Source organism: Corynebacterium sp. MSK008, from assembly GCF_030232585.1.
Taxonomy (GTDB): domain Bacteria; phylum Actinomycetota; class Actinomycetes; order Mycobacteriales; family Mycobacteriaceae; genus Corynebacterium.
Map to the genome: position 1 here is coordinate 88,404 of NZ_JASPJX010000004.1, position 57,671 is coordinate 146,074.

45 protein-coding genes (2 of these 45 cut by a window edge) are annotated in these 57,671 nt (G+C 64.9%); 16 read left to right on the plus strand and 29 right to left on the minus strand.

Features of this window, described 5'->3' with window-relative positions; genetic code table 11:
- Positions 1 to 1,228, minus strand: the 5' portion of a protein-coding gene (gene dacB, locus QP996_RS04520; protein ID WP_284871450.1) for a D-alanyl-D-alanine carboxypeptidase/D-alanyl-D-alanine endopeptidase. 26 nt of this gene lie to the left of the window's left edge; only the first 1,228 of its 1,254 coding nucleotides appear in the window; its start codon is at positions 1,226 to 1,228; its stop codon lies beyond the left edge, outside the window.
- A 74-nt stretch (positions 1,229 to 1,302) separates the two neighbouring features.
- Between dacB and QP996_RS04525 the strand changes: the two genes are divergently transcribed.
- A complete protein-coding gene (locus tag QP996_RS04525; RefSeq protein ID WP_284871451.1) occupies positions 1,303 to 1,836 on the plus strand; it encodes an inorganic diphosphatase in 534 nt (177 codons plus the stop codon).
- Between the two features lie 316 nt (positions 1,837 to 2,152).
- On the opposite strand, the gene QP996_RS04530 is transcribed toward QP996_RS04525, so the two are convergent.
- From QP996_RS04530 to QP996_RS04545, 4 genes are all read right to left on the minus strand, one after another.
- Positions 2,153 to 4,360, minus strand: a complete 2,208-nt coding sequence (locus QP996_RS04530) for a zinc metalloprotease (RefSeq protein ID WP_284871452.1) — start codon at positions 4,358 to 4,360, stop codon at positions 2,153 to 2,155.
- A 30-nt stretch (positions 4,361 to 4,390) separates the two neighbouring features.
- Entirely contained in the window at positions 4,391 to 5,233 is an 843-nt protein-coding gene (locus QP996_RS04535) for a hypothetical protein (RefSeq protein WP_284871453.1), read from the minus strand.
- A gap of 119 nt (positions 5,234 to 5,352) precedes the next feature.
- Complete coding sequence (locus QP996_RS04540) at positions 5,353 to 6,306, minus strand: hypothetical protein (RefSeq protein WP_284871454.1); 954 nt, start codon at positions 6,304 to 6,306, stop codon at positions 5,353 to 5,355.
- 157 nt (positions 6,307 to 6,463) lie between these two features.
- Positions 6,464 to 7,180, minus strand: a complete 717-nt coding sequence (locus QP996_RS04545) for a hypothetical protein (protein ID WP_284871455.1) — start codon at positions 7,178 to 7,180, stop codon at positions 6,464 to 6,466.
- Here QP996_RS04545 and QP996_RS04550 point away from each other — a divergent pair.
- Both QP996_RS04550 and QP996_RS04555 read left to right on the plus strand, forming a co-directional pair.
- On the plus strand, positions 7,179 to 7,475 hold the full coding sequence (locus QP996_RS04550) for a rhodanese-like domain-containing protein (RefSeq protein WP_284871456.1): 297 nt from the start codon (positions 7,179 to 7,181) through the stop codon (positions 7,473 to 7,475). The genes QP996_RS04545 and QP996_RS04550 overlap by 2 nt on opposite strands.
- A gap of 55 nt (positions 7,476 to 7,530) precedes the next feature.
- Entirely contained in the window at positions 7,531 to 7,968 is a 438-nt protein-coding gene (locus tag QP996_RS04555; protein WP_284871457.1) for a MarR family winged helix-turn-helix transcriptional regulator, read from the plus strand.
- 193 nt (positions 7,969 to 8,161) lie between these two features.
- Here QP996_RS04555 and QP996_RS04560 read toward each other — a convergent pair whose 3' ends face one another.
- On the minus strand, positions 8,162 to 9,100 hold the full coding sequence (locus QP996_RS04560; protein ID WP_284871458.1) for a putative endonuclease domain-containing protein: 939 nt from the start codon (positions 9,098 to 9,100) through the stop codon (positions 8,162 to 8,164).
- A 172-nt stretch (positions 9,101 to 9,272) separates the two neighbouring features.
- Here QP996_RS04560 and QP996_RS04565 point away from each other — a divergent pair, with 172 nt between their 5' ends.
- A complete protein-coding gene (locus tag QP996_RS04565; RefSeq protein ID WP_284871459.1) occupies positions 9,273 to 13,070 on the plus strand; it encodes a Pls/PosA family non-ribosomal peptide synthetase in 3,798 nt (1,265 codons plus the stop codon).
- Positions 13,071 to 13,074: 4 nt separating this feature from the next.
- On the opposite strand, the gene QP996_RS04570 is transcribed toward QP996_RS04565, so the two are convergent.
- The 17 genes from QP996_RS04570 to groL form a co-directional block, all read right to left on the minus strand.
- Entirely contained in the window at positions 13,075 to 13,503 is a 429-nt protein-coding gene (locus tag QP996_RS04570; RefSeq protein WP_284871460.1) for a GNAT family N-acetyltransferase, read from the minus strand.
- 73 nt (positions 13,504 to 13,576) lie between these two features.
- Positions 13,577 to 13,861: a type II toxin-antitoxin system TacA family antitoxin gene (locus tag QP996_RS04575; protein WP_284871461.1), complete on the minus strand. Its 285-nt coding sequence runs from the start codon at positions 13,859 to 13,861 to the stop codon at positions 13,577 to 13,579.
- A gap of 223 nt (positions 13,862 to 14,084) precedes the next feature.
- Positions 14,085 to 14,936: a hypothetical protein gene (locus QP996_RS04580; RefSeq protein ID WP_284871462.1), complete on the minus strand. Its 852-nt coding sequence runs from the start codon at positions 14,934 to 14,936 to the stop codon at positions 14,085 to 14,087.
- A gap of 135 nt (positions 14,937 to 15,071) precedes the next feature.
- A complete protein-coding gene (locus QP996_RS04585; protein WP_284871463.1) occupies positions 15,072 to 15,785 on the minus strand; it encodes a sortase family protein in 714 nt (237 codons plus the stop codon).
- A 372-nt stretch (positions 15,786 to 16,157) separates the two neighbouring features.
- A complete protein-coding gene (locus QP996_RS04590) occupies positions 16,158 to 17,939 on the minus strand; it encodes a metallophosphoesterase family protein (RefSeq protein WP_284871464.1) in 1,782 nt (593 codons plus the stop codon).
- Positions 17,940 to 18,092: 153 nt separating this feature from the next.
- A complete protein-coding gene (locus QP996_RS04595; protein WP_284871465.1) occupies positions 18,093 to 21,500 on the minus strand; it encodes a VWA domain-containing protein in 3,408 nt (1,135 codons plus the stop codon).
- 24 nt (positions 21,501 to 21,524) lie between these two features.
- Positions 21,525 to 22,451: a SpaA isopeptide-forming pilin-related protein gene (locus QP996_RS04600; RefSeq protein WP_284871466.1), complete on the minus strand. Its 927-nt coding sequence runs from the start codon at positions 22,449 to 22,451 to the stop codon at positions 21,525 to 21,527.
- A complete protein-coding gene (locus QP996_RS04605) occupies positions 22,451 to 23,359 on the minus strand; it encodes a class C sortase (RefSeq protein ID WP_284871467.1) in 909 nt (302 codons plus the stop codon). The genes QP996_RS04600 and QP996_RS04605 overlap by 1 nt, the downstream gene beginning before the upstream one ends.
- A 171-nt stretch (positions 23,360 to 23,530) precedes the next feature.
- On the minus strand, positions 23,531 to 25,300 hold the full coding sequence (locus QP996_RS04610) for a SpaH/EbpB family LPXTG-anchored major pilin (RefSeq protein WP_284871468.1): 1,770 nt from the start codon (positions 25,298 to 25,300) through the stop codon (positions 23,531 to 23,533).
- 469 nt (positions 25,301 to 25,769) lie between these two features.
- The gene (locus QP996_RS04615) at positions 25,770 to 26,636 is read right to left on the minus strand and encodes a class C sortase (protein ID WP_284871469.1); all 867 of its coding nucleotides are present in this window, start codon (positions 26,634 to 26,636) and stop codon (positions 25,770 to 25,772) included.
- Entirely contained in the window at positions 26,620 to 28,038 is a 1,419-nt protein-coding gene (locus QP996_RS04620; protein ID WP_284871470.1) for a hypothetical protein, read from the minus strand. Before QP996_RS04620 ends, QP996_RS04615 begins: the two co-directional genes overlap by 17 nt.
- Before the next feature lie 109 nt (positions 28,039 to 28,147).
- Complete coding sequence (locus QP996_RS04625; RefSeq protein WP_284871471.1) at positions 28,148 to 29,659, minus strand: SpaH/EbpB family LPXTG-anchored major pilin; 1,512 nt, start codon at positions 29,657 to 29,659, stop codon at positions 28,148 to 28,150.
- A 108-nt stretch (positions 29,660 to 29,767) separates the two neighbouring features.
- On the minus strand, positions 29,768 to 35,542 hold the full coding sequence (locus QP996_RS04630) for a DUF5979 domain-containing protein (protein WP_284871472.1): 5,775 nt from the start codon (positions 35,540 to 35,542) through the stop codon (positions 29,768 to 29,770).
- A gap of 296 nt (positions 35,543 to 35,838) precedes the next feature.
- Positions 35,839 to 36,738: a polyphosphate kinase 2 gene (gene ppk2 / locus QP996_RS04635; RefSeq protein WP_181192856.1), complete on the minus strand. Its 900-nt coding sequence runs from the start codon at positions 36,736 to 36,738 to the stop codon at positions 35,839 to 35,841.
- Positions 36,739 to 36,842: 104 nt separating this feature from the next.
- Complete coding sequence (locus QP996_RS04640; protein WP_284871473.1) at positions 36,843 to 36,989, minus strand: hypothetical protein; 147 nt, start codon at positions 36,987 to 36,989, stop codon at positions 36,843 to 36,845.
- Between the two features lie 45 nt (positions 36,990 to 37,034).
- Positions 37,035 to 37,163, minus strand: coding sequence for a hypothetical protein (locus tag QP996_RS04645; protein WP_284871474.1), 129 nt, complete (start codon positions 37,161 to 37,163; stop codon positions 37,035 to 37,037).
- Between the two features lie 405 nt (positions 37,164 to 37,568).
- The gene (gene groL, locus QP996_RS04650) at positions 37,569 to 39,209 is read right to left on the minus strand and encodes a chaperonin GroEL (protein ID WP_284871475.1); all 1,641 of its coding nucleotides are present in this window, start codon (positions 39,207 to 39,209) and stop codon (positions 37,569 to 37,571) included.
- A gap of 409 nt (positions 39,210 to 39,618) precedes the next feature.
- On the opposite strand from groL, the gene QP996_RS04655 reads away from it, so the two are divergent.
- From QP996_RS04655 to QP996_RS04685, 7 genes are all read left to right on the plus strand, one after another.
- The gene (locus QP996_RS04655; protein ID WP_284871476.1) at positions 39,619 to 40,959 is read left to right on the plus strand and encodes a dipeptidase; all 1,341 of its coding nucleotides are present in this window, start codon (positions 39,619 to 39,621) and stop codon (positions 40,957 to 40,959) included.
- Positions 40,960 to 41,126: 167 nt separating this feature from the next.
- The gene (locus QP996_RS04660) at positions 41,127 to 44,111 is read left to right on the plus strand and encodes a Na+/H+ antiporter subunit A (RefSeq protein WP_284871477.1); all 2,985 of its coding nucleotides are present in this window, start codon (positions 41,127 to 41,129) and stop codon (positions 44,109 to 44,111) included.
- A complete protein-coding gene (locus QP996_RS04665; RefSeq protein WP_284871478.1) occupies positions 44,112 to 44,606 on the plus strand; it encodes a Na(+)/H(+) antiporter subunit C in 495 nt (164 codons plus the stop codon).
- Positions 44,596 to 46,380, plus strand: a complete 1,785-nt coding sequence (locus QP996_RS04670; RefSeq protein ID WP_284871479.1) for a Na+/H+ antiporter subunit D — start codon at positions 44,596 to 44,598, stop codon at positions 46,378 to 46,380. Before QP996_RS04665 ends, QP996_RS04670 begins: the two co-directional genes overlap by 11 nt.
- Positions 46,380 to 46,892: a Na+/H+ antiporter subunit E gene (locus tag QP996_RS04675; protein WP_284871480.1), complete on the plus strand. Its 513-nt coding sequence runs from the start codon at positions 46,380 to 46,382 to the stop codon at positions 46,890 to 46,892. The genes QP996_RS04670 and QP996_RS04675 overlap by 1 nt, the downstream gene beginning before the upstream one ends.
- A 1-nt stretch (position 46,893) precedes the next feature.
- Positions 46,894 to 47,172 (plus strand): monovalent cation/H+ antiporter complex subunit F, encoded by a 279-nt coding sequence (locus QP996_RS04680; RefSeq protein WP_284871481.1) that lies wholly within the window; start codon positions 46,894 to 46,896, stop codon positions 47,170 to 47,172.
- On the plus strand, positions 47,169 to 47,549 hold the full coding sequence (locus QP996_RS04685) for a monovalent cation/H(+) antiporter subunit G (RefSeq protein ID WP_284871482.1): 381 nt from the start codon (positions 47,169 to 47,171) through the stop codon (positions 47,547 to 47,549). Before QP996_RS04680 ends, QP996_RS04685 begins: the two co-directional genes overlap by 4 nt.
- Here QP996_RS04685 and QP996_RS04690 read toward each other — a convergent pair.
- The 3 genes from QP996_RS04690 to QP996_RS04700 form a co-directional block, all read right to left on the minus strand.
- Entirely contained in the window at positions 47,539 to 48,669 is a 1,131-nt protein-coding gene (locus QP996_RS04690) for a glutamate--cysteine ligase (protein WP_070474755.1), read from the minus strand. The genes QP996_RS04685 and QP996_RS04690 overlap by 11 nt on opposite strands.
- A gap of 231 nt (positions 48,670 to 48,900) precedes the next feature.
- Entirely contained in the window at positions 48,901 to 50,001 is a 1,101-nt protein-coding gene (locus QP996_RS04695; RefSeq protein WP_284871483.1) for a LytR C-terminal domain-containing protein, read from the minus strand.
- Positions 50,002 to 50,059: 58 nt separating this feature from the next.
- Positions 50,060 to 50,284 carry a DUF3263 domain-containing protein gene (locus QP996_RS04700; protein ID WP_070474757.1) on the minus strand — a complete coding sequence of 75 codons (225 nt, stop codon included), beginning with the start codon at positions 50,282 to 50,284 and terminating at the stop codon, positions 50,060 to 50,062.
- 15 nt (positions 50,285 to 50,299) lie between these two features.
- Between QP996_RS04700 and QP996_RS04705 the strand changes: the two genes are divergently transcribed.
- Genes QP996_RS04705 through QP996_RS04725 form a run of 5 tightly spaced genes read left to right on the plus strand, consistent with a single transcriptional unit; the run spans position 50,300 to position 54,862 of the window.
- Positions 50,300 to 50,878 carry a peptide deformylase gene (locus QP996_RS04705; protein WP_070474758.1) on the plus strand — a complete coding sequence of 193 codons (579 nt, stop codon included), beginning with the start codon at positions 50,300 to 50,302 and terminating at the stop codon, positions 50,876 to 50,878.
- Positions 50,879 to 50,896: 18 nt separating this feature from the next.
- Entirely contained in the window at positions 50,897 to 52,000 is a 1,104-nt protein-coding gene (locus QP996_RS04710) for a hypothetical protein (protein WP_284871484.1), read from the plus strand.
- Positions 52,001 to 52,002: 2 nt separating this feature from the next.
- Positions 52,003 to 52,599 carry a GNAT family N-acetyltransferase, cg3035/Rv0428c family gene (locus QP996_RS04715; RefSeq protein WP_284871485.1) on the plus strand — a complete coding sequence of 199 codons (597 nt, stop codon included), beginning with the start codon at positions 52,003 to 52,005 and terminating at the stop codon, positions 52,597 to 52,599.
- Positions 52,600 to 52,604: 5 nt separating this feature from the next.
- A complete protein-coding gene (locus QP996_RS04720; protein WP_284871486.1) occupies positions 52,605 to 53,396 on the plus strand; it encodes an exodeoxyribonuclease III in 792 nt (263 codons plus the stop codon).
- Positions 53,393 to 54,862 carry a phospholipase D-like domain-containing protein gene (locus QP996_RS04725; RefSeq protein WP_284871487.1) on the plus strand — a complete coding sequence of 490 codons (1,470 nt, stop codon included), beginning with the start codon at positions 53,393 to 53,395 and terminating at the stop codon, positions 54,860 to 54,862. Before QP996_RS04720 ends, QP996_RS04725 begins: the two co-directional genes overlap by 4 nt.
- Positions 54,863 to 55,000: 138 nt before the next feature.
- On the opposite strand, the gene QP996_RS04730 is transcribed toward QP996_RS04725, so the two are convergent.
- From QP996_RS04730 to QP996_RS04740, 3 genes are all read right to left on the minus strand, one after another.
- Positions 55,001 to 55,942 (minus strand): endonuclease domain-containing protein, encoded by a 942-nt coding sequence (locus QP996_RS04730; protein ID WP_284871488.1) that lies wholly within the window; start codon positions 55,940 to 55,942, stop codon positions 55,001 to 55,003.
- Positions 55,943 to 56,141: 199 nt separating this feature from the next.
- The gene (locus QP996_RS04735) at positions 56,142 to 56,873 is read right to left on the minus strand and encodes an ABC-2 transporter permease family protein (RefSeq protein ID WP_284871489.1); all 732 of its coding nucleotides are present in this window, start codon (positions 56,871 to 56,873) and stop codon (positions 56,142 to 56,144) included.
- Positions 56,866 to 57,671: the 3' portion of an ABC transporter ATP-binding protein gene (locus tag QP996_RS04740; RefSeq protein ID WP_194560644.1), read on the minus strand. It continues 136 nt past the right edge of the window; the window shows 806 of its 942 coding nt (coding positions 137-942); its start codon lies beyond the right edge, outside the window; its stop codon occupies positions 56,866 to 56,868. The genes QP996_RS04735 and QP996_RS04740 overlap by 8 nt, the downstream gene beginning before the upstream one ends.

Consider the following 57,671-nt stretch of genomic DNA (forward strand, 5'->3'; position numbering starts at 1 on the left):
ACTCGTCCATGGCGCGGCGCGCGGCGAGGACGTCGGCGTCGTTGCAGATCAGCGCGAACGTGTAGACGTTGCCGTTCACGCTGGTCACGGTGCCGGCCAGCGACGCCGTGCCGTCGAGCGTGCCGGTCTTCGCGCGCACCCAGCCGCGGCCCGGAAGGTCGCTGTAGCGGTCCAAGAGCGTGCCCTCGCCGGCGGCCACCGGCAGCGCGGAAAGCAGGGGGCGCAGCTCGGGCATGGAGGTGGCGTCGTATAGCACCGCGTCCAAAAGCTTCGGCGCGATGAGATTGTCCGCGGACAGCCCGGAGTTGTCGCGCAGCACGAGCCCGGCGGTGTTGAAGCCGCGCTCCTCCAGCACGCTCAGGGTCGCCCCCGGCGCGTCCGTGGTGCCGCGCGCCAGCGCCACTTCGCGACCGATGGCCTCGGCGTAGACGTTGTCGGAGTTCTTCATCATCAGCTCGAGGCGCTCCACCAGCGTCGGCGACTCCACTGCGGCAACAACCTCGCCGTCACCTTCGCCTAAAGCGACGTTTTGCGCGCCGACGCGCTCCGCCAGCGCCTGCGCCACCTCGAGCGCCGGGGCGTGGGAACGGGCCACGTCGCCGGAGGTCTCGCCGCCCAAGCGCCCACCGGAAAGCATCGCCGGCTGCAGGGGGGCGACGAACCCGCCGTCGATGTCTAGCGGGTCCCAGCCCGGCATCAGCTCCGGCATACCTTCCCACGCGGAGGTGTCGACGAGCACCGTGTCGGCTTCGCCCACCTGCTCCGCCAGCTCGTCCATGGCCTCGGCGTTCAGCCACACGTCGCCGGCTGCCTTGATCACCACTTCCCCCGGGTTCGCGCCGCGCACCACCTCGGTGGTGATGCGGTCCTGCGCGCCCAGGCTGAGCAGTGCCGCCGACGCGGTGAGCACCTTCGTCACGCTCGCCGGCTTCAGCGCTTCGTCGGAGGCGCGGTCGAACACCGCCTCGCCGCTGCTCGCCTGCGTGACGTGGCCGTGGATTACGCCCAGGTCAGGGTTGTCGGCAAGTGTTGCCAGGGTGGTTCTCAGCGAAGTGTCGTCGATAGGCGAAGGCTCCGCGGGCTCCAACGCGGTCGGGGCCGACTGCAGCTGGTACGGCGGCGCGTGCGTGATATCGGAGAGCTGCTCGTGCGCCGCGATGCCGAAGCCCGCGACACCGCCGACCGCAGCGAGCGCGACGGCGCCTGCGACCCAAGTCCATACCTTCATCGGCCAAAATGGTAGCCGAAGTATGATGGCGTGCGGACATTCACCAAATTCAGGCACCGAACAAAGGAGAAGTAATGGCTATCGAGGTCATCATCGAGATCCCCAAGGGCTCCCGCAACAAGTACGAGGTCGACCACGAGACCGGTCGCGTCTTCCTCGACCGCTACCTGTTCACCCCGATGGCGTACCCGGCGGACTACGGCTTCATCGACAACACCCTTGCCGACGACGGCGACCCGCTCGACGCCCTCGTGATCACCCCGGAGCCCGTCTTCCCGGGTGTCACCGTGATCGCGCGCCCGATCGGCGTGTTCAAGATGACCGACGAGGCCGGCGGCGACGACAAGCTGCTCTGCGTCATCGACGACGTGCGCTACGAGAACTACCAGGACATCTCCGACGTCTCCGACTTTGTCAAGGACGAGATCGAGCACTTCTTCGTGCACTACAAGGACCTGGAGCCGAACAAGGAAGTAACCGGCTCCGGCTGGGGGGACAAGGCTGAGGCCGAGGCGATCCTGCAGGCAGCTTTGGACGAGTTCAAGCGCGTGGGCGACAACTCCCGCGAGGGCCTCGAGGCCGAGAAGGAAGCCAAGACCGTCAACTAACTTGCCTATCGACGGCTAAAGCCGGGCCCGCTCTCATGCGCTGGCCCGGCTTTTGCTTTGGGCGGGCGCGGGGGCCGTGTGGGCTGCGTGGTTCGCCCGCGTCTCGGCTGTCCGTGCCCGCGTCTCCGAATCTGCTAGTTCACCCTGAGGCCCAACTAGCAGATCAAGTGTCCAACTTTCCGTCTTCCCAGGTGGTGTTGAAAAAGCTTTCCGGTAACGGCTTGATCTGCTAGTTCGCCGCGGGACCAGACCCGGACGAACTAGCAGATCAGCGTTGCCCCGCACGGCGGTCCGCTGTACGCCCCTGCACTTCTGCTTAGATCAAGCCGTTCATGTACGCCCAGCCGGCAGCACCCAAAGCGGCGAGGAGCACCACGACAATCGGGATGACAATCCCGGCGACGGAAGAGCCACCAGCACCCTGCGCGTCGTCTTCGCGCTCTTTCCCGGATTCTCCCGCCAGGTTGGCGTCGACACGCACAGTGGTCGTGGCGCGCGGGTTCTCAACTGCAGTGCTCGGGGCCGGCAGCTGCGACGTAGGTTCCGGCACCCGATGCGTCGATGTGGAAGTCGTCGTCTCTGAACGCTGTGCGGTGGGTGAGGTTTCCTCTCGTCGCGTTGTGGCGGTCGGCCACGCCTGGATCGTCGTCGCCTTGTGCTCGCCGGTAATGACAACTTCGTGCCGCTCCGACGTGGTCGTCACGGAAGTGGTCGCCGCCGGCGGCGGGCTCGTCGGATTCGCATCTTTCGACGCAACCGTAGTCAGTTTCGAAGACGTCGCAGTTGCCGAGGTTGCAGTTGGTCGGCCCTGCTTGGTTGTCGCTTCAGCCGCATCCGTCTCAGACGCCGACGAGAATGCCCCAGTCGTGGAAGCGACGGCGGAAGTCGGCGTGGCCGTGGCCCGGCGCTCCGTAGTCGCCGGCGCGGTCGTCTTCGCAGACGAAGTTGTAATCGGCGGGACAGTCGATGTCACGGACGACGGTGTCGCCTCAGAGATGGAAGTCGGCGTGGCCGCCTCGGAGGTGGTCGAGGACACAGTAGTCGCCGCGGTGGTCGACGTGATGGTCGGAGCGACCTTCGTGGTCGACGTGGTCGTCACCCGACGCTCCGTGGTCTTCGCCGGCGTGGTCCGCTCCGTCGCCTCCGCCGGCGTAGTTGTCGATGCCTTCGCAGCCGAAGTAGTAGTCGGCGGGACAGTCGATGTCACGGACGACGGTGCCACCTCAGAGGTGGAAGTTGGTATCGCCGTATCCTCCGACGTAGCCGCTACTGGTGCGGACGTCGCGGAGGTGGCCACCGGCTCCTCTGTGGCAGTCGGGGTCGCAGGCTGCCCGGGGGAGGTGGTGTCATCGACGGTGGTCTCGACAGGCGAAGCGGCTGAGGTCACAGACGTCGCCGGACTCGTAGCGGTAGTCGGGCTGACTGTTGTCGTCGGCGGAAGCGCCTCGTCCGGGTGAGCTGCTATGTACTCGCGACGGTTCTCACTCGCCTGGCCGTACCGCTGAAGTGCTGTCTCGAATTGCTTTGTCGCCTCTTCAATCCCAATGCCCGACGCCTCCGCCTGGTGTTTGGCTTGCAGAGCTGCCAGATACTCGCCCTGCGCTTGCTGGAACATGTCTTCAGCCTCACGGAGCGAAGTGGGCTTCGGAAGGATCGCGTCGGTCTGAGACGTCGGCTCGGGAGTGGGGGCGAACGTGGCCGTCGGCTCCGGCTCGGGGGCGGGGTCGGACGTGGTCGTCGTCGGCTCCGGCTCGGGAGTGGGGGCGAACGTGGCCGTCGTCTCCGGCTCGGGAGTGGGCTCGACAGACGTGGAGGTCGTCGGTTCCGGAATCTGGGTCGGCTCGTCCTCGACTACCTCGGTAGTCGTCTCCGGCGACGGTGAAGGCGCGGCCGGCGGGGTGGTCGTAGTCAACGGGCGCCCGCCGTACTGCTTGAGGTCGTTGGCCTGGATGAGCACTTGTACGTCGAGAGGCTGCAGCGTCTTGGCAACCTTGCCTCGGTTGGAGCCGTCCTTCATCAGCGCGCCGTCGCAGGAGTGCGCCAGGCCCATGGCGTGGCCGAGCTCATGGGTGATCGTCATGACCAGGCTTTCGATGTAGCCGTTGCGCAAAATATCCGGATTGAGCAAAAGCTCCATATTGTCCACGCTGCCCTGCACACGGCCGACCACGTAGCTGCCCAGGTTGGCCTCACGCACCGTGACCACCTTGTATCCCGGCTGGTTCACGTACTCGAAACGGATCAGCCCACCGGTCCCGCTCGACCACTGATCAGTGGCTTGGGTGATGTAGGGCTTGTACTTGTCCGGCGCGTAAATGCGCACCAGGTTGCCGTCGATGGCGTTGTACTGGGGCCCGAACACGAAGTTGCCGATGTTGGGGATCGGCTGGCCCAGCTTCGCCGCGGCGGTGGCGGCCTTGCACTCGCGGCCGACGGGGTCCACGGCCGCTTCCGCCGGTGCCGCCACGACCCCGAGGGTCACTGCGGTGGCACAGGTGGCGGCCAGGAGATGTCTATAATTCACGAGGCTAGAGACTACCCCAGCCCGCGGTTTCTAAACCAGCCGGCGACGGGCAAACGCGAAGAATCCCGCACCCAGTGCGCTTGCCAGCACCAGCGCAAACAGCGCGCGGGCCACGGTGTTGGACCCGGTCTCCGCCTCCAAGCCACGGGCAGGTGCGGCGTACGGGTTCGCAATTTGCTTATCGACGACAGCTTCGCCCGCCGCACGCGCCGCCTCAAGACCCTGGCGCCCGATCTCACCCGCGTTGGCCTGGATCATCGCCTCGGATTCCGCAGCCTCCTCCGGGGTGACATCCGCGTTGACGCGGGTGATGTCGGCGACGAAGGTGTGCCCGTCCTTGTTCAGGAAGAACGTCTCGCCGTTCAGCGTGAGCACCGGCGGGAACTTCACCAGCCCGTGAGCGACGGGGTCACCGCTGGCCGGGTTGACGTCCTCGGCACCGAGCGGCTGCTCTGCCGCGTTTTCCGGGGACGGTGCTTCGACGGAAGCTTCGGCTGGGGCTTCGGCGGGTGTCTCGGTAGCTTCCGGGTCGGTCGGCACCGGCTCGCCAGTCGGCTGGTCGGCGGGTTGGTCCCGGATCACGCCGGAACCGATCAGCCCGGCGACAGCGGCGTCCGCCACGGCGACCGCGCGCTCCTGCTGGCCGCTATCCAGCTGCGCGTACGGCTTCGCCGCCTCTTGGAGCGTGCGCACGTAGTGGGAGCCTTCCTCGTTAAGGAAGTACTGCTCGCCGCGCACGTCGGCGGTTTCGGCCGGCAGATCCTGGGCGGCATCTTGGGCGCTCGCGACAGGTGCTGCGATCAGGGCGGCGGCAGCGACTGCGGCCGCGGCGGTCGCGCGGGCGGGACGGTGGCTCACGGACGTGGGGGTCATGACAGTCTCCTCGGGGAAGTCTCAAGCGTTGGTTGAGAGTTTACACGCTTCCGCCCCAGTTTTCACTACAGTCACATCTGTTTGTGCAAACCAGACCTCAAGCGCAGAAGGGACCCGGCCTAGACCAGGAAACGACGGCCTGCCAGGAAGGCGGCGGTGCCCAGCACGGATGCGATCACCAGCGCAAAGAGGGTGCGCGCGACGGTGTTGGAGCCGGTCTCAGCCTCGACACCGCGGTTAGCGGCCGCGGCGACCTGCTGCGCGGCGATCTCATCGGCGTGCTCAGCGCGGAGCTGATCGGACTTCGCCTTCTCCTCCGGGGTCGGCTGCTGGTCCACGCGGTCAGAGGAACCAACGAGGGTCTCGCCGTCCTGGTTGAGGAAGTAGGTCACGCCGGCGATGACAATCGGGACGCCGATCGCGGCGGCGGCGATCGCTGCGATTGCACCCGGGGAAAGTTCAGCCTGCACCTCACCCTCCGGGGCGGCCGCTGCACCCTCGGTGAAGACGCAGTCCTTTTGCACCGACTCGATAGTGCGCACCTTTGCATCTGCCGGCAGCTCGGCGACATCCGTCAGCGCCTTATCGCCGACATAGGCCTTGCCGTCCTTGGTCAGGTACCAGGTTTCCTCGCCGCACTTCGCCTCCGCGACGCGGCCGGCAGTGACCGCGCGGGTGTCGGTAACGCCGTTGACCGCGGCGTCGACGTTGGCAGCCTCATCGCCCTCGACGGTAATTTCCACATCGGCCGGCAGATCCTCGAGGGAGGCGGCCGGGGCCGGGTTGGCGTCCACGTTCACGCCGCCGTCGAAGGTAAAGGAGCCGTCCGCGTTGCGCACGAACGTCGGCGCCTCCGCGAGATCTGCCGGGGTAGCAGGCAGTTCGGACTTGACGTACTCCTCGCCGATGAGGCGGTAGTAGTTGCCCGCTTCGTCTGCGAATGCCTCGGGCAGGCCCTGCTCGACCCAGCCGGCGAGCTGGTCCTGATCGATGGCGTGTGCGGCGGGGGTGGCGGAGAACGCGATCGCGCCAGCCATGGTGGCAGCGGTCAGCGTGCGGATGGTGCGCTTCATTGGGGGGGCTCCTATCGAGAAAGTCTCAACCTCAAGTCGAAGGTTATGTCACAACAGTAAACACGTTTCACACGAGTCTCAACTAAAACTTCAGACTTTTTGGGCAATCCCTGAAAACGCGCAGGTCAACGCCCGCAAAAAGACGTAAATATCTTGACTACCGCGGCTCGAAGGCCATCTCGACCTCGTCGTCGGTCGCTGTTCCAGCCAGCTGCCAGCCCACCACGGCGTTGCGCACACTGTCTGCCAGCAGGTTTGCCGGCTGGATGCAGGAAATAGTCAGCAGCCGGCCGGGCATCGGCCCCATCCCCCAAATCTCCGCGTTGCTCGCCAGCGCGCCCTTGTCCGGGTCATGCAGGTCGGTCGCGGTGTATTTCAGCCAGTCGTCGCCCGAGGTTTCCGTGCGTACGAACAGCGTGTCGCCGGTGGCTACGGTGTGGCGTTCGGCTTTGCCGTCGTAAAGCTTGTTAAACACCGCGTCCACACCCGCGCCCGTATGCCCCGCCACGACCACAATGTCGCCGGCGTCCGTGCCCGGCAGCTCGTATGGGTAGCCCTCCCCCGTCAGCGCGCACGCCTTATCCATGCTCTTCGGGTCGATCTTGCCATCCACCACGCGGCAATCCGCCTGCTCAAAACCGGCGCGAAGGCCCAGCACCGGCACCACCATCTCCACCGGCCGCCCCTGCGCGATCGAGGCAGCAGCTTGTCGACGAGGCTCCGCCGACACCGACGTCTCTGGTGCTGCCACTGGGGGGTCCGAAGGTTCGTCGTGAAGCAGAGCCTTGAAACCCGCACGCACAAGAAGGAACAGAATCAGCAGTGCGGCAATGCGGCGGACGTGGTACTTCACGACGGTTATCATACGAGCCATGAAGGAAGTCTCAGTAGATAAAGTCCCCGCAGGCGCGCAGCTCATCGACGTCCGCGAGCCCGGCGAATACGCCGCCGTCCGCGCCGACGGCGCCGTGAACATCCCCCTGTCCGAGTTCGTCGCACGCACCGACGAAATCGACCCAGAGCAGGACATTTACCTGATCTGCAAGTCCGGCGGGCGCAGCGCGCAGGCCGGCGAATACCTGGAGCAGGCCCGCGGCTGGGACAACGTCATCAACGTCGCCGGCGGCACCACCGCTTGGGTCGAGCAGGGGCTGCCCCACCAGAATTAGGCGGTCTTAGGCGTTCCCCATTGTTGGTCGCGGAAACGTAGTTATGATGAGGGGCATGTCCGCCCTCCCCGAACTGCCGTCCGCACTGGCCAAGTCCCCCCACTTCCAGGTCGAGCGCGTGCGCAGACACACCAAAGACGAGGTTGAGCGCACCCTGGCCAAACACACCTCCACCATGCGCGAGTACTGGATCCTCACGTGCGTGGACGGGGAGCCGATGAGCCAGCGCCAGCTCTCCGAGCTACTCGCCATCGACGCCTCCGACATGGTCCGCCTCATCGACAACCTGGAAAACAACAACTGGGTCACCCGCGAACGCGACCCGAAGGACCGCCGCCGCCAGATCGTCGCCGCCACCAAGAAAGGCACCAAGGCGCTGGCGAAACTCGCCGCGGATGTGGCCGAGGCGGAGGACCGCGCACTCGAGGCGTCCTCCGATAAGCAGCTGAAGAGCCTGCGCAAGCTCTCCCAGGCCCTCGCGGCGGAGGAATAAGGCGCGGGCAGGGTTTCCGCTTCCGTGGTGACTGTTTTCCGCGCCTCGCCGCTCCTTTTCCGCGGATCCAGCTAGTAGGACCCAGCTATCTCGCTCTGAGAGGCGATTAGCTGGGTCCTACTAGCTGGATCTAGCTTTGGCCGGGCGGGCGCGGGGTGAATTCGGCGGGTTCGGCGGGTTGGGCGGTCACGCGCTACGGGCGGTACGGGGTCGCCGGCACCGAAACCGCGCCGCGCATGTCCGCCCTCGCCTTGGCTGCGTAGAGCCGGCGGATGCAGCCGGCCTCGTCGAAAATGATCTCGACGGGAAACAGGTGCAGCACCTCGTAGCCCTGCTCTTTTAGCCAGTTTTCCCGCCGGGTCATCTTCATGACCTCCTCGTGCGGCATGTCCTCGAACTTCATGTACCCGTCGATCTCGATGATGAGGGTGCCCCACAGCAGGTCAACCCGGAAACGCCTGCCCACCCACATCTGCTCTTGCGGCTGAATCCCCAGCTCGATGAGGACGATGCGGAACAGCGACTCGTACGGAGATTCCGACTTTGTCGAGCTCAGCTCGAGCGCCCGGCGCGCCAGGCCCACCCCTTTCTTCCCCGCCAACCGGTCGATGGTGGCCGCCAGTTCGAGCTGAATCGTCTCCTGCCCAAACGGGGTCTGTGCGCGATACAGGCTGTCCATCGCCACAACCGCGTCGCGTACTCCGTGGAACCGGGCGATGTCGATGGCGGTGCGAGGGGCCGTCGTTAGGCGAAGGCTCCCACCGCCACCCGCGGGGTCGAACGCATCGTGCTCGAGGATGTCCATGTCCGGAACGGGGATGTTGCGGTAGATCACCCCGTCGGGCCATTGGCTTTTCGACGGCGGCCGGCCCCCTCGCTGCGCCAGCTCCACAAGCTCCGGGTTCTTGATCAGCACCCCGAGTCCGAGCGCCCGCGCCGCGGACCGGCCGATCAGCACCGCCTTGTGCGCGCTCACCCCGACTGCGTAGCAGCGCAGGAATTCCTGCTCGTAGCGCTTCAGCTCTGCCCACTTCGCGGCAGGAACAAACTTCGTCGCTGAGAGCTGCACGCACTCTTGGCGCTCCACGTCCCCGCGTGCCACGAGCAGCGCGGCAAGTTTTGCCTGATCCATTAGTCCCCCCGTTTTTCTTTTGCCTCCCCCGAGACTGGTGTTGACAGTAGCAGCATGCGCGAAACCTCGCAGCGCTTCCGCGGATCCAGCTACGCCAACAACGTGGGCGACCGCAAATAGTTGGCGTTTCCCACGATTTGCGGATTTTCGGCGCGCCATTAGCCTTATCCGCATGTCTCAGGCCGACAATCCCCTCCTCCGCAGCCACCTCGCCCCGCCCGAACGCACACTTATCGACGTCCTCACGGCCACCGCCGCCGAGCACCCCGATGCCGCCGCGATCGACGACGGCGGCGCGAACTCCGCCGACGACGGCGTGCTCACCTACGCCGAACTGGTGGAGGAGATCGAGCGTCGTGCTGCCGAGATGCGCAGGATGGGCGTGCGTGATGGGGGTCGCGTGGGGGTGCGGATGACGTCGGGAAGCAGGGAGCTCTACCTTGCAATCCTGTCCACGATGCGCGCGGGCTGCGCGTACGTGCCGGTGGATGCGGACGACCCGGACGAGCGCGCGGAGACCGTCTTCGGCGAGGCGGACGTGGACGCGATCTGGACCGACGACGGCCTGCGGGTGCTCAAGCCTGTGCAAGACTCGGACGAGTTGGGTGAGGTCACCCCGGACCACGACTGCTGGATCATCTTCACCTCCGGCTCCACCGGCAAGCCGAAGGGCGTGGCGGTGACGCACCGCTCCGCGGCCGCGTTCGTGGACGCGGAGGCGCGCCTGTTTTGCCAGGACAATCCGCTCGGCCCGGACGACCGTGTGCTGGCCGGCCTGTCTGTGGCGTTCGACGCGTCGTGCGAGGAGATGTGGCTAGCCTGGGGCCACGGCGCGTGTTTGGTGCCGGCGCCGCGCGCGCTGGTGCGCTCCGGCCAGGACTTGGGCCCGTGGCTGATCCGCCGCGACATCACCGTCGTGTCCACGGTGCCGACCCTGGCTGGCCTGTGGCCGAAGGAGGCGCTGGACAACATCCGCCTGCTCATCGTGGGCGGCGAGGCTTGCTCGCAGGAGCTGACCGACCGTCTGGCGGAGGGCCGCGAGATGTGGAATACCTACGGCCCCACCGAGGCGACCGTCGTGGCCAGCGCGAAGCAGCTGTTCCCGGGCGAGGCGGTGACCATCGGCTGGCCGCTGGACGGCTGGGATTTGGCTGTGGCCGACGACGGAGAGCTGATCATCGGCGGCGTCGGCCTGGCCCGCTACCTGGACCCGGAGAAGGACGCGGAGAAGTACGCACCGATGGGCGACTGGGAGCGCGCCTACCGCACCGGCGACCACGTCAAGCTCACGGACAACGGGCTGGCGTTCATCGGCCGCGCCGACGACCAGGTCAAGATCGGCGGCCGCCGCATTGAGCTGGGCGAGGTGGAGGCCAACGTCGCGGCGCTCGAGGGCGTGTACAACTCGGCCGTCGCGGTACAGACCCTGCCGTCGGGCGACAAGGTGCTGGTGGGCTACGTCTCCCCCAACGAAGGCACTGAGCTGGACGTGCCGCAGATGCGCGAACGCCTCGCCGAGGTCATGCCGGCGGCGCTGGTGCCGCGCCTGCACATCATGGACGAGCTGCCCATCCGCACCTCCGGCAAGGTGGACAAGAAGGCCCTGCCGTGGCCGCTGCCCGCCAGCGTCGACGCGGTCGGACTGACCGAGACGGAGACGTGGGTGGCCGAGCAGTGGGTCGAGGTCCTCGGCCTGGACGTGCCGGGCCGCGACGCGGACTTCTTCGAGCTCGGCGGCTCGTCGCTCGCGGCCGCCGCACTGATCACGCGCCTGCGCGAGCGTGTGCCCACCATCGCGGTGCGCGATCTCTACGACCACCCCAGGCTGGAAACGCTTGCCTCGCTTATCGACGAGCTCACGCTCTCCAACCGCACCGCCAAGCGCGAACGCGAAGTAGAGCCCGTCGGCGCCGGCACCCGCGTGGCGCAGACCTTGGCGATGATCCCGGTGATGACCCTGAAGGCCGCCACGGCGGTGACCTGGGTGGCGATTGCGGCGAACCTGCTGGGCCTGACCGAGCTGAGCTGGTCCTGGCTGGCCGCCGCGTTCGTGGTGCTGTGCACCCCGTTCGGTCGCATCCCCATCGGCGCGCTGGGCGCCCGCGCAATCCGCGGCCGCGTGAAGCCCGGCGTGTACACACGAGGAGGAGCGCAGCACGTGCGGCTGTGGGCGGCGGAACGGTGGCTGGCGGCCTCCGGCGCGCTGAACATCTCCAGCGCCAACGCCGCGAAGATCACCGCGCGCATGTTGGGCTCGACAATCGGCAAGGGCGTGGACATGCACGCCTTCGCCCCGGTCACTGGCCTGCTTTCCATCGGCGAGGGCTCCGCCATCGAACCGGAGGTGGACCTGTCGGGCGTGTGGCTCGACGGCGACGAGCTGCACGTCGGCGAGGTGACGATCGGCGCGGAGGCCCGCGTCGGCGCGCGCTCCACGCTCATGCCCGGCACCGAGATCCGCGACGGCGCGCACGTGGAGGCCGGCTCCACCGTCACCGGCCGCAAGCCCGTGAAGAAGGGCTCGCGCTGGGCGGGTTCGCCCGCCCGCAAGGTGGGCCGTTCCAAGCACCGCTTCCCCAACGAGCGCCCGCCGCGCCGCCCGCTGTGGGCGCTGGGGTACGGCCTGACCTCGCTGTTCCTCGCGCTGCTGCCGGCCGCTGCCGGTGTCGCCGGCGCGGTCGCGACGGTGGGTCTGGCGCGCCTGGCGCATACCTCGTCGGTGTGGGGCCTGCTCGTGTTCGCCCCGGTCGGCGGGCTGGTCTACATCGGTTGCGGTTTGCTGTTGACGTGGCTGGCCGTGAGGGTGGCGTCGATAGGCGTGAAGCCCGGCGTGTTCCCGGTGCGCAGCGTGCATGGCTGGGCGCTGTGGACCGTGACCAGGCTTATGGACGACGCCCGCACCCGCTACTTCCCCATCTACGCAGGCCTGGCCACCCCGGTGTGGCTGCGCTCGCTGGGCGCGCAGATCGGCGAGCGCGCCGAGGTGTCCACCGCCGTGATGGTGCCGAAGCTCACCGAGGTGCGCGACGGGGCATTCCTTGCCGACGACACGATGGTCGGCACCTACGAACTCGGCGACGGCTGGATCCGCACCGACCACACCGTGGTGGGCAAACGCTCCTTTGTGGGCAACTCCGGCATGGTCGCGCCCGGCCGCAAGCTGGCGAAACAGTCGCTGGTGGCGGTGCTGTCCGCATCCCCGAAGAAGTCCAAGGCGGGGTCGAACTGGTGGGGCTCGCCGCCGGAGCGCATGCGCCGCGTCGAGGTGGAGGCCGCCGGCGAGGCGACCTACAAGCCGTCCGCGTCGCTCATGCGCAAGCGCGGCGTGGTGGAGACGCTGCGCCTGCTCGCGCCCATCACGCAGGCCGTGCTGGCCGCGGTGTTCGCCGCTGCTGTGGTGACGCTGCTGGAGCGCTTCGGCTTCTGGACGTACCTCCTCGGCGGCCTGGTGTGGATGGCCGTGGGTGTGCTGGCCGTGCTGTCTGCCGTGGTGGCGAAGTGGGTGCTGGTCGGGCGGCACAAGGCCGGCGAGCACCCGCTGTACTCCTGGTTCGTCTGGCTCAACGAGCTGCAGGACCAGTTCGTCGAAGTCGTCGCCGCGCCGTGGTTCTTCAACTGGGCCTCCGGCTCCGGCGAGATGAACCTGGCGCTGCGCGCGCTGGGCGTGCGCGTGGGCCGCGGCGCGTGGATCGAGTCCTACTGGTTCCCGGAGACCGACCTGTGCGTAGTCGGCCGCGGCGCGTCGGTCGGCCCGGGCACAGTGGTGCAGACGCACCTGTTCCAGGACCGCGTGATGTCCCTGGACACGGTGTCCATCCAGGATTCAGCCACCTTGGCCGCGCACTCGGTGTCCCTGCCGGGGTCCGCGATCGGCGCCGGCGCGACGGTGGGCCCGGGCTCACTGGTCATGCGTGGCGACGAGGTGCCGGCCATGACCGTGTGGCAGGGCAACCCCGTGGAGCCGCAGTAGGGGTTTACGGCGCTGCGATCTGCTCGATCCCCTTCATCGGAAGCAGCAGATGCAGCGGCTCCCCCGGCATTTCCTGAAAATCTGCGTGGCGGAGGTAGAAATCCTTAGCCTGTTGATCCAACGCGTGGACCAGGACGGCCGCCGCCCCAACCTCCGCAGCAGCCGTGAAACATCGCGCTAAAGCATCGCGCAGCATCGCTCTGCCAACGCCTTTGCCCTGCGCATTCACGTCCACAGCCAGCCGAGCAAGAATGATTACGGGAATCGGGTCCGGCCGACCTTTTGCGAAGCTGTCCGGCGCGGCCCCTTTTTCCAAACCCCCGGTACAGATCGCGTAATAGTCGGCGACCCGCTCGTTCCACGTCGACACATACACGGCGCAGTTTTTCGCACGCTGGTTTTGTAGTGCATACCGGTGGAACCACAAGTCCAAGGAAGCGATTCCACACCGAAACGACGCCCGGTCATCGCTTTTCACCAATTGCCGTGGCGGCTGAAGGACACGGTCAGTCGCCAAAGCTGAATTCCTTCCCAAATGGGCTTTCACCCGCAAACAGCTCAGCCAATTTCCTAAAGTCTGCTGGCCGCTCTAGAAGTTTTTCTACGTGCGAGAAGTTCTCTTCACTCAGAACGAACCAGCGCTGATCAGCGAGCACCATTTCAGCTCGCTCAACCGCACTCTCCAGAACAAACTCCGAGACTGACTTATTAGTCGCCTCCGCAGCCTGCCTGAGCCGGTCATCTTGTAGCGCCGTGGTCCGAAGATTCAACCGGCGGTCTTTCACTGTCATTTTGACTCTCCCCTCGATCTTGTACGCACATTGTACACACACTAGACCTCCGCACAACCCGATCCGGCTTTTCGAGTGGAGCATTTCGAAAACCACCAGTTTTGGTGCCATTTTCGAAATGCTCCATTCGAACTCTTGCGGGACGGAACAAGCGAAGGCCCCGCCTTGCGACGAATCGCAAAGCGGGGCCGACGAGTTCAGAGCGCTTCAGCGCTATAGAGCATTAGACCGTCTCGCCGCGGCTGAAGGCGTACCCTGCAGCGCCAACGATGGACAGGATCAGCAGCGCGACAAGACCAGCGGGCAGCTCCGCGACACCGGTGGAAGCGTTCATGCCGCGCTCGCCGTTCGCGGCAGCGTTGCCGGTGCCGTTCGCTGCGGCGCCGGCGCCAGCGTTGCCGGCGCCCGGGACGCCGCCGTTGGCCTCGACCTGCTTGGCGATCTCCTCGCCGTGGTCCTTCTTCACCTGGTCGGACTCGGCCTTCTCCTCCGGGGAGGCCGGCTGGTCCACGCGGTTCGGGTCCTTGACCAGGTCGCCGTCCTTGTTCACGAAGTACTGCACACCGGCGATGATCAGGCCCAGGCCGGCGAGTGCACCAAGGGAGCCGAGCACGATCGCGGTGGTGTTCGGGCCGGTGGTCGGCGTGGCGGTACCGGTCGCCGTCGCCGTATTGGTTGCCGTGGCCGTCGCGGTTGCGGTTGCCGTGGCAGTGCCAGTTGCGGTTTCAGTCTCGGTTGCGGTCGGGGATTCGGGAGCGCCGGAGCCTTCCGGGGCCGGCTGCTCCTTCGTGTCCAGGGAGTTCAACGCGGCCGGCTCCGAGCCCTCCGGGGCACCCGGAAGCAGCTGGTCGTTCGGGTTTTCTGGGGCGTTGCCGGTCACCTGCGTGGCGCCGTCGCCAGAGCCGGTGCCGTCGCCGAAGATGCTCTCGTCCGCATCGTTCGGGCTATCGGTGGCCTGCTGCACGCCGTCGTCGAGCTTCGGCGCGTTGGTCTCTTGGGCACCCGCGGTCGGGATTACGCCAGCGCCAAGTGCCGCGGCGGTCGTCAGTGCGATTGCAGTCTTGTTCAAACGCATTGTCTGCTCCTTCACTTTCGGTTGTTCATCCCACCCACCTAGTGCATCGGCCAGGTGGCGGGGTCACGTTACAACCGGGTCCTCCACGCCCCTGTCAGAACGGTACGAAATACCCGCACAACGGGGCCGAAAAAACTATGCCCGGGGGATGGCTGGGGCGGGCTCCGCGGAGCCGTCGATAGGCCCGGCGACACCTGCAAACTGCCAGCCCACAACCGCATTTCGCACCGACTGCTGGTAGAACGGCGGCTGGATGCAACTGATTGTCAGCAACCTGCCAGGGGTGGGGCCTTCACCCCAGATGGAGGTGTCGCTACTGAGTGACGCTTTCACCGGGTCGTGGAAATCCGTCGCCGTGTATTTCAGCCACGCCTCGCCGGAGGCTTCGGTGCGCAGGTACAGCACGTCGCCGGCGCGGACGGTGTGGTGGTCGGCGGAGCCGTCGTAAAGCTTGTCGAAGACTGCCTCCACCCCGGAACCCGTATGCCCCGCGATGACCACAATGTCCTCGGCCTGCGAGCCCGGCAACGCATACGGGCGGTCGGGTGAGGTGTACGCGCACGCGAGGTCCAGCGTCGCCGGGTCGATGGTGCCGTCGTGCGCGCGGCAATCGTTCGGCTCGAAGCCCGCGACCAGGCCAATCGCAGGGACGTACATCTCCACCGGGCGGCTGTCCGCAATGTACGGCGCCTCCTGCTGCGGCGCCGGCGCGGGAGCCTCGGCGGCGGGCGGCTCGGGCGCGGGCTCGTCGGTGGGCTGGTCGTTGCCGGACCACCACAGGTATACGAGGGCCAGCAGCGTGACGACGACCAAAGGTCCAATCACGGACCGCCCAGAATGTGATGCCACGGCGTACTCCTTCCCAGTTCGATGACGCGATAGTAGTCCCGGGACTGTTCGACGGGTTTGGGCGGGGCACAAGACTATTCGGTGGCTTAGAAGTTTTACGACGGGAGCATCGACTTCAAAGGATCTGGAACTCCAATTTCACCTTGGGGGCGCAGTCTCCGGATCTCTTTCAGGGCCTCGCCCCAATGCGTCTGATCAAGGGGCATCCAATTCTCAAACTCGGACAGGTACGAGCTCGAGAGAATCTTGTTTACCCCAGCGCGTTCAGATTTTGTCAGCTCTCGTTTCGCCTCAGTTCGATGCGCGCACGCGAGCTGCTGCACCCACAGCGGAATCAAGCGGTGGAACGCGCGCGTGTCTTCTAACTCAGCGTTACCGGAGCCCCGCAATCGGGGCCGGGAGCAACCCGCGCAGCTGGTCGCCGAACTGCGAGGCAATGAACGCGAAGGCCCCACCCAGCGCGGCAACGACACCGATAACCAGGGCGGCCTTCGCGCCGGCAGAGGAACCCTCCGCCGAAGCGGAATCAGGATCAGTCTCCGGGGTGGACTCCGCCGGGGGCTGCACCGCGGGCGCCGCCACGCGCTTCTGCTTGGAAAAGTCCTGGTATTTGATCATCTTGGCCTCGCCGTCGGGGTTGGTCAGGCTGCGGCCGTCCTTGAAGTCCCAGGCCTCGACGCGCACACGGTCGTCGTAGACCTTCACGCGCAGACCGGTGGCGGCCTTGTCGTCCACGATCTCCTCGTCGTGGTCGCCGTCCGGCAGGTACTCGTTCAAGATCGCTCCGGTGTTGACCACGGGGAAGCCGATGGCGCCTTGCGTGGTGCCGTCGTAACGCCTGGTGCCCCACCAGTTGTTCTGCTTCAGCGAGGAGTGCGAGTGGCTGGTGAATGCGACCACGTCGTTGTACTTCGACAGCACGTCGGAGATGGCCTGCTCATCCTCGAAATCGTTCTGGTACCAGGCGGAATGGCTCATGGACACGGTCCCCGGCAGCAGCGGGTGGGTGAACACCAGCGCGGTCACGCCTTGTTTATCCCAGTGTGCGAGGCGCTCGTCCAGCCACTTCAGCTGCTCGGCGGAAATGCGCTGGAACGGTTCCTTGCCGCCGCGGTCAACGTCCGAGTAGTACTCCGTGTTGATGGAGATCAGCGGCGTGCCGTTCACCACCACCTCGTTCCACGGCTTGTCTTGCCCGGAGTATTTGAGGAAGCGCTGCATGTGCACCTCCGAGGTTTCCTTGCCGTACATCTCGTGGTTGCCAATGGTCCACAGCTCCACACCCGAATCGTGCGGCACTTCCTTGCGCGCGGCGAGGAACTTGTCCCACTGCTCCTGGCTGCCGTTATCTACCAAGTCGCCGTTGATCACCAGCGCGCCCGCCTTCTCCGGCATGGCGTTGAGGCGGCTAATGGCCAGCTTGTAATCCTCCGGGTCGTCCTGCGGGTCGGAGATGACGTCGATGATGGTGTTGGGCTTGTCCGCGGTCTTGGTAAACGGCGCGCGCACCGCCACGTTGTCCACGGCCCACCAGTAGTCGTCGTTGCCGCCAAGGTAGCTAAAGGTCACCTGCATGGTCTTTGCGCCTTCCGGCACGTCGAGCTCAAAGTACTCGTGCGAGGAGTAGCGATCGCTAGTTAGCCTATCGACGACCTCCGGTTCCCCACCATCGAACCCCACCGCAACCTGCGCTACCTGGCCGTCCTTGCCCTGCCGGTAGTGCTGGTCGAACTCGAGGGCGACCTTGCTCTGACCGGCGACGTCGATCGGCTCGGTGGTCATGCGCGCGTCCATGGAGTCGCGCTCGGCAAGGCGCTGCTGCTTCGAATCGATGATGGCGAACTGGTCGTGCCCCTGGGTGAAAAAGTGCCGCTCGTCGGTGCCGGCGGCCCAGGTCCAGTTGCGCACATCCGAGATGGTCCAGCCGTTCCAGCGGGCCTCGCCCGAGGTCACACCCTCGACGTCTTGCGACCAGCCCTCCGGCAGGTCGTGGGTGAAATGTGCGGGGTTAGACACCCCGTCGAAGCTTTCGAAGTACAGGTACGGGCGGGTGGACTCGGGGAAGGCTTCCGGCTGGGCGGCGTGAGCGGGAACGGCGAACGGGACGGCGATGGCGAGGGCGGTGGCGACGGCAATTGCGTGGCGGGACATCATGCATCAAAAATTAGCGCCACCTGAGAGGTCCCGCAGCGCGAACTAGGTCCGGGCCCGCTGCTGACAATAGTCTTGCGCGACAAAAAGGCCCGGCCCAATCAATCTCGATTGAGCCGGGCCCTTTCGGTGCGCGTTTAGAGCAGGCTCCAGCGCTTAGGCTGCGACCTTGCGCCTCCCCATCAAAGCGCCCGCAGCGATCAGGGCACCGCCGAGCAGAATCGGCAGCTGGACACCTACGCCACCGGTCTTCGGCATGTTGCCCTGGCGGACGTTGGCGACTTGGAGGTAGCCGGTTGCCGCGTCAAACTCCTGCGGCCGATCAGTCCATAGCCCGGCGCCGACCAACTCCGAGGCCCAGGCCTCTCCGTCGCGAATCTGGACGACGTAGCCGTTTTCACCGGACACGATCTGGAACTCCACCGGTGCGACGAGCAGCGAGTACTGTTGGCCTTCCTTGGTAGGTGCCTGCGTCTCTACGAGGTAGTAGGTCTTCGACGAACTGAGCTTGGCCTCGGTCTTGTACGTCTGCGAGCCCTCGTCCCAGTTGACCGCGAATGGTCCTTCGCCCTCGCGTTCCGAACGGACTTCAAACTTCGCGTTCGAAAGTGTGAACTTATCGGTCGCATCGAGCTTCTCGAGCTCGAGCTTCACGAACTCGTCTTTGGGCTCGTAATTCGAAACGACACAGGTCACATGGCTGAAAGCCGGCACCTCAATTTTGAACGCAGCATCTCCATCGTTGACCATGGGTACGTCCGCAACGAAATCACCTACAGACTGGGTGCACTTCGCGTTTGCTCCATCTACCTGGAACAACTTGTAGCCATCCTTCAGCTTCTCAGACACCCTAAGATCAGTGACTTCCTTGGACTCGAGACGCCAAGATGCGAGACCATCCTGGTTTGTTGTCTTGGAGGAAGTTCCAGTAAGAGTTCCGTCGCCCGGATCGAGAATTGGACCAGAATTACTCAAAGCGTCAAAATCCCAGTCAGAAGCGCCTTCTTTAAGCAAGTTACCATGTTGGTCGACGATATTTTTCTTAACCGTAAAGCTACTCTCGCAGTTCTCTTTCAACTTGGAAGCGATGGTGTCTAGTTCGTTACCTAGCTGTGCGTATCCACCCGCCACCCTAATGGCGTCGCCATCACCAGAGATATCTTCACCCATTGTCACGACACTGCGGAAGCCGTAGGTCCACAAATTCTGGTTGGAAGTAATCTCACGGTCGCCCTTAATATAAAATTTCAAATATTTTCGGTCGACCGCTTCTTTGACGTTAACTACCGTATCCAAGCCATTACCCGCGTACACCATCCGATCATCCGCGGGATACTTCAGTGTTCTGGTGGCGCTCATGCCGAGCGCACCGTTCGGCGCAGCCCAGTTAGGTATCACGTCCTTCAAAACGTAATCCCCTTCGACCGTGTTGCCCGCCCGCAATTTGAGGTCGACCAAAAGCGGCACCACTCTCGTCCCGTCTGCCTTCAACGCGTTGGCAGCCTGAACCGCATTCTTTAGAGAAGTTGCCTGCACAAAGGCACCGGAGTTCATCTGACCTGGACTTGCGCTGAGCAGCGGTTGCCAGCCACCGTCATCCCAGGTAGGCATGCCATCCGTTATGAAATATACGGCATCGTAACCTTTACCGCCGACGAGGGACAGAGCTGCCTCCCAGTTTGTCGCGCCACCATTCTGCTCTCTCCAAGAATTGATGGCATTTTTTACTTGGTCCACTCCCTGCTGTGTCTGGATAGATACTGCCCCGGTCGGAGTCTGGGTCTGAGCGGTACGAGCAAAGCTGTAGATCCCTACTTTCGTCGTGGTACCAGCGAGCTTGTCCACCAAAGATTTGGCTGAAGTCCTTGTTTTTTCGAAAGCGTCTACGCCATCGGCATATTGCAAAGACGTCGAAACATCTGCCACGATTGCGATTTTTAAACCACACTTTTCCGGAAGCGCCGGATTTGGCACCCTTCCGGGCAGAAAAGTGGACCGATCCGGCTCGGACACAGGCTCCGTCGCTGCTGGCGGTCGCTGAACCGAGGTGCCGTACACCGTTACCTTCGCGTCGATCTCAGAAGGTTCATCACTAAACTTTGTCACAAGTTTCAGGTTCGCACCTTTTTCTACAAGGGCGCTCTCAACACGCTTACCGTTCTTGACTGGGTAGACCTCGAAAGTCACCGAGTTGCTCGAAGCTGAAACTACGCGACGCTCTAACGTGACTCCACTCTCGATAAGATCGATCGTCACCCCGTAGTTTTCCACGGCTATAAAGCTATTGGGCGCACTAACTTCTACGATTGCACGCTCGAAGTTTGTACGGTCTTCGAAGGAAGAAGTGGTGTAGTAAGGATCATCCCCCTCTGTCCGCGCCGGGCTCAACTTAACCGATCCGTCCGGGTCGGCGACAACACTGAATCGTTTCCCCCCTCCTGACTCGTACGACCCGTACAGCTCCATCGTGTAGTCCAACTGCGCGTTTCCGGTCTTGGGACCATTGAAGTCAATTTCGATGAGGTCACCCGATCCCTGCCAAACGACGATCTGCGGATCGCAGCTGCTCAGGTCCACCGAAATAGCGTTGACTGAGCCACCATTCGACGCGGAACGGCGACTCAACTCAGTGATCTGGTGCGGCTGAACCGTGCAGGATTCTGAACCTCCATTCTTACGGATGGTGATCGGTCCAGAGAGGGAGTACCGCGCAGAGGCGTTGTTATGAGTCAATACGAGCTCTGTGAGGTACACGTCCTTAGCAGAGTACTGACCCATGATGCTCGTTTTCAGCGTGCCGCGAGGGGCGCTATCACCGCTTGGCTCAGAAATATTGCTGTAGGTCTTGGATTTCAAAGGAAGATTGATCCGAGAATTTCCCTGCGTCGCAGCGCGCGCCATACCCACCCCCTCCGGATTCACTGTAGCGGCGGCCTGGTCGGTGCGGCCGTACCCGGTCTCCGAAAGTTCGCGTGCCGTCGGGACCTCGTCCGGCTCAGCAATCGCGTAATCGCCGACCTCGGTGGTCTCTACCTCGATCTCGAGTTTCATCGGCGGAATCGTCCAGAAGGCGTCCTCGTCGATACCGATGACGTCGAAGTCCTCGCCATTGACGTAGCCGAAATACTGCGGGTCAAGCTCTTCGCCGTCCGCAACAACCTTCACAATGCGGGTGATGTCACCGTCGCCGATGCGCTTCACACCCCAGATGTACTCGTCAGACGCCTTTCGGCCGGAGTCCCACGGGTTATCGTCGGTGTCGCGGATGGTGATGTGGTCGACATCGCCATCCCGCTCGACCGTCACCGAGTTCGGCTCAGCCACAACCGGCTTAGGCGCCTCGGAAGCCGTTTGGGAAGAAGACGGCGTCTCTGCTGCTGTCGTAGAAGCGGTAGTTTCGACAGCACTCGTCGTGGTTTCGGTGCTGGTCTCCTGCGCGTCCACTGGGTAAGAACCCATACCGGCGGCAAGCGCCACCGAGGCAACCACGGCAGCAACGCCACGGACCGAGCGACGTGCGCGCGAGCTAGCAGTTCGCGCTGCAGGCTTCAAAATGTTTCGCATAATCGTTTTCCTAAATCCGCTGTATTACCGTGATTGCTCTTCGTTCTTGCTGCGACGGGCCAGGAAGAACCCGACCAGGATCAGCAGGCCGCCCAGGCCTGCCGCCCACAGGACATTCGCGCCAGTGGAGGCAAGGTCGCCGCTGCGTTGTCTATCTGTCGGCGGCTGCGTCACCGTGGTGACAGAGCCGTTCGGCTGGGTGGTCACATACGTCGAGGGCCTGGTGGTGATCACCGTGGTCGAACCGTTCGGCATGGTTGAGGTGATCGTGGACTCCACCGGAGTAGAAACCGTCGTGCGCTCCGTAGAGGTCTCGGTGGTTTTCTCCATGGTCTTCTCGGTGGTGCGCTCAGTCGTCGACGTCGAAGTCGACGGTGACGGCGTCTGGGTGGAAGTCGGTGGCTCCCCGCCGTCGCTGCCGTCCCACTTGGTCACCACCACGTTCTCGTACTTGAACTGGGTTCCGCGCACATCGCCGAGCGGGAGGATGATCAGCTGCGGGCTAGACACGTGGTACTCGTGCCCGTCGTCCGGGGCGTCTTCCTCCAGCAGGTAGAGGCCGGGCTTCAGGTTGCCAAAGTCAGCTTCGCCCTTGTCGCTGGTCTGCGCGGTGGCGATTTGGGTGAGGCCTTTAGCTTTAGCGTCGTCAAGCGATAGTTGCTTGGCACCCGCGCGCCCTTCATCTGTGGTGACATCTACGCCCTTGACCAACGACAACTTGAACGTCGCCCCAGCGATGGCCGGTGGCTTCTCCCCTGCCGGCACATCGTCGTACGGATTCGTCGCTGCTTTCTTCACCACCAGCGAGATCGGCTGGGTGGTGTCCACGCTCGCGGCCGGGATGTTGCGGTCGTTGCCGCTGATCACCTTCGCATCGGCAGCGGGGCCGAAAAACCCGCACGCAAGGACTGACGCCGCACCGAGCGTCGCCACAAACTTCGAAGTGCGCATTAGGACAGAACCTCCCTGGTCATGGCGTCCTTGCGGTCGCTTTTCTTCTTCTCGCGGATGATCCACCAAATCAGCGCCAGCAGCACCAGCAACGCCACGGCACCGAGCACCCACATCCACCACTGGAAGGTGGAGGTGGACTCGTCGAGCACCTTCGCCTCGTCCGGATCCAAGGGCACGCGCTCCGCGTGCACGAGCAGACGGTGGGTGTTGATGCCGTACGGTGTGCAGGTGACCAGCGTGAGCAGGTCCCGGCCCGCCTCCGCGCGCAGGCTGTCAGTCTCGTCCGGCAGGACGACCTCGGTCTTGTACACCTGGTACTTCAGTCGCTTGCCAAAGGTGGACACGTAAATGGCGTCGCCTTCCTTGACGTCCACGAGGTCGTCGAAAAGCGTTGCCGTAGTCAGCCCGGTGTGGCCGGTGATCACTGAGTGGAAGCCCTCGCCGCCGGTGGGAAGCGCGGAACCGTACAGGTGGCCGAGGCCCTTCTGCAGCGTGTCGTCTCTGGTCCCGTGGTAAACGGGTAGGCGAACATCGATGGACGGAATCGCCAGCTGCGACATCGCGGACACACCGGCGAGGTGACGCTCGTACTCCTTGTACTCCGCGTTGTCCTCGCTGATGCGCGCCAGCCACGGATCCAGGATCGGGCCGTCGGTGTGCGTGCGGTTGTACTCCACCGCCGCGTCGTACGCGCGGTTCACCTGCTCAGGCGGCACGACCTGCAGTTTCTCCTCGTACTGCTTGGCCACCTGCTCCTGCACGTGGTTATTCCACTGCGTAGAGATCACTGGGTACATCAGCACCAGCAGCCCAGCGAGAATGATGAGGACAGGCAGGCCGACGCGCTGGAAGAACGACTTCTGCGCCGGCTGCCGCCGATGCTTCGCCTTCACTGCTGTAGTCACCTGTCGTGTCCTCTCTTTGAGGCCGTCGCCTATCGACGACCTCCGGTTTCAAACTGGGGCAGGAATTTTTCGCCCTCCTGCCGACGGGCGTACGCGCCCCGGTTGGTGTGCCGGGGCGCTTCCCGGCCTAGCGCTTGTTAGCAGCCACTAGACCAAGGTCCGCGCTTTCGCTTATGCGGACTGGGAGTTACGACGTGCCGCGTAGACACCGCCGCCGATGATCGCAAGACCAGCCAGTGCGATGATCAGCACACCCATGCCACCGGTGGCCGGAAGGAACGGCGGAGTGTTCGTGTCCGGCTTGTTAGCAATCTGGTACGGCTGTGCGGCAAACTTGAATTCCTTGTTGCCTTCAGCCGTTTCCTTGATGTCCGTGTGGCTGAGCTTGATCCTTTGGACGTCCGGGTTAGCGATGTAGCCACGCGGAGCCTTGGTCTCCTTCAGGCAGTAGCCCTTGTCGATTTCCATAGGGATATCCGCATCGTCTTCGTAGGACGTCACGTGGAGCCCTTCAAACACGAGGTTGCCTTTGCTGTCGGTCTTGCCCTTGCGGACGACGTGAGCATTCTCCTGGTCAGCAGCGACTTCGAGGTTCGCGTCAAGGAGTTTGCTGTCGGCATCGCAGCGGTAGAGGGAGAACTCTGCGTCAGCCAACGGCTGGTCATTGTTCTCGCCGTCCTGGTACTTGCCGTCAGAGTTGAGATCCGCGTACTTGAAGATCGAGATCTTCGCCTTGTACGTCGAAACCGTCACGTGCGGTACCGGATCCTCCGGCGGGTTATCCGGCGGAGTGGTCGGCGGTGGAGTGTTCGGAGTCGTCGTGGTCGGAGGAGTATCCGGCGTGGAGTTGTCCTCAACCTTGCGGTAGTTGTTGATCAGGCGAACCGTGTTATCAACCTTGTCGTCCGCGTCGTTCTTCATCTCAGCGTCCTTGAAGGTGATAACAACCTTGCCGCCAGCCGGAAGCTCCCATGGCTTAGTAAAGCTGATGTAGTAGCCGTCGTTGACGTTCTTTGCCCCAACCTCGTCCGGAGCATACTTCTTTGCAACCTCCGAAGTCAGCCTCGTGACGACATAGTCCGTGACCGCCTCACCGTTGACCTCTACTTTTTCAACGGGTGCCTTCGGATCCGCGAAGACCAATTCGCGGTTATCGAAGATATCGACAACACCAAACTGGTCACGCTGACGACCCGGAAGGTCCGAAGGGACCGTTGCCTTTACGGTGTACTTGATCTTTCCGGCTTCTTCGCCCTCATGACCCTTACCAGGAGCGGTGTTCTGATTCGCGTCGACAACTTCCTTGTCGAGCTCGAGGTAGGAGTTCTTCGGGAACGCGTGGACCTCATTCAGCCACGCAGATCCGTCCTCATTCGTCATCGGAAGGAACACGATGAACGGGGCGCTCTTGATATAAGCACCGTTCACGTCTTTATCGACTGGTGCCGCCTCAGTTTCCTGCACTAGGTAAGCACCGGCGGCCATGCCCTCGAACTTCGCTTGGCCTTGTTTATCCGTTGCAATTGCATCAGTTGCTTTACCCAGAGTTGCCGTAGCACCTTTGACGGTCGGTTTACCATCGACGAGCTTCATCTTGGCCATGATGTTGAAATCGGCCTGATCCTTGATGTTCAGCTCGCGATCGCCGTCTTTAACGGTGATCGGAGTCAGCGTGAACTTCGCACCTTCAACCGGGTCACCCTTGGCCTCGTCGGAGGCATTACCCGTACCTGCCTTGCCAAGCGCTGCAGGGTTCACACGCTTATTCACAACAAAGTCAACTTTGTCCGGCATGTTTGGGGCAGGCGGCGCAACACGCGAGGACGGTGCCGGAGCCGGCTCCTGCGCCAGCGCGTCCTGCGCGGCGATGCCAGCCGAGCCGGCAAAAGTCAGGCCCGCGGCGATTGCGATCGCGGCGGTCTTCTTGATGGCAATTGCCATGGGGAATCCTTTCGGAAGTTCGGAGTTCGCTGGGCCCGTTTTTGGTCAGCGAGAAGAGGATTTTCAGCCGGGAGGGGTTTACCCCCCCCCCCCCGTTGAATTAGCCTCTGGGCCCAGCCTGGGCGCCACTGGATAAAATATCGACAATCACAAGCTTTGTAAAGAGGTTTTGTCCGCGGTTTCCCAGGTTCTCAGCAGGTTATTAGCATTTTCATCCATCCGGGTTCAATTAATTCCCTGCAATTCCGTGAAAACGGGCCATAACCAGTGGTCACGCATCTGTGGTTAGTTGCCATTTATACGGCGTGTGTTTCTGACCACTTTTTCGTCACACAACTCTCGTGGTTTTCTCAGTAAGGGGGCCATTGCCGCTGATTTTCGATACCGAACCAGGTCAGCACAGAAATCGGCCGGGTGCCCCCGAGGGGCAGCGCGGGTGTCCGGAGGGGGCGTCGTAAAGCGAAGGCTCCTAGTCGGCGACCACTAAACCCGCCTCGCGGCGTCGCCTCTTCCGCCGGTCCCGCCAGCGTTTCCACAGGATCAGCAGTAGCACCAGCAGGATGAGCACGAGCACCGCGATCATCCACCAGGACCACACGAAGGCGTCCACGGTTGGCTCCGGGGTGTCCGGGTCCAGCGGTGCGCGCTCGGCGTGGACGAGCAGACGGTCCGTGTTCAGACCGTACGGGGTGCAGGTGATCAGCGTGATCTTGTCTTTGCCGGGCTCGTAGGTCACGGCGTCGTAATCGTCGGGCTTGACCACCTCGCGCGACGTCATGCGGTAGCGAAGGCGCTCACCGAGCACGTCGATGAAGATGTCGTCGCCGGGCTTGAGCATGGGCAGCTGGTCGAACATCGCCGCGTTGACCATGCCGGTGTGCGCGGAGATCACCGCGTTGGTGCCATCGCCGCCGACAGGGAGGGTGGAGCCATACATGTGGCCGGCGCCGTCGTAAAGCACGTCCGCCCTGGTGGTGTGGTACACGGGCAGGTCCACGTTGATGCGCGGGATACGCACGCGCGCCATCACGTGGTAGCTCTCCGGCAGGGTCAGCTGGGACATGTAGTCGTCGAAGCCGGGGTCCTCGTCACGCGGGGCGCGCGCGTGGGGGCCGGCAGCCAGCAGCCGGTCGTTGTATTCGTGGGCGCGGGCGAGCTCGCGGGCCTTGGTGTCGTCGCTGAGCTCCTGCACCGCGCCCGCGTATTCCTCGTTCTGCTGGATCTGCCGGTACTGCGCGGACAGCGTGGACGCGATCGGGTACAGCAACAGCAGCGCCCCCAAGATCAGCACGATCCAGGAGACGACGTTGCTGCCGCGTTTACTCTTCTTCGCCATTGCGCCTGCGCAAGATGAGTCCGAGGATGATCAGCAGCAGCGCCACACCCGTGATGCCGATGACGCCCGCGCCGGTATATGCGAGGTTGCCAACACGCTGGCCTATCGACGGCGTCCCGTCCCCCTCACCTTCCTTCACCACGGTTTCAGTCACAGTGGCCGTGGAACCGTCCGCCCGCGTGGTCTCTCGGGTGACCACCTCGGTGACTGTCGCGTCGGAGGGGGCGGCACTGGTCTGGGTTTGGGTCTCGGTTTCGGTCTCGGTGTTTCGCTGGTCGCGTTCGATGACTGTGGTGGTGCCCGCGGCAGCGTCGAAGCACTTCGCGCGCTCCACCACGTTGATGTGGTTGACTTGCTGCACCGTCACCGGCGCGCGGGTGGCGTCCATACCGTCTGCCGTCAGTGTCGCGGTGGCCGCGAGGTCCCCGAGCGTGGCGTTGCGCACCGGGCCACCGCCCCACGGCTGCTTCTCGTTCGTCTTTGCCGGCACCCAAGTTTCCATCGTGGTGGCAGGATCCAGCGACTTTGCGCGGGCAAGCTTGGCCAGGCCCGCGCTGGTGAGCGTGAAGGTCGCCTGATCGTTGCCCTGCTGTTGCTCGTCGTAGTCCTCGCCGCGCTTCAGCTCGGTGCTCTCGCCCGCGCCGTGAATGGTCAGGCGCGGGGCTTGCAGCTTGGTCACCGGCTGGTCCTTGCGAGCAGTGCCCGGCATCTGCTTCGAGGTGGTCGCCGCGGCTGCGTCGAAGTGGAGCACCTGTTCGCCTCGCGCCAGTACGCTGCGGGGACCATTGTTGTCCCACTGCACGGTGTGTCCGCGCGAGAACTCCAAGGTCAGCGCGTATTGGTTCAGCGTGCCGTCGGTGGACAGGTTCGGCACGGTGGAGACAAAGTCGTACTCCACGTACGTCCCCGGCGCTGCAGCGTCGCGCCACTCCGGGGTGTTGCACGCTGTCAGAGGGTCCACGCTGATCCCCAGCTCCTGTGCCTTCGGCGAGACCACCTGCGCCGGCTTGTCCGGAGTCACCGCCACCACGAACGGGGCGTAGGACACGCGCGCGTCCTGCGTTGCGGGGTTGTCCGCCACCCGCACCAGGTACACGCCGGTGCCAAGGCCCGTGAAGGAGGCGGCGCCGTTCGAGGTCGTTCTGGTGCCCACCTTGCGCAGGCGCTCGGGATGGTCGCGGGTGATCGCCGGGATGTCCAGGGATTGGAGGGTATCTGGGGTGGGCCGGAGGCCGTCGATAAGCAAAAGCTCCACATCGCGGTCCCCGATGCGCGCGAACCAGTCCGCGCCGACGCTTTCGCTCAGATCGACCCGGAGGTCGGCGGCGGATGCGGTGGGCGCGCAGGCAAGGAAGGCAGCGGCGAGCGCGGCGGCGAGCCTGAGTGCCGTGCGTGAGTGCATGGTGTCCTTCCTTGTCATGGTGAGAGCTTGTACGGATGGTGAATTACAGATGGTGAATATGCGCCACTTTGGGGCATCTTCACCATTTGCAATTCACCATCTGCGCGCCTTAGGCGTTGCGGCGGCTCAGCTGGTACGCAGCGCCGCCACCGAACAGCACGAGGCCGAGCGCGAGGATGTAGAGCATGGTGCGCTCACCGGTCGCGGGCAGGCGGCCCCAGATGTTGTCCTTCACGTCGTTGACCGCGACGGTGTAGACGGGGCGGGTGGTGTCGGTGCCCTCCGTGGTGCGGGTAAGCAGCTGCGGGTCCGGGTTAACCAGGTAGCCCTGCGGCGCCTTGGTCTCAACTGCGCAGTACTGCACGGTCGGGTTGAGCTGCATGCCGAAGCCGGAGGCCACAGCGGCCTTCGCGGAGGCGACGTCGCCGCCCTGGGCGGTGAAGGAGGTTGCGAGCTCGGTGGAGTTGGCAGTTGCGGTGCCCTTGATCGCCTCGGCGTCCTTGGCTACTGCGTAGCCTTTGTCGCCGTCCGGTGCGCAGGGGTAGATCTCGAACTCGGCGCCGTTGCCGGTCTTTTCGTCCTCCACCGCATTGCCGTTGAGGTTCTTGGTCACCTCGACGTTGACGTACTGCGTGGTGGTGTTGTTGGTGTCCTGGTCGCCGTCCTTTGTGGTCTCCGGCTTGGTCGGAATCGGATTTTCGCGGTTGGGCACGTAGACGTTGGCGGTGTTGTTGATCTGGCCGTTTGCCGGGATGGCGTTGACCTTCGCCTTGAACACCACCTGGGCGGTCAGGCCCGGGTTCTCGCCGCGCAGCTTCTCCAAGCGCTGCAGGCCGGCCTCGGTGAACTCGACGGTGAGGTTCTGGCCGTCGTTGGTGATGGTGTAGTCGCCCGAATCCAGCGTGGTGTCGTCCGCACCGGTCAGGGTGACGGCCGCAGAGTCAGCGACGTAGTCCAGCTCCTCCTGCAGATCATCGGTGATGCGGAACTGGCTGATGGTGCGGGTGCCGTCCTGCAGCACGTCGCCAGCCGGCACCGGCGCCTTGATGGTGTAGGTGATCTCGTCGCCGATGTTGGCGTTCGCGTCGTCCGCAGCCTTGGTCGGGTCCAGTTTCTGGTTCTTCGGGGAGATAGTCGGCTCATAGTTCAGCACGCCGTCCTGCGTCAGCGGCAGGGTGACCAGGAACGGTGCGGCGACGGTGTAGTTGCCGTTGGTCTTCTCGGTGACCTTGTAGATGCCCACCGGCAGATCGGTGAACACAGCCTTGCCATTGGCGTCGGTGGCCTTGGTCTGCGCGGTGAAGGTGGTGTCGATAGTCGCTGCATCGGCGCCGGCGTTGACGATGTTGCCTGCCTCAGTCCAGCCCGCGGCGGTGTTCAGACCGTTGGTCATCTGCACGCGCTCGACGATGAACTCGGTGCCCTCAACGGCGCCGGTGGCGTCGCCCGGCTCGCCCTCGCGCTTATCAATGGTCAGGCTCGCCTTCTGGTTCACGTCAACGGCCTGGTTGTTCTGCGCGATGGCGACAGGCGCGAGGTCCGGAGCGACGGCAAGCGGGGTGGCGGTTGCGAACGCGGCCGCGGCGGCCAGCGCGAAGGTTTTCTTGGTCAGGTTCGACATGGTTCGGAATCCTTTTCTGGGTGTGTGGGGGTGTGGAGTTGGTTTTCGGAATTACATGTGCCGGTTTAGGAAAGTCCGTACACCGTCCGCTTGTAGCGGGCGAATTTTCTACATCTCAACGAGCTCACCGCCTTCCGCGCGCTCGTCGCGGCGGCTCACCCGCCATGCGCCCCAGCCGAACAGCACCAGGCCGAGCAGCAGGAACAGCACCAGGGTCTGCTCGCCGGTTTCGGGGAGCAGCATGCTTATCGACGCCGAAGGTTTCAACGCCCCCTGCGCATCGCTCGCCGTCACCGTCTGGGTCGCCCCGCCGGCGTTCGCAGTGGCGGTGACGGTCACCGCGGCGTCGCCCTCGGACGGGTAGCGCCACGTCTCGTTGGCGCCTGCCGGGACGGTAACGGTGAAGGTGCAGGAGAACTCCTCGCCGGCGGCCAGCTCGCCCGTCGGGCAAATGCTGTCCGGCACGGCGCCCTCGTCGCCGATGCGCGCGACCGACCCGCCGCGGGTGACGTCCAGGCCGGCGAGCGACGGGTCCGTCACCGTGAAGTCCTTGAGCGGGAATTCGCCGGTGTTTGTCACGGTGTAGGTCATCTGCATGGACGTGGCGTCGTGGCGCAGCAGCGTGGTGCCGAAGGCGTCGCCGGTGAGCTGGCCCAGCGGGGTGCCGTCGATAGTCTTCTGCACCTTCAGCCCGGGGAAGGTGTTCTTCGCTGTGAGCGACCAACGGTCGCCGGAGCGCGCCAGGTCTGTCGGGTCGGAGACCGGCTGCGCGGTGAACACGACCGAGTCCGCGTCGCCCTCGAGCGGCGTGATCAATTCACCGTTGGAGACCACCTGGAACACCGATGCTGCGTCCGGGTTGCCGTCGTCGATCTCGTCCACGGCGCAGTCGCTGTCCACCGGCACGTCCGCGATGGTGTGCGTCTCGCCGGCGCGCAGCTGAAACTCCTCGCCGTGTGCCGAGCACGACTGGTGGAACGTGAACGTGCCGGAGCTCGGGCCGGCGGCGGTCTTGGTGAACGCCACATCGTAGTGGGCGCGCGGGTGGTAGATGTCCGCGCCGACGGTCAGAACGGTCTCCGACGACGGCAGGTCCGCCGCGGTGGTGAAGGTGTGCGAGTACACCTTGTCGGAGCCCTCGACCTCGTCCGCGGCGAGGCCGGACAGCGAGCCGGTGGGCAGCGCGGGCGATCCGCTCCCCCACGTGGCGTACTGCGCCAGCGGAGTACGCGCACCGCCTGTCACCTCGAGCTCGCCGCGTGCGGCGAGCGTCGGGCTGCCGGTGAGGTCGAGCGTGCAGTTCGCACCCACCGGCAGGTCCACGACCTGCCCGCCCGCCGGGGCTGCAAACGTGCGCGGCATCTCGGAGCCGGACAGGGCAGTCAACGGGAACTGCCGGGTCAGCGAGGTTGTGGCGGGGTCGTCGCAACGCAGCTGCGCGGTGTAGCCCGCCTCATCCGCTCCGGCGAGGTAGCCGGAATTGAACACGGCGAGCCGCACCGGGGTGGTGCGCCGCTCCACCTTGTTCACGAAGTGGAGGTCCGCCGGCGCGGTTTCGCCCGGGTTGGGGGCGTAGCCGCGCACGATCTTCTGCTCCGGGGCGATGGTCAGCGCCTCCGGCACGCTGGCCGCATCCTGCTCGTTGAACGTGCACAGCGACCCGGCGGGGACCTTCGCCTCGCCAGAGACGAACGCGCCGTCGGTGAAGTCGCCCTTGCGGATGCTGGCCGGGATGACGTAGCCGCCCTCCGGGCGCAGCTTCTCCGGGATAAAGGAGGTCTCGCCCACCGAGCTGGTTTGGTAACCGATCGCCTTGCACTGCAGCGTGAAGCTGAACGTGTAGTCGTCCCGGATCTCGCTGAGGTTGCCCGCCGCGCCAGCGAGGTCCTTTCGCAGACGCACCGCGGAGGTCTCGTACTCGTAGTGGTTGTCCAGGCGGACGTGGTTCTTCGCCGGATCGTCCACGGTGAGGAACACCGGCGAGGTGGTCGTGTCGTTGTCCAGCTTCTGGTCCGGGTAGGCGTTGCCGCCTTCGCGGTCCACAACCCAATCCACAAAGGCCGGGCGCAAAAACGCCTTCAGGTCGTCCTGCCCGTCGTTCATCGCCAGGGCAAGCGAGCCGAACTTGTCTCCGGTGAGTTGGCAGTCAGCGCCGACGGGGACGCCGTCGAAAAGCGCAGTGCCCTCACCCTTGATGGATTTCTGCTGCTCCTGCAGCACCGCGGTGTCACCCGTCTCCGGGTCGCGGCACACGAGGGTAAACGAGTGGTTGTACAGCGCGTCCTGCAGATCCTTTCCGGCATTCGCGTACTGGGTGCGGATGCTGTCGGTGGGCAGGATCGCTTCCTTGTCCAGCTGAATCTGGGTGACTCGGCGGGAGTAGGTGTTGATGAACAGCAGCGTCGTGCCGCCGTCGCCGACGACGAAGTCGGCCGAGCCGCCCGCCACCGGCGCGCCGTCCACAGTCACGGACTTATCCAACGTGATGCCCACTGCAGTGGAGGTCTCCCCCTCGGTGGCAGTACAGCTGGAACCGACCGCCGCTGTCGTGCCGCCGGGCTCCTGCCCCTGCTGCACGGTGGTGGACAGGCGCGGGCCTTCCGTGCCGTCCGGGTTGGTGCACGTCAAGGTCACCGGGAACACGCGGTTGGTCTTGATGTCACGGCGCGGCTGGGAGATCAGGTTGTTCGGGTCGTCGAACCGCACCTCCTTGGTTCCTTGCACCGGCGCCTGGATCAGGTCGTACTCGTGGTGCACATCCAGGGTGGACTGCTTGCCGATGGTGAACTGCCCGTTCGCGCCCACATCCTCGCTTTCGCCGGCGTCGGCCGCATAGCGGTACTCGGACGTGCTGCTGATCGGGTACTCCCGCCCGTCCTTCGTTGTCCGGGTCGCGCTGTCGCCGCTTTCCGCAAGCGTGCATTGCGTGCCCTGCGGCACCTGCCCGGCGGTGAACTCGGCGGTTTCTCCCGGTGCGAGTTCAAAGCGGTCGGTGAAGCCATTGTCGCAGGTGAGCTCATAGCTTAACGACGATGGCGCCAGCGTCTCCCGACCACCAGTGCGTAAATTGACCGTCAGTCCATTACCCGCCGGAGCGAACGTGTTGGTCACCGTGGCGGTGGTGGTGTCCTGGGCGATCGTCGGGTTGATGCTCTGCACGTCCGTGGTAAACAGGATCCCGCCTGCGACCTGCGGGGTCTCCTCCGTGAAGGTGCAGGTGTTGCCGTATGGCACTCCCATGTTGCCGTCGAGGTCGTTTGCCGCGGCGTCGTCCGCCTGCAACGTGACAGTGCCGTTCGCCGCGACAGTCGCACGGCCGACGAGCTCCACGGAGCGGGACTGCCCCGCCACACCGGTGGCAACGTTGCGCGTCCCGCAGCGGAACGAGAACGCGTACGTGCTGGGGAGCTTGCCCGTGACGCTGGAGTTGACCACCTTGTTCAGCTGCACCGTGCCCAGCTTCGGGTCGAAGGTGTTGATCACCGTGACCAGGTTGCGGTCCGTGCCGGAGACCGGCCGGATGGTGTAAATAGCCTGGTTCTTCGCCTGCGCGTTGGTCAACGTGGTCACTTGGTCGCTGGCGTTGGACGCGCTGACCTTCGCACCGACGAACTTCGTGTTCGCGGTTTCGCCGGGTTCGTCCTCCCACACCTTGCACGCGGCGTTGGCTGGCACGCCCTCGACAACCGCCTCGCCGGCGGAGCCGTTCAGGGTGACGGTCCCTTCCTTCGCGGGACGGCCGGCCACCTCGCACCGGTAGTGCACCGTGTACGTCAGCTTGGCCACATCCGCGTCACCCGCGGCGAGGCCGTTGACCTGGTTCCGGAGGTGCAGGGGGAACGTGAGGTAGGCGTAGCTCGTCGTAAAGTGGAGCTCAGGTGTTGCGCCCTCGTGGAGCGTGAAGTGGTACTCCGCGCCCGACGGGTTCAGCGGCGCGCCGGCGAACTGGGCATCGCGGCCGGTGAACTCGATGGTCTTTCGCTGCTCCTCGGTGAGGTCCGTCAGCGGCGTGATCGAGCAATCCCTCTCCACTGGGATGTTGTCCAGGGCGACGGAGTTGGACGGCTTCGCCTGCGTGAGATCCAGCGTGAACTCACGGCTGATGTTGGTGCCGGCGCACGTCAGGTTGAAGCGGTAGGTCCCGCCCACCTTGCCGTCTGTGACCGGGTCGCCGACGATCGTCTTGCTGAAGACGAGCTTGCCCGGCGTGTACGTGTAGGAGTTGTTGGCGTTGGCCGAACCGATAGCCGTGGGAGCAGCCGCCGATGAGGGCAGCTGGACCGTCACCGGCGCCGAAGCGGACGGCGCAGCCGTGCCGTTCCAAGAAAGCGTAAGTTTCGTTCCGGCAGGCGGCGCCGGGACCTTCTCCGTAACGGTGCAGGTGCTGCCCTGGGGCAGGTTGTCCACGCTGACGGAGCGCCCCTTTTCCACAACAACGTCGTTTTCGAGCTTGACGTCGGGGTAGGCAGTTGTGAACCCTTCTGGCACGGTGCACTTGTAGTGCAGCGTGTACTTCTGCAGGCTGTTTTCCGCGAAGTTCGCGGCGTTGCCGTCCACCGTCTTTGTCAGGTTGAGCTTGGCGGGTTTGAACTTAGATTCCCAGGTGACGGAACAGTTTGGGACACGGGTTTCGGCCGCGGGGATCAGCAGAGTGGATGTGCCGGTCTGGGCGTTTTCCGTCAGCGTGTAGCCCGTAGGCACCGCCCCCTTGCGGATGAGGTAGGTTTCGCTGTTCGTTCCGCCCGAGGTGAGTGTGCACTTCCACACCGGCTCGTAGCGGACGAACGCGCGGTCCGCCGGATTAAGCGTGGAGGTGTAGCCCAGCTGGTCCAGCGGAACGCCGTTGGAGCCGATGCGGCGAAGCGCCGTGGTGGAGCCGCCCGCCGGGGTCGACAACGTCGTCCGGTTGGAGCCGTCCTGTAGGAAGGCCGAGTAGCTGGCGGTCCGTTCCGTAGGGTCCGCCACCTTCTCAAACGCGTCCTGCACCTTGGCGGAGCCGTCTTTGTCGAAGGCTATGCGGCTCAGCGCGATGCCGATAGCCACGCCCTGCGTTCCGGCACTGTTGGAACCCATGCTGACCTGCAGCGTCTTCGGATTGTCCACGCTCACCACCCACGTGCCGTAGGTGCCGGTGGCCTGGGAGAAACAGACAAAACCGCGGTCGCGACCGTCGGACATACTGCCCCAGTTTTGTGGTTCTGGTCCAGGACCGAAATGCGAGTTTCTGCCGCCGGTGCACGCATCCTTCGCGTTCGACGGAGTGAGGCGGACCGCTTGTCCCACTGTTCCGCCGTGGACACTGATCATCTCACCGGTGCCGCCGGCACCGGTGGACTCTCCGTCCACCACCGCAAAGCGGTACGACGCGAGCGGATCGACCACCCCGTTACGCTTTACCACGATATCCGACAGGGTGAAACGGGCAAACGGGCTACCCGCCCCTTCCATCTGCAGAATGTCCTGCGACGTCGAACTTGGGTACCGCTCGAAGAAACCCGTGCCGGTTCTCGCAAACGCCGTACCTGACCAGCTGGGGTTGGAATTCGCGGTGAACCTGGTGCTGGTGTTTCTCGTTTCGATTCCGAGGTTGAAGGTGATCGTGTAGTCGCCCACCTTCTTCGTCTTGGGGCCCGCAGTGGTCATGTCCGACATGTCGAGCCAGCACATCTGGTTCGCCCATGCCTCAGCAACGCCGGTGCCTCTACGGAACGAGCAGTCCCCAAAATTCACGCCGTCATTTGAGGCAGTTTGCGCTTCCGCCTGCTGCACACCCGGGGACACGACACCCGCGACAAGCGTCAACGCGGCGAGCATCAGCGCTGCCCAAACCGCCACTACGCCATGCTGGCGGTGGCTGTAAACGGGGCGGCCGGTCTGAGACATGCATCCTCAAATAACTGTGGACTTATTAATAGCGCCATGGATGCTACGCCGGAAACGTCAGGATGAAAACACGGCAAAACCAGCGTTTAAAAGTTGGACACACTGCCTGCCCACAGCTTCCTCTCGGCATTCGCGCTGGGCTCACCGTTTCCGCACGTTAAATGATTGTGCATCTCACGCTGGAGCTCGACTTGGAGGGACGTGTTTTCCGTCACGCGCCGCCGACCACACCGGCATGGAGAGACAGCAAAACGCCCGGCTGACAGGATCAGCCGGGCGTCGAAAAGCGAAAGCCCCTAGTCGCCGATCTGGTCGCGGCCGCGCTTCACAATCAGCGGGTCCGGCTCGCCGACAACCTCGTGGTCCTTGTTCGTGTACTCGAACTTGGACAAGATGTAGCGCATCGCGTTGAGGCGGGCGCGCTTCTTGTCGTTGGACTTGATGGTGATCCACGGCGACTCGTCAGTGTCCGTGTAGCGGAACTGCTCCTCCTTGGCGCGGGTGTAGTCCTCCCACTTGTCCAGGGACGCCAGGTCCATCGGCGAGAGCTTCCACTGGCGCACCGGGTCCACCTGGCGGATGGCGAAGCGGGTGCGCTGCTCCTTCTGGGTCACGGAGAACCAGAACTTGGTCAGGGAGATGCCGGAGCCCAAGATCATGTTCTCCAGCATCGGCACCTCGCGCAGGAACTCGGCGTGCTGGGACTCGGTGCAGAAGCCCATGACGCGCTCGACGCCGGAGCGGTTGTACCAGGAACGGTCGAAGAAGACGATCTCGCCGGCGGCCGGGAAGTGCTCGATGTAGCGCTGGAAGTACCAGGAGGTGGACTCGCGCGGCGACGGCTTCTCCAACGCCACGGTGCGCGCACCACGCGGGTTGAGGTGCTCGTTGAAGCGCTTGATCGTGCCGCCCTTGCCGGCGGCGTCGCGGCCCTCAAAGAGGATGATGTGGCGCTGGCCAGTGTCCTTGGTCCAGTTCTGCCACTTCAGCAGCTCAATCTGCAGGGCGCGCTTTTCCTTCTCGTAGTCGTCGCGGGAAAGACGCTCGTCGTAGGGGTAGTTTTCGCGCCACGTCTGAATGGCGGTGCCGTCCGGCATGAGCAGGACGGGGTCGTCCTCGTCGGTGTCGTCCACAACCCAGCCCTCGGTCTGGGCGAGGTCGATCATCGGCAGTTCGTCGTCTTTGTTGTCAGCCATGCCTTCCAGTCTATTCGGCGCGGGCGCAGTGCGCCCGGGAAGTACGCAGGAATGCAAAAAGCCCCGCCGCTTTACGACGGGACCTTCGGCTATGCGCGTTACAGTTACGCGATCAGGCCGATCAGCTCAGCGATGTTGCCGGCGAGGCTACCGAGGTTCTTGAGCAGGTCGAGCAGAGCGCCCGGGACCTGGGTGACGCCGTTGTCGCCGTTACCGGAGGAAAGTGCAACCCAGTTGGTCAATGCTTCCATGATGATTCTCCTTTAAAGAAAGTTTGTGTCGAGTGAGGTGAAGGCTTACTTGGAGACCTTGTCAGCGAAGTCCTTGATGGTCTTCGGGGTCTTCTGGAACAGGTCAACCAGGTTGGTGGAGAAGGTCTTGAAGGTCTTCAGCTGCTTCTGGATGAACTTGAGATCGAAAGGCATTGATTTCCCCTTTTCGATAGGTGCCAGTGGTTGTCTGGCAAAACTTGACAGGTACTGACACCCGGCGGGCGTCACAGGTGGAATTTTGCCACATCAACCAGCTACGTCAAGCGCTTTCTAAAAATTAGATTTGGGACACACAGGTAGCTTCCAGCTGGTATACGTTCACCGAAACGTAACCTTTTCGCGACCGGGCCGATAACCTGCCCCGACCGATTTTCGAAAGTTAACACCAATTGAATTGGTGCGAGAACGTGTAACTTGATCGGCCTCGCCGACGATCTGTACACGTTCAAAAATCCACCATGCCCGTGACGTTTTACACCATTCCGGGGGTGGTGCGGAGCTGACGTCGATAAGCATGAAAAAAGCGCGCCCCGAAGGACGCGCTTTAGACGGGCAGATTTACATCATGCCCATAGCTTCCGGGTCCATGCCCGGGTTGGCAGCACCAGCCGGCTCCGGCTTGTCAGCCACGACAGCCTCGGTGGTGAGGAACAGCGCGGCGATGGACGCGGCGTTCTGGAGCGCAGAACGGGTCACCTTCGCCGGGTCGGCGATGCCGCTGGACAGCATGTCCACGTACTCGCCGGTGGCGGCGTTCAGGCCCTCGCCGTCCGGGAGGTTGGCAACCTTGTCGGCCACCACGCCCGGCTCCAGGCCAGCGTTCAGCGCGATCTGCTTCAGCGGGGCAGACAGGGCCTCGCGGACGATCTTCACGCCGGTGGCCTCGTCGCCCTCCAGGCCGAGGTCGTCGGCGAGCTCGTTGGCTGCCTGCAGCAGGGCCACGCCACCGCCGGCGACGATGCCCTCCTCAACAGCAGCCTTAGCGTTGCGCACAGCGTCCTCGATGCGCAGCTTCTGCTCCTTCAGCTCCACCTCGGTGGCGGCGCCGACCTTGATCACCGCAACGCCGCCGGCGAGCTTGGCCAGGCGCTCCTGCAGCTTCTCGCGGTCGTACTCGGAATCGGAGTTGTCGATCTCGGCGCGGATCTGCTTCACACGGCCGTCGATCTGCGCCTGGTCGCCGGCGCCCTGGACGATAGTGGTCTCGTCCTTGGTCACCACGACCTTGCGGGCCTGGCCGAGCAGCTCGATGCCGGCGGTCTCCAGGGACAGGCCAACCTCCTCGGAGATGACCTGGCCGCCGGTGAGGATCGCAAGGTCCTGCAGCATCGCCTTGCGACGATCACCGAAGCCCGGCGCCTTCACCGCAACCGACTTGAAGGTGCCGCGGATCTTGTTCACCACGAGAGTGGACAGGGCCTCGCCCTCGACGTCCTCGGCGATGATCAGCAGCGGCTTGCCGGACTGCATGACCTGCTCCAGCACCGGGACGAGCTCCTTGACGTTGGAGATCTTGCCGGAGACGAGCAGGATGTACGGGTCCTCCAGCACAGCCTCGCCGCGCTCCATGTCGGTGGCGAAGTATGCGGAGATGAAGCCCTTGTCAAAGCGCATGCCCTCGGTGACCTCGAGGTCCACGCCGAAGGTGTTGGACTCCTCCACCGTGATCACGGACTCCTTGTTCACGGCACCGTTGCCCACGGCGTACATCGCCTCAGCGATCTTCTTGCCGATCTCCGGGTCAGACGCGGAAATACCGGCAGTGGAAGCGATCTCCTCCTGGGTCTCAACTTCCTTGGCCTGGTCCAGCAGGTACTTGGACACCTTGTCGGTGGCGGCCTGGATGCCGCGCTTGATGCCCATCGGGTTGGAGCCAGCCGCGACGTTGCGCAGCCCCTCGCGCACGAGCGCCTGGGCCAGCACGGTAGCGGTGGTGGTGCCGTCGCCGGCGACATCGTCGGTCTTCTTGGCAACTTCCTTGACCAGCTCAGCGCCGATCTTCTCGTACGGGTCCTCGAGGTCGATCTCCTTGGCGATGGTCACGCCGTCGTTGGTGATCGTCGGGGCGCCCCAAGACTTCTCCAGGACCACGTTGCGGCCCTTCGGGCCCAGCGTGACCTTCACGGCGTCAGCCAGAGTGTTCAGGCCGTTTTCAAGGCTGCGACGTGCTTCCTCGTCGAATGCAATCATCTTTGCCATGTGAGTGTGTCACTCCTTATATATAGGCGTTCATGGACGATCACTCAGGTCGTCGGTGCAAGCAGGCGCCCGCGACGGCACGGCTGACGAGTGGTCTCAGCCTCACCCGCTCTATCGGTTTGTTTGGCACTCGGTTTGTGTGAGTGCCAGCCACATTTTTAGCACTCGGCGGGGTTGAGTGCAAGGAGCGCAAGGGGCGTGGTTGTTCCGGGGCAAGGATGCTTGCGGCTAGATGCTTACCGGCGCGAGGATGCTTACTCCAGGATGCTTACTTCCCGAGTAGCGCGGGCGAGAACGCCGAGGGTTACTCGAACAATAAGCATCCTGGAGTAAGCATCTAGCCGGGTAAGCATCCTGGGGTAAGCATTTACCGCCGAACCGGCCCCGCCAACGCTGCTAGCGTGGTGCCATGACTACGCAGAACCAACCGCAACGCGACCGCATCTTCAACGACCTGTCCACCCTGGTCTCCTTCAACTCGGTGCACTCCACCCCGGCGCTGGCGGACCAACACGAAGCCGCCTGCGCATGGACCGTGCAGGCGCTGGAAGGGCTCGGCCTGGAAGTGACCCGCTACCCCACCGTGGATGACGCTGACACGATCGTCGCCACGAAGCCCGCGAAAAACGGCGCACCGACAGTGCTTTTGTACTCCCACTACGACGTGGTCCCCGCGAACAACCCGGACGCCTGGACGAACAGCCCGTTCGAGCTGACGGAGCGAAACGGCCGCTGGTACGGCCGCGGCGCCGCGGACTGCAAGGGCAACCTGGCCATGCACCTGGAGGCGCTGCGCCTGCTGGAGGAAAACGGCGGCACTGATCTGGGACTGAAGGTTGTGGTTGAGGGCTCCGAGGAGCTCGGTGGCAAGGACGGCCTGGGCAAGCTCATCGTGGAGAAGCCGGAGGTGTTCGAGGCGGACGCGATCCTCATCGCGGACTCCGGCAACGTGGCTGTCGGCGTGCCTACGCTGACCACTTCGCTACGCGGCGGCGCGCAGGTGAAGGTCACGGTGGAGACGCTGGCGAACCAGGTCCACTCCGGCAGCTACGGCGGCGGCGCCCCGGACGCCGCGCACGCGCTTGTGGCTATTGCGAACTCGCTTTTCGACGAGCACGGCCGCACCACCATCGACGGCGTGGACACCACCACGAAGTGGGACGGCGACGCTTACGACCGCGAGTCTTTCCGCCAGGACGCCACCGTGCTCGAGGGCGTGCAGCTGCTCGGCACCGCGGACGACGACCCGGCCGACCTCGTCTGGGCCCGCCCGGCGGTGACCATGATCGGGTTCACCTCCACCCCAGTGGCCGAGGCGATGAACGCGGTGAATGCGCGCGCGGAGGCCCAGTTCAACCTGCGCGTGCCGGCCGGCCAGAGCGCCGCCGAGATCGCGCAGAAGATGGAGGAGCACATCAAGGCCCACACCCCGTGGGGCGCCAAGGTTGAGGTTGAGGTCAGCGGCGTCAACGAGCCCTTTGCGACGGACCCGTCGGCCGGCGCTGTCGCCGCGCTCGGCGAGTGCCTCAAGGAGGCCTACGGCGCCGACAAGCTGTCCGTGGTCGGCTCCGGCGGCTCTATCCCGCTGACCATCACGCTGCAGAACACCTTCCCGGACGCCGAGATCGCGCTCTACGGCGTGGAGGAACCGATGTGCGGCATCCACGGCGTGGACGAATCCGTAGATCCGACGGAGATCGAGCGTATCGCGGTTGCAGAGGCTGCCTTCCTCCAGCGCTTCGGCAAGTAGCACCAAAAATCGCTACAGTTATTACTCAACGGCCGCGCCACCGGTGTTGACGCGTAGATACCCAGTGACAGCTGGAGTGAGTATTTTCTGTGTGAACTCAATGAGCTCCCCCGCTTGAGGCGCGGTGTGCCCTGTACGCACATGACCAGAGGAGGGCCGCGCACCTCGTGCTGATACTGCTCATTGCACTCACCGCAGCCACGCTGGCCGCCCCGGTGCTCATCCGCACGGTGGGCCGCGCCGCCTTCGGGCTTCTCGCGCTCGTACCGCTGGGCGGGTTCATCTGGGTGGCGCGCCTGTTCGCCACCGGGGTGTTCCGCGACGGCGGCGAGGTCAAAGCGGTGTTCACCTGGATGCCGTCGACGAACCTCAACCTAGAATTCCGCCTGGACGCACTCGCGGGCCTATTCAGCCTGATCATCCTGGGTATCGGCGCGCTGGTGCTGCTTTATTGTTGGGGCTATTTCGACTCCAACCCGCGGCGCCTGGCCAAGTTCGGCTTCGAGCTGACATTTTTCGCCACGGTCATGTACGGCCTGGTCATCGCCGACAACTTCCTGCTCATGTACGTGTTCTGGGAGTTGACGTCGGTGCTGTCGTACATGCTCGTGTCCTATTACGGGGAGCGCGCATCTTCTCGACGGGCCGCCATGCAGGCGCTGATGGTAACCACTCTCGGCGGGCTGGCCATGCTGGTGGGCATCAACCTGCTCGGCTTCAAGGCGCAGATCTGGAAACTGTCGGACATTCCCCAGATCACCGACATTGAAAACACCCCGGCGATCTCCGCCGCCATCGTGCTGATCATGCTGGGCGCGCTGACAAAGTCCGCCCAGTCCCCCTGGCACTTCTGGCTGCCCGGCGCGATGGCCGCCCCCACCCCGGTGTCCGCCTACCTGCACTCCGCGGCGATGGTGAAGGCCGGTATCTACCTGGTGGCGCGTTTGGCTCCGGACCTGTCCGCGGTGAACACCTGGCACCTGGTGGTGCTGTCCACCGGCGGGTTCACCATGTTGCTGGGCGGCTGGATGGCGCTGAAGCAGCGGGACCTGAAGCTGATTTTGGCCTACGGCACCGTCAGCCAGCTGGGCTTTATCACCACCGTCATTGGCGTGGGTTCGCGCGAGGCCACCATGGCCGGGTTGGCCATCACGTTCGCGCACTCGCTGTTCAAGGCCGCGCTGTTCATGATTGTCGGCGCGATCGACCACACCACCGGCACCCGCGACATCCACGAGTTGTCCGGGCTTGGCCGAAAGCAGCCGCTTTTAGCCACGCTAGCGATTATCTCCGCGGCCTCCATGGCGGGCATCCCGCCGCTGTTCGGTTTCGTGGCCAAGGAGACCGCGCTGGACGCCATCCTGCACGAGGAGCTGCTCACCGGCATGCCCGGCAAGATCACCCTGGTGGTGCTGGTCGTCGGCTCGATCCTCACTATGGCGTACTCCCTGTACTTCGTCTACGGCGCGTTTGCCACCAAGGGCCAGCCGTGGGCGGACGGGCAGTCCCCGGCGGTGCGCGACATGCACTCCCCGGGCCCGAAGCTGTGGCTCTCCCCCGCGGTGCTGACCGCGTGCACGGTGGGCTTCGGCGTGGTGCCGGCGGCACTGTCGTCGCCGATCAGCGAATACCTCGACGTGCGCTTCCCGGACGTTGAAGGCTCCGAGCTCGCGCTGTGGCACGGGTTCACGGTGCCGCTGGCGCTGTCCGGCGTGATCATCTTCGCCGGCGCAATCATGTTCTGGCAGCGCGACGTGGTGGCCAAGGCCCAGTTCGAACGCCCCGCTCTCGGCGACGCCAACGCGGTCTGGGACACCATCATGGACACGCTGCGCCGCTGGTCGCTGAAGCTGACTGCGTCCACGCAGCGCGGCTCGCTGACCATCAACTTGGCTGTCATCTTCACGTTCCTTGCCGTGGTACCGCTGGCGGCGCTGATTCTGGGCGATTCCAACAACATCCGCATGCAGGTGTGGGACAACGTCTGGCAAGGCCTGGCGGTCACCGTCATGGCCGGGCTCGCGTTTTTCGCGGCCGTGCAGCGCAACCGCCTCTCCGGCGTGATCATGGTGGGCCTGACCGGCTACTTCATGGCGCTGATCTTCGTGCTGCACGGTGCGCCGGACCTGGCGCTGACGCAGGCGTTGGTGGAGACCATCGTGATGGTGGTGTTCATGCTGGTGCTGCGCAAGATGCCCACGGAAACAGAGCAGCGCAACGAGGACAACCGCCTGCGCGCCTGGCTGGCCATCGGCACTGGCGTGTCCGTGGTCACGGTGGCCATGACGGCTATGTCCGCGCGCGTCACCGAACCGATCTCCAAATACATGCCGGACCTGGCCTACGAGATCGGCCACGGCCGCAACACCGTCAACGTGCTGCTGGTGGACCTGCGCGCGGTGGACACTTACGGCGAGACGCTGGTGCTGGTGGTCGCCGCCACCGGCATCGCCAGCCTGATCTTCGGCACGTTCCGCTTCGACCCGGAGTCGCGCCGGCCCACCCTGTCCACCACCAAGGCGCGCTGGCTCGCCTCCGGCGTGGAGACCGAGACCGCGCAGAACCGCTCCATCCTGGTGGATGTGGTCACGCGCCTGCTCTTCCCGTCGATGATGCTTTTGTCGGCCTACTTCTTCTTCTCCGGCCACAACGCCCCGGGCGGCGGGTTCGCCGGCGGGCTCGTCGCGGCGCTTGCGCTGACGTTGCGGTACCTGGCGGGAGGACGTCGAGAGGCAGAAGAAACGCTCCCGGTGCACCCGGGCAAGGTGCTGGGCATCGGCATCATGTTCACCACCGCGGCCGCGGTCGCCCCGATGTTCTTCGGGATGCCCCCGCTGACCTCCTCGTACGCCGAGTTCGACGTGCCGCTCATCGGCGATGTCACGGTGCCGTCGGCGCTGATTTTCGACGCGGGCGTCTACGTCATCGTCGTCGGGCTGATCATGCACGTACTGGCCTCCATGGGCGCCTACCTGGACCGCGAAGAGGACACCAGAAAACAGCGCGCCCGCGACCGCGCGCGCGAGCTGCAGGCCAAAAACGAGCAGCGGCGCAGGCTCATGTCCAGAACCCGCAGGGCGCGTTACGACGAGCGCAGGGCGGTGGCGGCCAGCGGGTCGTCGATAAGCAAACGCGGAAAGAGAGGCGAGTAAATGGAAGCGAACCTGTTCCTCCTCATCGGCTCCGGCGTGCTCATCGCGTGCGGCGTGTACCTGATGCTGGACAAATCCATGATCCGCATGATCATGGGCGTGACACTCATCGGCAACGGCGCCAACCTGCTGCTTTTGCAATCCGGCGGGCCCGCCGGCTCCCCGCCGATCATCGGGCGCGAATCCGAAGCGGCGGCCGATAGCGCCGACCCGCTCGCGCAGGCGATGATCCTGACCGCAATTGTGATCTCCATGGCCATGGTCGGGTTCATGCTCGCCCTGGCCTACCGCCAATACCGCTACCGCACCGACGACATCGTCGAGCGCGACGAAGAGGATCGCGCAATCGCCGCGCGGCCCAAATCCGCCTCACCGGACCGCGACAAATCCGACGACGCGAAAACCGGCAAAGCCAGCCCCTCCGGCGACGAGTTCGGCCCCAAGCCGTTCGAGGACCCGGTGAAGGAAGTCAAGGGAGGCCAAGATGCGAGCTAGCTTCATGGCCTTCGCCGACTGGGTGCTGCCCGCCATGCCGTACCTGATTGTCATGCCGATCATCCTGCCTGCCTTCGCCGCCGGGCTGATCGTGCTATTCCGGGGTGTGAACCTGCAACGCTTCATCGCCCTGGGCACCCTGGCGGCCCTGACCGTGATCGCCGCGGTGATGATCATCGTGGCCGACACCCACGGCATCCAGACTGTGCAGATGGGCGGCTGGGACGCACCAGTGGGCATCACCATGGTGGCGGACCGGCTGAGCTCCATCATGCTGTTCGTCTCCTCCATCGTGCTGTTCGCGGTGATGTGGTACGGCATCTCGCAAGGGCTTCGCGACGGCGACGACGACGACCCCGTCGCCGTCTTCCTCCCCACCTACATGCTGCTGAGCATGGGCGTGAACCTGTCCTTCCTCGCCGGCGACCTGTTCAACCTCTACGTCGGCTTCGAAGTGTTCCTGGTGGCCTCCTACGTGCTGCTCACCCTGGGCGCGTCGCCGCAGCGCGTGCGCGCCGGCATCGGCTACGTAATGGTCTCCATGGCGTCCTCCATGGTCTTCTTGTTCGCGCTCGCGCTGGTGTACGCGTCGGTGGGCACCGTGAACATGGCGCAGGCAGGCATCCGCATGGAGGAGCTGCCCACCGGCACCCGCGCCGCCATCTTCGCCACCTTCATCGTGGCGTTCGGCATCAAGGCGGCGATCTTCCCGCTGGACGCGTGGCTGCCGGACTCCTACCCCACCGCAGCCTCCATCGTCACCGCCGTGTTCGCAGGCTTGTTGACCAAGGTGGGCGTGTACGCCATCATCCGCGTGCGCTCCACCGTGTTCACCGACGGCGCCCTGGACTCGACACTGATGGTGATCGCGCTGTTGACCATGATCGTGGGCGTGATGGGCGCGATCGCCCAAAACGACATCAAACGCTTGATGTCGTTTACCCTGGTCAGCCACATCGGCTACATGATCTTCGGCGTCGCCCTCGGCTCCGTTGCGGGCCTGTCCGGCGCCATCTTCTACGCCGTGCACCACATTCTGGTGCAGACCTCCCTGTTCCTAGTGGTGGGCCTGGTGGAGCGCCAGGCCGGCTCCGCGCAGCTGCGGCGTCTGGGCTCGCTGCTCTACACCGCGCCCGTGATTGCGCTGCTCTACCTCATCCCCGCGCTGAACCTGGGCGGCATCCCGCCGTTTTCCGGCTTCCTGGGCAAGGTCATGCTCATCCAGGCCGGCGCGGAAGACGGCTCCTGGCTGGCGTGGGTGCTCATCGGCGGCGCCGTGATCACCTCGCTTCTGACCCTGTACGCCATGATGAACGTCTGGTCCAAGGGCTTCCTCCGCGACCGCGCCGACGCGCCCGAAGGCGACGTCGTCCTCGCGCGCCCGGCCAACCTTGCCGCGCGCGAAGAAACCGTCGCCTCGGGCGACCGCGACGACGTCGGCCGCGTGCCCGCCGGCATGTTTTTGTCCACCGCGTTTTTGGTGCTTGCGTCGACAAGCATCACGTTTTTGGCCGGCCCGATCTCCAACATCACGGACCGCGCCGCCCAATCCGCCCAGGACCTGTCCATCTACCGAAGCGCCGTGCTTATCGACGACCCTTCGGCCCCCACACGCAACCTCGACGCCTTCCGCGAACAGACCGGCGCCGGCAGCAGCAGGGACTCCCTCGAACACCGAGACTCCTCCCGCCCCGCCGGGCCCACCAGCACCGGCGTGACCACCGAGATGGTGCCCGAACCCGCGGACGCCGAATCGAATGAGGTGAGCCGCTGATGTTTACCGGTATCGCCCACCGCTTCCGCCCACTGACCGTGGTGTGGCTGACGTTCATGTGGATCCTGCTGATGGGCCAGCTCAGCTGGGGCAACCTCATCGGCGGGCTGGGATTGAGCCTGCTCATCGTGCTGGCGCTGCCCCTGCCGCCCGTGCCGCGCAGCGGCAACCGGGTGAACTGGCTGAAGCTCGTCGCCTTCATGGTGGAATGGTTCTTCGACCTGCTGGTGGCCTCGGCGAAAGTGGCGTGGCTATCGCTGCGCCGCGCGCCGCAGCCGCGAAACGCCGTGCTGCGCGTGCCCATGCGCCTGAGCAACGAGCTGGTGCTGTATCTGGCCACCTGCGCCTACAACCTGCAGCCCGGCGGCACCGTCACCGACATCGACCTGGCCAACCGCGAATGGACCGTGCACATCCTCGACGCCGAGGACGACGCCGCCATCGCCCGCGAAATCGCCAACGTGCAGAAACTGGAGCGCCAAATGATCGCCATCTTCGAAGGAGGCCGCTGACATGCACAGCACCGCCTACACCATCTGCCTCACCGTGGCCGCCGTGTTCCTGGTCGCCGGGTTGTTCATCTTCGCCTGGCGAGCCATCGTCGGCCCCGACTCCATGGACCGCATGCTGGCCAACGACGGCATCACCGCCTCCCTCCAGTGCGCCCTAGCCCTCTACATCTGCTGGACGCTGGACACCACGGTGGTCAACGTCATGATCGTCATCGCCCTGCTCGGCTTCATCGCCACCCTGTCCGTGGCCCGCTTCCGCAAGAGGGACGGTTCCCTATGATCTCCGACATCATCTCGCTGGTTTTCATCCTCCCCGGCGCCTTCATGGTCTTTTCCGCCGCCGTGGGCACCGCCCGGTTCAGCTCCACCCTGGCGCGCGTGCATGCCATCACCAAACCCCAGACCACCGGCCTGGTGCTCATGATCACCGGCACCATCATCCGCGTGGTCACCGCCGAAGACTTCGGCGTTCACGAACGCGGCGACATCGGCATGATGTTCCTACTCGTCCTGTTCGCGCTGATGACCAGCCCCGTCACCGCGCAGCGCTTGGGGCGCATCGCGCGACGCGAAGGCCTCTACGGCGACGACGAACAGCTCACCCGCAACGACCGCCCCGCCAGCTACCACCCGCGGCGCATCAACCCTAAAGGCTAAGCTCCCACATCTCCGCGCAGGTCGCGTCCACGACGTCCTTCCAATCCCCGGTGCGCTGGTAAATCGCGCGCTGACGCTCGTAGCCCGCGCCGCGCTCGATGATCTCGCGGACCAAATTCAGCTCGTCGACGCAGCCCAGGTCGGCGGCGACGGGCGTGAGCTCGTCGATAAGCAACTGCAACTCGGTCTTGATCCAATCCTCGTCGGTGTCGCGCGAGGTAATGACCAGCGCGTCCATGCCGTATCGGGCGCCGCGCCACTTGTTCTCCGCGACGTGCCACTGCTGCAAGCTCGGCAACTTTTCGCCGCGCTCGAGCATGCGGTCGTAGTGGACGACCAGGCAATGCGTCAGCGCCACGACGGCCGCGAGCTCGCGCAGGTTGCTCGTCGCATCCGAAATGCGCACCTCGACGGTGCCCCACTTCGCGGCCGGGCGAACGTCGAAATGCATCGAGCCCGTGTGGTTGATCACGCCCGACGTCTGCTGGTCGCGCATGAAACCGACCCACTCGTCCCAGCTCTGGAACTGATACGGCATCCCCGCGGTGGGCAGCTGCTGGTACAGCATCGTGCGGTTCGACGCGTAGGACGTGTCGATGCCGTCCCACCCCGGGCTCGACGCGCTGATGGCCAGCAGGTGCGGGTACTTCGTCATCACCGCGTTAATAATCGGCCACACCTTGTCCTCGTGGCTGATGCCCACGTGGCAGTGGATCCCCCACAGCAGCATGTGCTGGCCCCAGTACTGCGTGCGGTTAACGATCTCCTCGTACGTGTGCTTCGGACTCAGCGGATTCGTGCGGAAATCCGAAAACGGGTGACCGCCGGACGCCCAGAGTTTGAGGCCCATCTCGTCGGCGACCTCCTTGACGGCGTTGAGGTCGCGTTGGAGCGCCTGCACCGCCTCTTTGGTGTTCGCGCAGATCGGAGTGACCAACTCGATGGTGTTCTGCAGGAACTCCGGCTCGAGGTGGATGTCCGGGTAGCGGGCCTGCACCTCGTCGATGACTTCGGCGGCGCGGGGCACCAAGTCGCGGGTGACCGGGTCGACGAGGCAAATCTCCCACTCGACGCCAAGGGTGGGGCCGTCAGACCTGGCAAAGTCGCGGAATGGATCCATAGTGGACGAGCCTATCCGCTGCCGCGCTCTGGGCAGGTGCCGGAGGCGGGTTTATATGCGCGAGGCGGTTGGGCGTTGGGGCTACGCGCCACCAACGCCCCCGCCAACGCCACCCCAACCCGCCAATGCGCCGAAACCGGCTACCTAGAACCGGCTGCCAGCTTAATTTTCGCTTGGTAGCCGGTTCTAGGTAGCCGGTTTTTGGGAGGGAGCGCTCCGGGCACGCGGGAACTAGCCCGCCAGAACCACCGCCACGGCGGAGCTGTTGTTCGCGGCCTGCTCCGGGATGCTCGTCGCGCCCTCCGGCAGGTCGCCCTTCGCGCGGGCGGCACCACCGACGCGGCGGGCGATGTCAGCTGCCACCTGCTCGGCGCCCGGGACGGCCGGGTCGAAGAAGACGTAGGTCTCCGGGAAGACGCCGTAGACCTGCTCCGGCATGTTCATCACCGCGGCGTCGGCGGAGTTGTTGGCCACGTTGTACTGGCCCTTCAGCTGGTCGGCGGTGCGGCTGGCCAGCTCTGGGGTGCCGGAGTTGTTGTAGACGTAGACCTGGGCCGAAGCGTTGTCGAGGCCCGCGCCCGCCGGAGCCGGAGCAGGTGCGGGCTGGCCGTTCTCGCCCTGGCCCTCGGCGCCTTCCGGACGATGCGCGTTCGGGTCCTGGGCGTTCGGGTCCTGGGCGTTGGGGTCATCTGCGCGGTCGCCCTCCTGGCCCGGCTGGCCCTCAGCGCCAGTTGCTGCGCCATCCTGATCAGCACTTTGACCAGCACCCGGCGTTGCGCCGCCCTGGCCAGCGCCGTCGCCGGCAGGCGCGGCCGGGGAGGTGCCCACCACGGTGGACGAGGTCGTCGCGGCGCCTTCGCCGTCGCCGCCCTTGTCGTCCTGCGTCATCTTCCAAATCCCCCACAGCGCCAGCAGCGCCGCAACGGCGATCAGGATCATCGCCAGGCCGCGCTTCGGCAGGCCGCCTTCCGCGGCGCCGCCTGCGGCAGCTGCCTTACGACGATCCTCCGGTTCGCCCTCGTAAGGCTCCTCATAGATGGCGTCGTCGGCGTTGCGGGTGTCGTCTGCGTAACCTGCGCCGTAATCGACGTCCTCGATGTACTCGGAGTCGTCGTCGCGGCGGTGCGCGCCACGGTACTCGGTGCCGGCACCAGCCACACCAGCGCCAGCGGCGGAGTAATCGTCGACGATTTCGGCCTCGATCGGCTCGGCGTCGTAGTCGTACGCGCCGTCAAACGAGTCGGTGTTGCCTGTGTAGCGCGTGGAGCCGGAACCCGGCTCGAACTCGGAGCCGGAGTCGGGACGGTTGTTGCCATAGTTATCGTTAGTCACATCGGCAACTCTAACCACACCACCCCGGAAAGCAGGCACAACACACCGTAAAGCTGAACTAGAGGTTGGGGGACCTTTGGCCGTCGCGAAGCCTTTGCAAGCGCCGGACCAGCTGGGGCTCGGCCGCGAGCGCATCGGGCGAGTCCAGCAAGCGATTCAGATGCTGGTAGTAGCGGATGGGCTGCATGCCCAGCTCAGAGCGCACCGCGTCCTCGCGCGCGCCGATCGACCTGGGGGCGCGCGCGGCGAAGCGGAGCACGGAAAGGTCGGTCTCTGTAAGCATGCCTAATATATTGGCATGACCATCCGACCCATCGTTATCCACGGCGATCCGGTGCTGCACGAACCGACCAAAGAAGTCACGCAGCCCGTGGAGGAGCTGCAAGAGCTCATCGCCGACATGCACGAAACCATGGACGCAGCCCACGGCGTGGGCCTGGCCGCCAACCAGATCGGCGTGCCGCTGCGCATCTTCGTCTACCACTGCCCGGACGGCGACCAGATGCGCCGCGGCACCGTGATCAACCCGGTGCTGGAGACCTCCGAGATCCCCAAAACCATGCCCGCCGACACCGGCGAGGACGACGAAGGCTGCCTGTCCGTGCCCGGCTACGGCTGGCCCACCGGCCGCGCGGAATGGGCGAAGGTGACCGGCCTGGACGAGAACGGCAACGAGATCGAGGTCGAGGGCACCGGCTTTTTCGCCCGCTGCCTGCAGCACGAGACGGGCCACCTGGACGGCTTTTTGTACACCGACGTGCTCACCGGCCGCTACAAGAAGGAGGCCAAGCGCGTGATCCGCGACAACGGCTGGAAGGAAGCCGGCCACACTTGGCTTCCGGGCACGGACGAAGATCCGTTCGGCCACGACGATTAACACGCTAAGATGTTCGCCATGCGTATCCCCGCCGTTATCGCCGCCGCGTCGCTCACCCTCACCCCCGCGACGCCCGTGGAGCCAGTTGAGCAGTTGCTTGACGACGTCTCCGTCACCCACGAAACCTCCATCACCGCGATTAACAGCGCGGAGACGGACGACGAGGTCCGAGACGTGCTCATCGCCTGGCGCAAGGAGCTCATCGCGGCCTCCGACGAGCTGGCCGAGCTGCGCGAGGAAGCCGCCGAGGACGGCCTGACCGAGGAGGAAAAGGCCACCTTCGACGAGGCGTCCGCGGCACTCAAGCGCGAGCGCGCCGGCGTGCGCCAGCTGCGCGCGGAGCTTCTGCCTGACGACGAACCCGTGGTCGTGCCCGCCCCCATCGAAGGTCTCGGCGGGCTCCTCGGCACCACCGCGTTTGACGCGTTCGAGCGCTCCGAGGCCGGCAACACCCCGATCGTGTACGGCATCCCCGGCGCGGAACGCACACGCGATGCGGAGTCCGCCGATGAGGATGTTGCGGACGCCGAGCCGACCGTTCCGGTTACAACCAAGCCGACCAAGCCGACCGTGGTGGAGGAGCCGACCACGTCGACCACCGCCCCAACCAGCACGGAGACCAGCGCGGCGACCAGCACTTCCGCCGCGTTCGGACCCGAGGTGACCCACCGCGTGGAGCGCCTCCAGGACACCGACAACGACGACGAGACCACCACCGAAACCACCTCTTCGGAGACCACGACGGACTCCACGACGACGGAGACCTCGTCCACCACCACGGGCACGGCAACCGAATCCGCCACGTCCACCACCACGGCGGCAGAGACGACCACCGGGGCCTCCACCGCGTCGTCGAGCAGCTCTGCACGTTCGGTGATGGAAAACCGCACCACGTCGGCGACCTCTAGCTCGACCACCTCTAGCTCGACCACCTCCTCCTCGACCACCACGTCCAAGACCTCCTCGACCACCACGACCGAGGACGACGACGAGCGCGACGACGACCTCGCCGACACCGGCACCCCGATGCGCGCCCTGATCGCCATCGGCATGCTCTCGCTGATGATCGGCGCGGCCCTGGTGCTCACCGGCGCGATCCGCCCGCGCGGGGCCCGCAAGTAAACGTGTCCCGGATTTTCCGCTCCGACGAGGTGGCGGTGGGCGACCGCGTCGTGGTGCGCCAGCGCCGCGGCGAGCACGCCAGCGACATCATCGGGCACGTGCTCAGCCTCGAGCCGCTGGTAATCCGCCCGCAGGAGGTCGGCGGCTTCCCTTCCTCCAAGGAGGCGATCGAGGTCACGGACCTGCACATCATCAAGAAACTCTCGCCGCGCACGGTGCGCAACTCCGAAATCCGAGAGCTGGAAAAACGCCTCGCAGACCGCCTCAACGTACGCGACTGGGCGTGGGCCAGCGGCTGGCTCATGCGCACCGGCGACACCGAGGAGGCCAACTCCGCAGTCCCACTCGGCCCTTCGGCGGGCTTCGAGCCGTTGCCCATCGACGCCATCCGGTCCTTCTACGACCAGCGTGGCCTGCCGGTGCGGCTGACCATCCCCGAGCGGATCGGCAAACCGGCGTTGAAAGTGCTCGACCACGCGTGGGAGCTCCAGGACGAGCAGGTTGTGTGGGTTGCGGGGGAGGCCTTTGGTGTGACGTCGATAGGCAATGTGCCCGAAGGGGCGCTGGAACACCACCGTAGGCGGCTGGCGCTAGGCTAGGCCGCATGCGAATCGCCACATGGAACGTCAACTCGGTGCGCACGCGCGCCGAGCGGATCGCCGCCTTCCTCGAACGCGAAGACGTGGACGTGCTGGCGATGCAGGAAACCAAAACCGCGGACAGCAAATTCCCCTACGCCACCTTCGAAGCCGCAGGCTACGAGGTCGCGCATGTGGGGGTCAGCCAGTGGAACGGCGTGGCCATCGCCTCGCGCGTGGGGCTGGACAACGTCCGCAACAGCTTCGAGCGCCAACCCGCGTTTGCCAAAAAAGGCGCCCCGTCTGTGGAGGCGCGCGCCGTGGGAGCAGCGTGCGGCGGGGTGGACGTGTGGAGCCTGTACGTGCCCAACGGCCGCGAAATCGGCGACCCGCACTACGACTACAAGCTGCAGTTCCTCTGGTCCCTGGCCGATCAGGTCCAGCCCGGGGAGCTGCAGGTGTACATGGGCGACTTCAACGTCGCGCCCCGCGACGAGGACGTGTGGGACGTGTCGTGGTTCGAGGGCAAAACGCACGTGACGGAGCCTGAGCGCGCTGCGTTCCAGATGCTGCTCGAAGCCGGGCTGCACGAGGTCACGCACGAAGACCAGTACTCGTTCTGGGACTACAAGGCCATGCGGTTTCAGAAGAACGAGGGCATGCTCATCGACTTCCAGCTGGCCACCAAGCCCATGTTCGAGCGGGTCCAGCGCGCGTTCGTGGACGTGGAGGAGCGCAAGGGCAAGGGCGCGTCCGACCACGCGCCCGTGATCGTGGACTACGACACCCGCGGCCTGGCCTACGACGAGGTGCGATGAACCTGGACCTTTCCTGGTGGCAGTTCGCGGCGATGGTCGTGGACTACGCCATCAAGTTCGTGATGATCGGCGTGGTGCCCGGCGGGCGCAAGCCGTCCTCGGCCAACGCGTGGCTGCTGTTGATCCTGCTCCTGCCGGTGGTGGGCCTGCCGCTGTACCTGCTGTTCGGCTCCACGTTCGTCTCCCGGCGCCGCCACCGCATCCAAGTTGAGGCGCGCCGCGTGCTGGACGGGGCGTGGGCGGGCCCCGACAGCACCATCGCGCACCTGCCGCCCGAAACCGCCTCGCTGGTCCGCCTCAACCGCGAGCTCACCGGCTACCCCGCGGTCCGCGGCGATGTGCGCGCGTTGTGGGCGGACTACCGCAAGACGATGCTGCGGATAGCCAAGCTTATCGACGAAGCATCCGCCACCATCTCCATCGAAATCTACGCCGTAGCCTGGGACGACACCACGGACGTGGTGTTCCAGGCGCTGGAGCGCGCCGTGGCGCGGGGCGTGCACGTGCGGCTGCTTTTCGACCACATCGGCTCCGCCAAATACCCCGGCTTTAGAAAATTGAAGAAGCGGCTTACCGACATCGGCGTGGACTGGCACATGATGCTGCCACTGGCTCCCCTGCGCGGGCGCTGGCGCCGCCCCGACCTGCGCAACCACCGCAAGGTCGTGGTCATCGACTCGGAGGTGGCGTTCGTCGGCTCGTTCAACCTCATCGACCGCGGCTACCTCATGCCGGGCCACGTCCGCGCCGGACGCCAGTGGGTCGACGCCTTCGTGGAGCTGGAGGGGCCGATCGTGGAGTCCGTCGAATCCATGTTCGCCGTGGACTGGTACACCGAATCCGGCGAGAATCTCGACATTGTGGTTGGGGCTAGGAATGAGGGGGAGGCGGAGCCGTCGACAGGCGATGTGCTCCAGCTTGTCCCCTCAGGGCCCGGCTACCTCACCGAGCCGAACCTGCGCATGTTCAACTCCATCGTCCACAACGCAAAAGAGCAGCTCACGCTGTGCTCGCCGTACTTCGTGCCCGAGGAATCACTGCTGGAGGCGATTACCTCCGCGTGCTACCGCGGCGTGCGCGTCGACCTCTTCGTCGGCGAAAAGGCCGACCAGTTCATGGTGCAGCACGCCCAATCCTCCTACTACGAGGCGCTACTGAAAGCCGGGGTGCGCATCTGGGAATTCCCCGCCCCGTATGTGCTGCACACCAAGTTCGTGCTTGCCGACCCAGGCAGCGAAGACGCCGTCGGCGTCCTCGGGTCCTCCAACATGGACATCCGCTCCTTCTCGCTGAACTACGAATCCTCCCTGCTCGTCGCATCCGGCGCGCTACTTCCGGCGCTGGAGCAGCTGGGCGCGAACTACCAGGCCGTCTCGCGCGAGCTGACGCTGGAGCGATGGGCGCGCAGACCCTGGTACCGACGGTACGTGGACAACGTGATGAAGCTTACGTCCGCGCTGCAGTAGGGGTTGCGGTGCGCCCCCACTCGCCCCACCGCTAAACCGGCTACCTACAACCGGCTACCAGGCGTTTTATAGCGTGGTAACCGGTTGTAGGTAGCCGGTTGCGGGGGAGACATGCCGGGGCACGGGTTCGACCGGGGCCTAGCGCGGGCGACGAGTGGTAGCCGGAACTCGTACCGACGGGTTGGCATCCGCCTCCGCCTTGCTGGCCATAATGCGGCGTACGCAATCTTCAGGGTCCTGGATGATTTCGGCGGGGAAAAGACGAATCACCGTATACCCTTGCTCCCTGAGCCACCGGTCGCGTTTCTCCTGCTTGATCACTGCCTCGAAAGGCTTCTCTTTGAACTTGAGATACCCGTCGATCTCGATGACCAGCGTCCCCCACAACAGGTCGACCCGGTAGTACCTCCCGATCCACATCTGCTCCCTCACCTTGATTCGGCGCAACGCCAACAGCACCCTAACGACGGACTCGAACGGAGACTCCGACAGCGATGAGCTCAAAGCGATAGCCTCTTTCACACGGCCGATCCCCCGCTTGCCGCGCATCCGCTGCGCCACCGCCAAAATTTCGTCGCACCACATCTGTTGCTGAAGCGGCGCCATTTCGCGGTATTGCCCGTCGATGGCCGCAGTAGCGTCCGGGACACCATGGAATCTGGCGATGTCTACGACGGTGCGGGGTGGCGTTGTCAGGCGAAGGGTTGCTCCCGCGCCCGCACGGTCGATCGGATCACGGACCACGGTGTCGATCTCGGGAACGCTGATGTGCCGGTACAGCACCCCTTCAGGCCACTGCTTCTTCGGCGGCGGGTTGCCGTTGCACTGTGCTAGCTCTACCAGCTCTTCCCGGTTGGGAACCACCCACATGCCGTGCATGCGGGCAGCAGACCTGCCGACGAGCACCGCCTTATACGCCGCAGCCGACACTGAGTAGCAGCGGAGATACTCCTGCTCGTGCGATTCCAATGTGTCCCAGTCTGTGGTGGCGATGAACTTTGTTGCAGATAGCTGCCGACAGTCCTGGGCCTCAGCGGTATGCCGTGACATCAGCATTCCGGTTAGACGCGCTCGATCCATGGTTCCCCCTTTTGGTCCATCCCCCGATGACGCAGCCAGATTAACAAACCACGCTCGGTCGTGCTCGTCTTCCTCACGCCGCGCCACCCCGAACACAAACACCGGCTACCTACAACCGGCTACCACGCCCTAAAGCGCTTGGTAGCCGGTTGTAGGTAGCCGGTTTGCGCGTTGATGCGCTGAGCGGCCCCTACCCCCCCTACGCGTCGCGGGTCTCCAGCAGCACCACGCCGATGATCCACGCCGCCACGGCCCACACCGCGAAGATCAGAAGCGACACGGGCAGCGTCCAGTTCTGGGTGGGGCTGTTGGTCATGAACGCCATGAGGTTGCCAAACGGCAGGAACTTGGCCACGTCGGCGCCGTAGCGCGGGATGAAGCCGACGATGGATTCGATCAGCAGCATCATGCCCATGCCGGTGACCACGGCGCCGGAGGTGTTGCGCGCAATCCAGCCCACGCCTTGCTGGAACAGGGTGATCAGGGCCATGCCGAGGGGGATGGCCCAGAGGGCGCGGCGGGCGGCGGTGTTGCTCACCCAGTTAGCGGGCACGGGCGCGGTGAGGTCGCCGACCATAAACGCGACGGCGAGCCCCACGAAGGTGAGCAATGCGGCCAGCACAGCCCCGAGCACAAGCTTTGCGACGGCCACCCGCCACCGCTTCGGAGCAACCCTGAAGTTTGTCGACGGGATGCCGAAGCGGTACTCGGTGGTCACGGTCATGGAGGCCTGCACGATCACGATGATCGCGGTGGTCAGCGCCATGGTGGCGGCGACGGTCAAGGGCGCGTACGGCATGCCGCCGAGTTTGGATGCGGTGCCGAACAGGGCTCCGTAGAAGGCGCCGAAGGCGATGATCAGCGCGGAGGTCCACCAGAAGGAGGCGGTGGAGCGCAGTTTGGTCCACTCGGCGGGAAACAGGTTAAGCATTGGTACCTCCGGAGACGTACTGGGCGTGGCCCTCGGTGGATTGCATGTAGGCCTCTTCCAGGGAGGCGCGGCGCTCGGCGAGCTCGGACAGCGGCACCCCGGCGGCGAAGGCGACGCGGCCGACGTCGTCGGAGGTGCGGTCCGGGATTTCGAACACGGCACGGCCGTCGGCGTCCACCGCCCGTGTGAAGGGCATGGCCGTGTCGGCGTGCTGCAGCGCTGCGGCCAAGGAGGCGGCGGCGTCTTCTGTGGGGGTGCGCACGATGGTGGTCACGCCGGAGTTTGCGCGGATGAACTCGGCCATGGACGTGTTGGCAACCAGGCGGCCGCGGCCGATGATGATCAGGTCTTCGGCGGTCTGCGCCATCTCGGCGAGCAGGTGGGAGGACACGAGCACGGTGCGCCCCTCGGCCGCCAGGGACTGCAACAGTCCGCGCACCCAGCGGATGCCGGCAGGATCGAGGCCGTTGACGGGCTCGTCCAGGATCAGGTATTCCGGGTCGCCGAGCAGCGCCGCCGCGATGCCGAGGCGCTGGCCCATGCCGAGGGAGAACCCGCCGACGTGTTTGCCGGCGACGTCGCTTAAGCCCACCAGCTCGAGCACCTCGTCCACGCGGGTGCGCGGCAGCCCGGCGGCTTGCGCTTGCCAGAGCAGGCTGGCGCGGGCGGAGCGGTTGGGGTGGACGCCTTTAGCGTCGAGAAGCGCGCCCACTTTGCGCGCGGGGTTGGGAAGCTGGCGGTAGGGCACGCCGTCGATGAGCGCGGTGCCGGAGGTGGGGCGGTCCAGGCCCAGGATCA

What these genes read in the sequence shown, in the direction of transcription:
- QP996_RS04590 (WP_284871464.1), bottom strand. Translation starts at nt 17,939, where the DNA reads ATGATGTCCCGCCACGCAATTGCCGTCGCCACCGCCCTCGCCATCGCC.
- QP996_RS04610 (WP_284871468.1), bottom strand. Translation starts at nt 25,300, where the DNA reads ATGGCAATTGCCATCAAGAAGACCGCCGCGATCGCAATCGCCGCGGGC.
- QP996_RS04550 (WP_284871456.1), top strand. Translation starts at nt 7,179, where the DNA reads ATGAAGGAAGTCTCAGTAGATAAAGTCCCCGCAGGCGCGCAGCTCATC.
- QP996_RS04555 (WP_284871457.1), top strand. Translation starts at nt 7,531, where the DNA reads ATGTCCGCCCTCCCCGAACTGCCGTCCGCACTGGCCAAGTCCCCCCAC.
- QP996_RS04560 (WP_284871458.1), bottom strand. Translation starts at nt 9,100, where the DNA reads ATGGATCAGGCAAAACTTGCCGCGCTGCTCGTGGCACGCGGGGACGTG.
- QP996_RS04640 (WP_284871473.1), bottom strand. Translation starts at nt 36,989, where the DNA reads ATGGAAGCATTGACCAACTGGGTTGCACTTTCCTCCGGTAACGGCGAC.
- QP996_RS04630 (WP_284871472.1), bottom strand. Translation starts at nt 35,542, where the DNA reads ATGTCTCAGACCGGCCGCCCCGTTTACAGCCACCGCCAGCATGGCGTA.
- QP996_RS04535 (WP_284871453.1), bottom strand. Translation starts at nt 5,233, where the DNA reads ATGACCCCCACGTCCGTGAGCCACCGTCCCGCCCGCGCGACCGCCGCG.
- QP996_RS04525 (WP_284871451.1), top strand. Translation starts at nt 1,303, where the DNA reads ATGGCTATCGAGGTCATCATCGAGATCCCCAAGGGCTCCCGCAACAAG.
- QP996_RS04730 (WP_284871488.1), bottom strand. Translation starts at nt 55,942, where the DNA reads ATGGATCGAGCGCGTCTAACCGGAATGCTGATGTCACGGCATACCGCT.
- QP996_RS04565 (WP_284871459.1), top strand. Translation starts at nt 9,273, where the DNA reads ATGTCTCAGGCCGACAATCCCCTCCTCCGCAGCCACCTCGCCCCGCCC.
- QP996_RS04675 (WP_284871480.1), top strand. Translation starts at nt 46,380, where the DNA reads ATGTTTACCGGTATCGCCCACCGCTTCCGCCCACTGACCGTGGTGTGG.
- ppk2 (WP_181192856.1), bottom strand. Translation starts at nt 36,738, where the DNA reads ATGGCTGACAACAAAGACGACGAACTGCCGATGATCGACCTCGCCCAG.
- QP996_RS04545 (WP_284871455.1), bottom strand. Translation starts at nt 7,180, where the DNA reads ATGGCTCGTATGATAACCGTCGTGAAGTACCACGTCCGCCGCATTGCC.
- QP996_RS04700 (WP_070474757.1), bottom strand. Translation starts at nt 50,284, where the DNA reads ATGCTTACAGAGACCGACCTTTCCGTGCTCCGCTTCGCCGCGCGCGCC.
- QP996_RS04720 (WP_284871486.1), top strand. Translation starts at nt 52,605, where the DNA reads ATGCGAATCGCCACATGGAACGTCAACTCGGTGCGCACGCGCGCCGAG.
- QP996_RS04725 (WP_284871487.1), top strand. Translation starts at nt 53,393, where the DNA reads ATGAACCTGGACCTTTCCTGGTGGCAGTTCGCGGCGATGGTCGTGGAC.
- QP996_RS04735 (WP_284871489.1), bottom strand. Translation starts at nt 56,873, where the DNA reads ATGCTTAACCTGTTTCCCGCCGAGTGGACCAAACTGCGCTCCACCGCC.
- QP996_RS04580 (WP_284871462.1), bottom strand. Translation starts at nt 14,936, where the DNA reads ATGCGTTTGAACAAGACTGCAATCGCACTGACGACCGCCGCGGCACTT.
- QP996_RS04645 (WP_284871474.1), bottom strand. Translation starts at nt 37,163, where the DNA reads ATGCCTTTCGATCTCAAGTTCATCCAGAAGCAGCTGAAGACCTTCAAG.
- QP996_RS04710 (WP_284871484.1), top strand. Translation starts at nt 50,897, where the DNA reads ATGCGTATCCCCGCCGTTATCGCCGCCGCGTCGCTCACCCTCACCCCC.
- QP996_RS04595 (WP_284871465.1), bottom strand. Translation starts at nt 21,500, where the DNA reads ATGCGAAACATTTTGAAGCCTGCAGCGCGAACTGCTAGCTCGCGCGCA.
- QP996_RS04615 (WP_284871469.1), bottom strand. Translation starts at nt 26,636, where the DNA reads ATGGCGAAGAAGAGTAAACGCGGCAGCAACGTCGTCTCCTGGATCGTG.
- groL (WP_284871475.1), bottom strand. Translation starts at nt 39,209, where the DNA reads ATGGCAAAGATGATTGCATTCGACGAGGAAGCACGTCGCAGCCTTGAA.
- QP996_RS04665 (WP_284871478.1), top strand. Translation starts at nt 44,112, where the DNA reads ATGGAAGCGAACCTGTTCCTCCTCATCGGCTCCGGCGTGCTCATCGCG.
- QP996_RS04670 (WP_284871479.1), top strand. Translation starts at nt 44,596, where the DNA reads ATGCGAGCTAGCTTCATGGCCTTCGCCGACTGGGTGCTGCCCGCCATG.
- QP996_RS04680 (WP_284871481.1), top strand. Translation starts at nt 46,894, where the DNA reads ATGCACAGCACCGCCTACACCATCTGCCTCACCGTGGCCGCCGTGTTC.
- QP996_RS04540 (WP_284871454.1), bottom strand. Translation starts at nt 6,306, where the DNA reads ATGAAGCGCACCATCCGCACGCTGACCGCTGCCACCATGGCTGGCGCG.
- QP996_RS04600 (WP_284871466.1), bottom strand. Translation starts at nt 22,451, where the DNA reads ATGCGCACTTCGAAGTTTGTGGCGACGCTCGGTGCGGCGTCAGTCCTT.
- QP996_RS04625 (WP_284871471.1), bottom strand. Translation starts at nt 29,659, where the DNA reads ATGTCGAACCTGACCAAGAAAACCTTCGCGCTGGCCGCCGCGGCCGCG.
- QP996_RS04575 (WP_284871461.1), bottom strand. Translation starts at nt 13,861, where the DNA reads ATGACAGTGAAAGACCGCCGGTTGAATCTTCGGACCACGGCGCTACAA.
- QP996_RS04620 (WP_284871470.1), bottom strand. Translation starts at nt 28,038, where the DNA reads ATGCACTCACGCACGGCACTCAGGCTCGCCGCCGCGCTCGCCGCTGCC.
- QP996_RS04690 (WP_070474755.1), bottom strand. Translation starts at nt 48,669, where the DNA reads ATGGATCCATTCCGCGACTTTGCCAGGTCTGACGGCCCCACCCTTGGC.
- QP996_RS04655 (WP_284871476.1), top strand. Translation starts at nt 39,619, where the DNA reads ATGACTACGCAGAACCAACCGCAACGCGACCGCATCTTCAACGACCTG.
- QP996_RS04685 (WP_284871482.1), top strand. Translation starts at nt 47,169, where the DNA reads ATGATCTCCGACATCATCTCGCTGGTTTTCATCCTCCCCGGCGCCTTC.
- QP996_RS04705 (WP_070474758.1), top strand. Translation starts at nt 50,300, where the DNA reads ATGACCATCCGACCCATCGTTATCCACGGCGATCCGGTGCTGCACGAA.